At 32.7% G+C, this 52,777-nt stretch carries 46 protein-coding genes; 22 read left to right on the forward strand and 24 right to left on the reverse strand.

The genetic code is table 11. The features are described from left to right. Positions 1–207: 207 nt before the first annotated feature. A complete protein-coding gene (locus BGO27_00005) occupies positions 208–3,090 on the forward strand; it encodes a hypothetical protein (protein ID OJV13174.1) in 2,883 nt (960 codons plus the stop codon). A gap of 21 nt (positions 3,091–3,111) precedes the next feature. After that, positions 3,112–3,477, forward strand: a complete 366-nt coding sequence (locus BGO27_00010) for a hypothetical protein (GenBank protein OJV13218.1) — start codon at positions 3,112–3,114, stop codon at positions 3,475–3,477. 146 nt (positions 3,478–3,623) lie between these two features. On the opposite strand, the gene BGO27_00015 is transcribed toward BGO27_00010, so the two are convergent. The 6 genes from BGO27_00015 to BGO27_00040 all read right to left on the reverse strand — a co-directional run bounded on the left by BGO27_00015 (position 3,624) and on the right by BGO27_00040 (position 12,688). Continuing rightward, positions 3,624–8,747: a hypothetical protein gene (locus tag BGO27_00015; GenBank protein ID OJV13175.1), complete on the reverse strand. Its 5,124-nt coding sequence runs from the start codon at positions 8,745–8,747 to the stop codon at positions 3,624–3,626. A gap of 102 nt (positions 8,748–8,849) precedes the next feature. Continuing rightward, positions 8,850–9,128: an iron donor protein CyaY gene (locus tag BGO27_00020; protein ID OJV13176.1), complete on the reverse strand. Its 279-nt coding sequence runs from the start codon at positions 9,126–9,128 to the stop codon at positions 8,850–8,852. After that, positions 9,115–11,001 carry a hypothetical protein gene (locus BGO27_00025; protein OJV13177.1) on the reverse strand — a complete coding sequence of 629 codons (1,887 nt, stop codon included), beginning with the start codon at positions 10,999–11,001 and terminating at the stop codon, positions 9,115–9,117. The genes BGO27_00020 and BGO27_00025 overlap by 14 nt, the downstream gene beginning before the upstream one ends. Before the next feature lie 18 nt (positions 11,002–11,019). Continuing rightward, positions 11,020–11,346: a ferredoxin gene (locus tag BGO27_00030; GenBank protein ID OJV13178.1), complete on the reverse strand. Its 327-nt coding sequence runs from the start codon at positions 11,344–11,346 to the stop codon at positions 11,020–11,022. 11 nt (positions 11,347–11,357) lie between these two features. Further along, on the reverse strand, positions 11,358–12,068 hold the full coding sequence (locus BGO27_00035) for a hypothetical protein (protein OJV13179.1): 711 nt from the start codon (positions 12,066–12,068) through the stop codon (positions 11,358–11,360). Continuing rightward, positions 12,068–12,688 carry a hypothetical protein gene (locus tag BGO27_00040; protein ID OJV13219.1) on the reverse strand — a complete coding sequence of 207 codons (621 nt, stop codon included), beginning with the start codon at positions 12,686–12,688 and terminating at the stop codon, positions 12,068–12,070. The genes BGO27_00035 and BGO27_00040 overlap by 1 nt, the downstream gene beginning before the upstream one ends. A gap of 264 nt (positions 12,689–12,952) precedes the next feature. Between BGO27_00040 and BGO27_00045 the strand changes: the two genes are divergently transcribed. From BGO27_00045 to BGO27_00060, 4 genes are all read left to right on the forward strand, one after another. Further along, positions 12,953–13,855 carry a hypothetical protein gene (locus BGO27_00045; protein ID OJV13180.1) on the forward strand — a complete coding sequence of 301 codons (903 nt, stop codon included), beginning with the start codon at positions 12,953–12,955 and terminating at the stop codon, positions 13,853–13,855. 135 nt (positions 13,856–13,990) lie between these two features. Continuing rightward, the gene (locus tag BGO27_00050; GenBank protein ID OJV13181.1) at positions 13,991–15,058 is read left to right on the forward strand and encodes a hypothetical protein; all 1,068 of its coding nucleotides are present in this window, start codon (positions 13,991–13,993) and stop codon (positions 15,056–15,058) included. Positions 15,059–15,203: 145 nt separating this feature from the next. Continuing rightward, positions 15,204–16,634 carry a hypothetical protein gene (locus BGO27_00055; protein OJV13182.1) on the forward strand — a complete coding sequence of 477 codons (1,431 nt, stop codon included), beginning with the start codon at positions 15,204–15,206 and terminating at the stop codon, positions 16,632–16,634. A 140-nt stretch (positions 16,635–16,774) separates the two neighbouring features. Then, a complete protein-coding gene (locus BGO27_00060) occupies positions 16,775–17,830 on the forward strand; it encodes a hypothetical protein (protein OJV13183.1) in 1,056 nt (351 codons plus the stop codon). Positions 17,831–18,014: 184 nt separating this feature from the next. Here BGO27_00060 and BGO27_00065 read toward each other — a convergent pair whose 3' ends face one another. Continuing rightward, positions 18,015–18,743 (reverse strand): hypothetical protein, encoded by a 729-nt coding sequence (locus BGO27_00065; GenBank protein ID OJV13184.1) that lies wholly within the window; start codon positions 18,741–18,743, stop codon positions 18,015–18,017. 113 nt (positions 18,744–18,856) lie between these two features. Between BGO27_00065 and BGO27_00070 the strand changes: the two genes are divergently transcribed. Continuing rightward, the gene (locus tag BGO27_00070; protein ID OJV13185.1) at positions 18,857–19,648 is read left to right on the forward strand and encodes a hypothetical protein; all 792 of its coding nucleotides are present in this window, start codon (positions 18,857–18,859) and stop codon (positions 19,646–19,648) included. Beyond that, complete coding sequence (locus tag BGO27_00075; protein ID OJV13186.1) at positions 19,632–20,345, forward strand: bifunctional 3-demethylubiquinol 3-O-methyltransferase/2-polyprenyl-6-hydroxyphenol methylase; 714 nt, start codon at positions 19,632–19,634, stop codon at positions 20,343–20,345. Before BGO27_00070 ends, BGO27_00075 begins: the two co-directional genes overlap by 17 nt. 280 nt (positions 20,346–20,625) lie before the next feature. On the opposite strand, the gene BGO27_00080 is transcribed toward BGO27_00075, so the two are convergent. Next, the gene (locus BGO27_00080; GenBank protein OJV13187.1) at positions 20,626–21,201 is read right to left on the reverse strand and encodes a hypothetical protein; all 576 of its coding nucleotides are present in this window, start codon (positions 21,199–21,201) and stop codon (positions 20,626–20,628) included. A gap of 99 nt (positions 21,202–21,300) precedes the next feature. Here BGO27_00080 and BGO27_00085 point away from each other — a divergent pair, with 99 nt between their 5' ends. From BGO27_00085 to BGO27_00095, 3 genes are all read left to right on the forward strand, one after another. After that, on the forward strand, positions 21,301–22,131 hold the full coding sequence (locus BGO27_00085) for a hypothetical protein (GenBank protein ID OJV13188.1): 831 nt from the start codon (positions 21,301–21,303) through the stop codon (positions 22,129–22,131). A gap of 119 nt (positions 22,132–22,250) precedes the next feature. After that, the gene (locus tag BGO27_00090; GenBank protein OJV13189.1) at positions 22,251–24,359 is read left to right on the forward strand and encodes a polyribonucleotide nucleotidyltransferase; all 2,109 of its coding nucleotides are present in this window, start codon (positions 22,251–22,253) and stop codon (positions 24,357–24,359) included. 182 nt (positions 24,360–24,541) lie between these two features. Then, positions 24,542–25,303, forward strand: a complete 762-nt coding sequence (locus BGO27_00095; protein OJV13190.1) for a hypothetical protein — start codon at positions 24,542–24,544, stop codon at positions 25,301–25,303. Between the two features lie 188 nt (positions 25,304–25,491). Here the strand turns inward: BGO27_00095 and BGO27_00100 are convergent, their stop codons facing one another. The 8 genes from BGO27_00100 to BGO27_00135 form a co-directional block, all read right to left on the reverse strand. Beyond that, positions 25,492–25,953 (reverse strand): hypothetical protein, encoded by a 462-nt coding sequence (locus tag BGO27_00100; protein OJV13191.1) that lies wholly within the window; start codon positions 25,951–25,953, stop codon positions 25,492–25,494. Between the two features lie 255 nt (positions 25,954–26,208). Then, positions 26,209–26,649 carry a hypothetical protein gene (locus tag BGO27_00105; protein ID OJV13192.1) on the reverse strand — a complete coding sequence of 147 codons (441 nt, stop codon included), beginning with the start codon at positions 26,647–26,649 and terminating at the stop codon, positions 26,209–26,211. 66 nt (positions 26,650–26,715) lie between these two features. After that, positions 26,716–28,671: a hypothetical protein gene (locus tag BGO27_00110; protein ID OJV13193.1), complete on the reverse strand. Its 1,956-nt coding sequence runs from the start codon at positions 28,669–28,671 to the stop codon at positions 26,716–26,718. Positions 28,672–28,944: 273 nt separating this feature from the next. Then, on the reverse strand, positions 28,945–31,311 hold the full coding sequence (locus BGO27_00115) for a hypothetical protein (GenBank protein OJV13194.1): 2,367 nt from the start codon (positions 31,309–31,311) through the stop codon (positions 28,945–28,947). Positions 31,312–31,415: 104 nt separating this feature from the next. Next, on the reverse strand, positions 31,416–32,153 hold the full coding sequence (locus BGO27_00120) for a hypothetical protein (protein OJV13195.1): 738 nt from the start codon (positions 32,151–32,153) through the stop codon (positions 31,416–31,418). A gap of 129 nt (positions 32,154–32,282) precedes the next feature. Beyond that, the gene (locus BGO27_00125; GenBank protein OJV13196.1) at positions 32,283–33,227 is read right to left on the reverse strand and encodes a hypothetical protein; all 945 of its coding nucleotides are present in this window, start codon (positions 33,225–33,227) and stop codon (positions 32,283–32,285) included. A gap of 66 nt (positions 33,228–33,293) precedes the next feature. Beyond that, positions 33,294–33,620 (reverse strand): hypothetical protein, encoded by a 327-nt coding sequence (locus BGO27_00130; GenBank protein ID OJV13197.1) that lies wholly within the window; start codon positions 33,618–33,620, stop codon positions 33,294–33,296. Between the two features lie 13 nt (positions 33,621–33,633). Then, complete coding sequence (locus BGO27_00135; GenBank protein OJV13198.1) at positions 33,634–34,902, reverse strand: phosphopyruvate hydratase; 1,269 nt, start codon at positions 34,900–34,902, stop codon at positions 33,634–33,636. 180 nt (positions 34,903–35,082) lie between these two features. Here BGO27_00135 and BGO27_00140 point away from each other — a divergent pair, with 180 nt between their 5' ends. From BGO27_00140 to BGO27_00170, 7 genes are all read left to right on the forward strand, one after another. Next, positions 35,083–35,595 (forward strand): hypothetical protein, encoded by a 513-nt coding sequence (locus tag BGO27_00140; GenBank protein ID OJV13199.1) that lies wholly within the window; start codon positions 35,083–35,085, stop codon positions 35,593–35,595. Positions 35,596–35,599: 4 nt separating this feature from the next. After that, positions 35,600–37,096 (forward strand): transcription termination/antitermination protein NusA, encoded by a 1,497-nt coding sequence (locus tag BGO27_00145; GenBank protein ID OJV13200.1) that lies wholly within the window; start codon positions 35,600–35,602, stop codon positions 37,094–37,096. Between the two features lie 175 nt (positions 37,097–37,271). Further along, positions 37,272–37,679, forward strand: a complete 408-nt coding sequence (locus tag BGO27_00150) for a hypothetical protein (protein OJV13201.1) — start codon at positions 37,272–37,274, stop codon at positions 37,677–37,679. 185 nt (positions 37,680–37,864) lie between these two features. Next, complete coding sequence (locus BGO27_00155; protein ID OJV13202.1) at positions 37,865–38,260, forward strand: hypothetical protein; 396 nt, start codon at positions 37,865–37,867, stop codon at positions 38,258–38,260. A gap of 9 nt (positions 38,261–38,269) precedes the next feature. Then, on the forward strand, positions 38,270–38,674 hold the full coding sequence (locus BGO27_00160) for a hypothetical protein (GenBank protein ID OJV13203.1): 405 nt from the start codon (positions 38,270–38,272) through the stop codon (positions 38,672–38,674). 98 nt (positions 38,675–38,772) lie between these two features. Further along, positions 38,773–39,168 (forward strand): hypothetical protein, encoded by a 396-nt coding sequence (locus tag BGO27_00165; protein OJV13204.1) that lies wholly within the window; start codon positions 38,773–38,775, stop codon positions 39,166–39,168. 12 nt (positions 39,169–39,180) lie between these two features. Next, a complete protein-coding gene (locus tag BGO27_00170; protein OJV13205.1) occupies positions 39,181–39,528 on the forward strand; it encodes a hypothetical protein in 348 nt (115 codons plus the stop codon). Positions 39,529–39,875: 347 nt separating this feature from the next. Here BGO27_00170 and BGO27_00175 read toward each other — a convergent pair whose 3' ends face one another. Beyond that, positions 39,876–41,105, reverse strand: a complete 1,230-nt coding sequence (locus BGO27_00175) for a hypothetical protein (protein OJV13206.1) — start codon at positions 41,103–41,105, stop codon at positions 39,876–39,878. Between the two features lie 87 nt (positions 41,106–41,192). Between BGO27_00175 and BGO27_00180 the strand changes: the two genes are divergently transcribed. Next, a complete protein-coding gene (locus BGO27_00180; GenBank protein OJV13207.1) occupies positions 41,193–43,010 on the forward strand; it encodes a hypothetical protein in 1,818 nt (605 codons plus the stop codon). A 136-nt stretch (positions 43,011–43,146) separates the two neighbouring features. On the opposite strand, the gene BGO27_00185 is transcribed toward BGO27_00180, so the two are convergent. Further along, positions 43,147–43,536: a hypothetical protein gene (locus BGO27_00185; protein OJV13208.1), complete on the reverse strand. Its 390-nt coding sequence runs from the start codon at positions 43,534–43,536 to the stop codon at positions 43,147–43,149. Positions 43,537–44,299: 763 nt separating this feature from the next. Here BGO27_00185 and BGO27_00190 point away from each other — a divergent pair. From BGO27_00190 to BGO27_00200, 3 genes are all read left to right on the forward strand, one after another. Beyond that, positions 44,300–45,175: a UDP-3-O-[3-hydroxymyristoyl] N-acetylglucosamine deacetylase gene (locus BGO27_00190; protein OJV13209.1), complete on the forward strand. Its 876-nt coding sequence runs from the start codon at positions 44,300–44,302 to the stop codon at positions 45,173–45,175. A 130-nt stretch (positions 45,176–45,305) separates the two neighbouring features. Beyond that, on the forward strand, positions 45,306–46,271 hold the full coding sequence (locus tag BGO27_00195) for a hypothetical protein (GenBank protein ID OJV13210.1): 966 nt from the start codon (positions 45,306–45,308) through the stop codon (positions 46,269–46,271). A gap of 46 nt (positions 46,272–46,317) precedes the next feature. Beyond that, positions 46,318–47,349, forward strand: a complete 1,032-nt coding sequence (locus tag BGO27_00200; protein ID OJV13211.1) for a hypothetical protein — start codon at positions 46,318–46,320, stop codon at positions 47,347–47,349. On the opposite strand, the gene BGO27_00205 is transcribed toward BGO27_00200, so the two are convergent. The 6 genes from BGO27_00205 to BGO27_00230 form a co-directional block, all read right to left on the reverse strand. Beyond that, positions 47,327–48,493, reverse strand: a complete 1,167-nt coding sequence (locus BGO27_00205; GenBank protein ID OJV13212.1) for a hypothetical protein — start codon at positions 48,491–48,493, stop codon at positions 47,327–47,329. The two genes, BGO27_00200 and BGO27_00205, sit on opposite strands and share 23 nt — an antisense overlap. A gap of 23 nt (positions 48,494–48,516) precedes the next feature. Beyond that, positions 48,517–49,719, reverse strand: coding sequence for a tRNA guanosine(34) transglycosylase Tgt (locus tag BGO27_00210; GenBank protein OJV13213.1), 1,203 nt, complete (start codon positions 49,717–49,719; stop codon positions 48,517–48,519). Between the two features lie 12 nt (positions 49,720–49,731). After that, positions 49,732–50,508 (reverse strand): hypothetical protein, encoded by a 777-nt coding sequence (locus tag BGO27_00215; protein OJV13214.1) that lies wholly within the window; start codon positions 50,506–50,508, stop codon positions 49,732–49,734. 41 nt (positions 50,509–50,549) lie between these two features. Beyond that, positions 50,550–51,071, reverse strand: coding sequence for a hypothetical protein (locus BGO27_00220; protein OJV13215.1), 522 nt, complete (start codon positions 51,069–51,071; stop codon positions 50,550–50,552). 111 nt (positions 51,072–51,182) lie between these two features. Then, positions 51,183–51,812, reverse strand: coding sequence for a hypothetical protein (locus BGO27_00225; protein ID OJV13216.1), 630 nt, complete (start codon positions 51,810–51,812; stop codon positions 51,183–51,185). Between the two features lie 106 nt (positions 51,813–51,918). Beyond that, positions 51,919–52,476 (reverse strand): hypothetical protein, encoded by a 558-nt coding sequence (locus BGO27_00230; GenBank protein ID OJV13217.1) that lies wholly within the window; start codon positions 52,474–52,476, stop codon positions 51,919–51,921. Between the last annotated feature and the right edge of the window lie 301 nt (positions 52,477–52,777).

A 52,777-nucleotide genomic window follows, 5' to 3' on the forward strand; every position in this document is an offset into this window, starting at 1 on the left:
AGAAAAATCCTGGGCTTCCTCAACCCTCAAAAATTAATCCCTAACTTATTAATAAATCGTTGCACTACTATCTAGAATGTACCAAGATTTAATAATTACACATGATATTAAGGGTTGTATTTTTATTAAATAAATGCAACTATATAGTTATAGTAAAATTGCACTTTCGCTATTTGATATATTAAATACGTAATTACGAAGAAGCTTATGAATAACCAAAGCTACAGAAATACTTTATCTTTTAAGTTTACAACTTATTTTGTACTAATGTGTATCTTACTATGCTTAATCACTATTGTTGCAAGCAGAGTCTTAATATTCAGCGAAGTAAAAACACGCTACATGCGCAGACATCTGATCGAGGTTGAACACTTTAAAAGATACCTAGATGAAATAGTAGGAGATATTGAAGTTGCGGCAGGTGCTTTAGCAAATCTGTACGAAAACACTACTAATACTCAAGAATATAAAAACTTGTTAAAACCAATTTTGAACTCTAAATTACTTCCAATGTATGTTGAAAGCGGCGGAATATGGCATCATGATAAAGAATCTTCAAATAATATATCATGGTCACGAGAAAAAAACGACTCAATTTCGGTTGATTTAAATCTAAATTCCAAAGATTATATTAACGATGAATGGTTCGCACCAAATCAATTTAATAATAACAAAAACTGTTATTGGTCTGCTGTTCATAAAAGCGTCAAAACTTCAAATAACATTATAACCTGTAGCTTCCCTATCAAACACAATGGAATTACACAGGCGTCTGCCTCACTTAATATTAATATCGAAAAATTTCAGGATTTCTTAAAATCCTCAAAAACAGTACTAGACGGCTACACACTTATAGTTGATCGCAATAACAGCATCATTACTTTTCCCGCAAATATGCTTAACTTAGATAAAAAATATATTTCATTAGAAGAGATTAAAGATAACTTTAAAGATTTTGAACTGATTTATTCAAATCTTTCTAACATCAACAATGATAAAATTAATCTAGCAAAGAATATTAATTTAAATGACTTTGATCAAATTGTAAAAAAAATCACATCGCCTAAAATTTCTCTTAAAGACGCTTACTTAATAGCCACTAACATTATTATAAATGAACGAGACAAAGACAAAATAGCAGAACCGATAACATTTGAAACGCTTAGTGAATCCTTATTAAAGCAAACATCATATGTAACTATCGTAGAAATGCCTCGCACAATGTGGAAATTTGTGATGGTGACACCTTTAAAAGCGATTGAAGGTTACTCCGATACAATGGCATGGAGACTAGGCTTAACATTGCTTACCGTTATAATAATAATATTTACAGGCTTTTTTATTAAAGTTAGAAGGTATTTAATCGACCCAATTTCTGACATTATATCAAAGCTTAAAAGTAATCATTTAAATAATGAAGTATGCTATTTATCCGAAGAACGAAACGATGAGTTAGGACAAATTGCATACTGGTATAACAGGCGCACAAAAGAATTAATTGAGGCAAAAAAAGAGTCAGACTATCAAAATAATACTAAACGAGACTTTTTGGCAAATACATCCCATGAACTTAGAACACCACTTAACAGTATCATAGGAATGACTGACTTACTGATTGTAGGCAGTAAAGATCAGGACACCATAAAAGGACTAAATATTATCCTGGAATCCTCTCAAAGCCTGCTTGAAATTGTAAATGATATTCTGGATATCTCAAAAATAGAATCAGGTAGCGTGATACTGGAAAGAGTAGCATTTTATCTTAATTCAAATTTAAACAAAGTTATAATCCCTTTAATTCCCCTTGCTGATCGCAAAGGTTTAATGGTTAAACAAAATATGCAAATTCCGTATAACATGGTAGTTTGGGGTGATCCTTTAAGGCTCAACAGGATTTTTATGAATTTAGCTGCCAATGCTATAAAATACACCGAAAACGGCACTATAAAATTTAGTTTAAAAACCAGTGTCGATGGAAACAAAGTACTTTTAACAATAATAGTTGAAGACACTGGCATAGGAATGACCGAAGAACAAAAAGGTCGCATCTTTTCAAAATTTGCCCAAGCTGATAATTCAATAACGCGTAAATATGGCGGCACAGGCTTAGGGTTAGCTATAACCAAGCAGCTAATAGAGATGATGAACGGTACAATTAAAGTTGAAAGTATGTACGGCGTTGGAAGTAAGTTCATAGTCAATATACCTTTGGATATTGCAGATGAAAAATCTGTTACCGACAAAGATCTGCAAAGGGATGTTATCCCAACAGGAACTCTGGATTCTAAAACAGTCAAAATCCTAATAGCTGAAGATCATGCACTTAATCAGGTATTTGTAAAAAAACTTATGGATATTCTGGAAATCCCTAATATTCATATCGTTGATAATGGAAAAGAAGTTGTAAAAGCGTTTAATGAAGGTAATTTCGATATAATAATTATTGACGGTCATATGCCCGAAATGAGCGGCTATGATGCCATAAAACTTATCAGGGAAATTGAAGAAAAAAACAAAACGCCAAGAATTCCTATTGTAGCAATGACAGCAAATGCCATGATGGGCGAAAGAGAGAGGTTTATAACCTTAGGCGCAGATGAATATATTAGCAAACCTGTTGATCGTAAAACATTTATTAAAATAATGTCCAGATGGATTAAGTTCGGCAATCTTTCAAGCAATCCACATAATACCAGCCAGAATGTTGTAGAGAGCTTGGATAAAAACCTGCCAGTTTTAGAAACATCAGTACTAGACAGTTTCTTTGCTGACAAAAGCAACCATAGCGCTGAAGTTAAAGAGTTAGTAGACATATTCAATGAACAAACGCAATTACATTTGCAAAAACTTTCGACTTTACTTATTGATGGCGAGTCTAAGGAATGGAGGGAAATCTCGCATTTAGTCAAAGGTGGAGCAGCAATTATAGGCGCAAGGAAGCTTGCTGGAATAGCTGCAATTTCTCAGAAAATGGAAAACTCAAATAAAATTGACCGAGAAAATGTATTTAAAGAATTGCAAGATGCCTATAAAGAGGTATCATTAGAACTAAATAATTTAACAAACTCTAAACAGGAAGGAACAGAATAAATGAGAATAGGCACTGACGACATGGTACTTATTGCGGAAGATGATCCGATAGTCAGAACTGTAATTAATAAAACGCTTGGTGGGATAATTAAAAATGCATTTGTCACAGATGGTGCTGAGCTTATAACAAAATACAAAGAAATCTTGCCGGATATTTTAATTCTTGATATACATCTTCCAAACAAATCCGGACTTGAGCTAATTGCTGAAATTAAAAAAATAGACCCAGCTGCTTATATAGTCATGCTCAGTGCTGATAGCTCTCGTGAAAATGTGATTAATGCTATGTCAAAAGGAGCAGTAAACTTTTTAACAAAACCATTCACAAGGCATAAGCTTCTTGAAGTCATAAATAACTGCCCGACTATATCAAAACAATACGAATAATATAGTGAATTAAGTTGAGTTTTGCACAGAAATAACGAGCGATATGTAGAAAAATCTACATAAGCAAGGAAATGACGCATACAAACCTAAACTTAAAAAACTATAAAAGAAGGATGCATTTGATACATCCTTCTCAAATATTAGATTTATGCAACAGCTGCTGCTGCTTCAGCACGTTTCGCTTCTTGCCTCATTTTCTTTCTTTCTTCTAATGTTCTATGGCAATATTTTTTTGCAAGATCCTCGAGGCAGTCTTTGGGTATTGCAACATTAGCAGTATAGGTTAAATCTTTAATTGCCTTAAGATCTTTTACAAACTCTTTATTTGTTTTGTAACAGCTATATTGCTTGTTAAATAATATTGGCTTATAAAAACCAAGTTTACGTGCACCATACATACCAATGTCTTTAATAAGTCTAAATCCGCCTTTTACCCATGCACGCGGTCTAAACCAGTCAAGGTCTGAATCCATTCTCGAGAGTAAATCTTGCGTCTCAGAAATAGCTATAATTTTATGTTTGTTTACAGCCGTAGATACTTCTTTGGTATTTGCCAATACATCTTTAAACTTACGAAATAAAAACGAACCTTCTGCAATCTCACCTTGTGTTCCAGTTAAAGCATTTACCAAAGATTCTTTGTGAGAGTAACCCTTATCAAGCAAATCTTGAAGATTTGACATTGCTGCGGATGTTTCCCTTCCTTTCTCTATTTCACCATATACAGCCTTCTCAATCTTTTCTCTACCAAACAGAGTCTTATCCTGCATAATTTCTTTCAAATTATGCATAGCAAGTTCAATCATCAAATAATTAGTATACTTAGAAATATCTATTTTCTTGAGGATATTGTTTACATCTACTGCATTACCAGTAGCAACAGCAGCATTTAAAATTTGAAAGTCTTTGAAATTAATACCAAATTGCTTTTGAATTATATTTTCAATATCTGCTACTGACTTACATTTTGCAAAATTGCGTATCAATGATTTAATAGAATCACTAGCCTTTTTAGGATTTAAATCAATTGCATTTTTAATGTTATTTTTGATATCAGCATCCATATGTGCAACATCAATATTCATTGATGCAGCAAGTGCATAAAGCATATCATCTTTGGTAACGCCTTCAAAACTATATTTAAATACCGCTTCCATATCAAATTTCAGAATGCTATTTAACAAATTCTTGAATGCTTTTGTTTGCATAAGCGTCACAATTGTTTCTTGCATAACACTATCAGCAATATTAGTTATCAAATTTTTAATATTAAACATTCCATTAATCGCTGTATTATTCCCCTCTAATTTTGAAAAGAGGTATCCAGCTAAAGCAAGATTTCCATGTTCATAAGCATTAAATAACTCACCAGCGTTAATGCCTGAAATTTTGAAAAATAATGCCCTAAGCCTATCCTGCAAGCTTAAATCCCTTGGGTTATTATTTTTTACAGACATAATAGCTTTAAGAGCCTGAGCCAAATCGGCGGCAGCGTGATTTGTTGCTCCTACAATAATAATCTTTGGCAATAATTTAACTGCCAAGTAATTCATTACTTCATCATCTGATGAAAGTACACTGATTTCTGTAATTACGTTAGCTATATCAAACACACCATTAATTGATCCAATATCCAACTTAAGATCTTTATTAAATGCACCATTTGTCAGCGCTTTCATATCATCAGCAAGTATGGTAACAGACTTTAAGTTAGGGGCGATAACTTTAAATATATCCCTAAATCCTTCAAATAGTTTTGCGGCAAACATTGTAAATAATTGTATATCAGACTTATCCTTGAATTTATTATTGAGCTTCTTATCTGACTTCATTAAGCGGAATACTATTTCATTAAATAGCTCTGAATTATTACCAATAATAACACTAAGTGTTCCTATATAATCAAATGATTTTAAAGTATTCTTGTTTTCGTTATTAGTAGTTTCAGCGATAATTTTAGAAATACCATCCCCGATTAATTGATTAATTTTATTCTTAAAACTGTCAGAACTAAGTATTGCAATTAATGAGGAAGGATTTGAAAGCACACCCGCGAATTTCATGACTTTATCATTCGCCAAGAAAAATGGGGTAATTTCTAACAATTCATCTGGCTCTACCAATAAACTTAAATTTAATTTTCTGAGAACTTTAATATGAGCTTCCAGTTTTTTAATAACTTTTAATTCTTCTGGTGTAGTTGCTGGATCTTTTTTCACCTTATCAATTGCTTTTAATAGCTTTCTTATCCTTAAATAACTTTTAATGTTATAAAACAATCTTAAAAATCCAAATATAGCATTAGCCATATTAAATAATACTTTAATAACAAGTTTCAAATCTATTGGGTTTATAAGCCTAGCTTGAACTGTGTTTAGTTCTTTTTTCAATTGACCTATATAGCCTCTTAGATGCTGTCTTGTCATACGGATATTATGATTATTTGCAGAGTCAATATCCCTTGCAACATTTATGATATCATCGTGAAGTTCTTCGATATATTTAGCTTTATTTAGATTTCCAAATGGATCAATGTTATTATCAAGAGACTTACGAATGTTTGTTGCACTAAAACGCGCAAGATTTGAAAGCCTGTTAATTTTATATTTTTCTCTACCCTTAAAATATTTCTCATACATATTTTCAGAATTAATATCTTCTGGTGAGAATTCCAATGCATCTTTTGCCTTATACATATTATTCACAAATAACATTCCATAAGGCTTAACGTGCTTTTTAAGTCCGCGCGCTCTACCCATACCTTGTGCAAGTTGGCTTGGGTTCAGAATTGCAGAACTTTTATCTAATGCTATAGCAAACACGTTATCAAGATTCTGATCGTTCCATCCTTCCGTCTTTTGGTTAGATATTACTATTGAACCAAAATGCAGCATATAGTTATCTTTAACCACTGAACTGTAGTTATTGTAGACTGGATTATAAACAGTGAAACCTGCCTCTTTTTGAAAAAGCGAATCTAAATCTCCACCAACAAATTCTTGCGCACGAGCATCAGTTGCTTTTTGTGTCGGATCTTTTAAATTGATAACCCTTTCCTTCATTTCGTTGAAACTACGATTTACATCACATTTATAATCACTACCTTCAAAGCTGCCAAAATGCATCATCATGATATTTTGATTAGCAAACCTGTCTAAAGTTGTCATGTCTGCTAGATCTACAGTAACGTAATCACCACCAAACTCACTTTCACCATGTGCTGATTTAGTAGACAGCCCACATTTAGTATACAAATCTTGATCTAACCAGCTACATTTTGCTAAATCAACTCTGTAGCCCTTTTTAGAACCTTCAATATAAATCTTTATTAAATCAAGAGTAATTTGCGCAAGAGACTCAGCACCCTTAGCATCAATACCACTTTTGTTATATTCTTGGTGATAAGTATACCATGCTGCAATTTGCTTAAGATTTTGTTTACCCACTTTATTACATACATTTTCAAGTTTACTAGATAGTTCGGCAGGGTCTTCATTTCTTAATCTGTCTAGTTCCACTACATCAATTTTAAGTAGCTTACACATAATATGATCAATAATGAGCTTACGGCTATTATTAAACATTATTTTGCGGCTTTTAATATTTAAAGAAGTTTTAATTTTCGCTTTTGCTATTACCTGCAAATCTTCTGGAAGTGAAGCAACTGCTTTATTTAAATTATCTTCCATTTCATTATTATGTAGCGTATCCCAATCTTTTTTGACGTTAGAATCTACTGGTCTTACTAAAAAACCTATAAGTGGAAGACCTTTAGATATTTGCTCAATTTCGTCACTTCTTGAGTTATACTGACTGATCTTACCGTTACTAATTTTATTCATATACTGAATATTTTTGTTATGCAGCATATCATTAAAAGTGAGGTAAGTATTCACCATGTCTTCATGAGAATCTGTAATCACCAGGGTTTTTCTGTTTTGCATAACAGGAACAACGTTGCGCCTTAAGTATTCATCAACTACCTCCGTTTTTTGCTCATCTGACATAGCTGAAGTATCGGGAATTGAGTAGAAATTTGCATCTGTAGATTTTTTATAAAGAACCTTTTCTTGCATCTGCTCAGCTAATGCTCTTGCCGGATCTGCAACATCTGGAGTAATAGAATCATATACAGCAAGGCATGTTGAATCATATATATCATTAGCAAAATCAGCAATTTTTTTACCAATCGAGCGCTTTTTATCTCTTGCATTTTTAAGGTCTCTTTTTTTTGCAGCAGTATTTTTTACCTTAGAAGTCTCAAATTCAGTTGGAACAGCATATCCACCTTCAATTTTCTGCTTCATTGACATTTTAACTAAAGCTTTATTACCACAGATTTTAAATGTCTCTTTATCAGGAGTCGCTGTTAGGAACATACATTTAAATTTTTTCGATAATTCCTTAATTTTTGCTGCAAAACCACCTGAATACATAGCTTTATGCTGTTCGTCAAATGATACAAATAAATCTTGCGAAGTACCCATAACATCATCAATTCTGTTTTTAAGGATTTCATTCCATGAAGATACAACAATCTTAGGTCTGTCAGTTTTTTTCATATCAGTGAAAAGTGTTGGATTTTCTGGAGCCTGACCTGCTTCAGTTTTTGGCAATCTAATGATTTTATCAGTTACATTTTTAGGAAGTAAACGTGGGAGATCCTTTCCACAAAACTGCTCTACTAAGCTTCCGCCAGGTACTGTAAAACAGCTGTTAACGTTTGACATATATAATACCAGCATCCAAACAGCCTGAGTATATGTTTTACCAGAACCTGTTGGAAGGGCAATTAACATGCTATCATCTGAATCGATATTCTTAAGCATCTCACCTAAGTTAGCAATGTGCATGCTATATAAGTCAATCTTATCTTCGCCACCAATTTTTATTGTCTCATTATAGAAATCAGTTAACTTAACACCAATTTTATTAGTGCCTTTATCATCTTCAATAACCAGATCTTTTGATGATAAAATTTTTAATTTTTCATCAGCAGTATACTGAGTTATAGGTTTGATATTAGCAACGTTTTCAGCATATGCACCATTTGGGGAAGTAAAGCTAATCTTTCTTTCACCATTAACAACGTTAACAGTTACCTGAACATTTTCACCAAAAAGGTTAACAATACCTGTTACAGGATTTTTCATAAATTCTTTGAATTTTGGCTCAGAATTTAAAAATTCCATTGATAAATAGCCATAATATACAGAAGAACCGTAATTTTTAATATTATCACGTGCCGTAGTAGATAAATGATTAACCATAGTAAAAAACCGCAAATAATTAAATTATGCACATATTTTAATCTATAATTAACTTTTTGTCAATATTTATTTGCAATTTACCGAAAGGCTAAAAAAATACTATTAAAATAGCTCTTTTTCTATAATTTCCAGCAATTTAACATTAGTTTTAGTGCATATCCAGGCGCTATCACTTAAAACAAAATGTTTAGCCCCAGATACAGGCGATGAAAGCCAGATTTGCATGGTAGGCGCGTGTTTATTTATTACATACGTACCGCTATCTGTTTCAATATACAGCACACCGTTGTTACAATCGCTATCAAGCTCATATTCGTCACATTTATCAGATATTTCAGCGATTAATTTAGATGCAATTTTATCAAATTCAGCTGTATTCATTTTCTTTTTCCTGTTTTATAAGATACTCTGGAACCACCTGACTTATAATGGATTTTATTTCAAAATCAACCTTAGAATTTAATATACTGTCGCTCAGCTTTACCCAATCTAAACGCAAATTATTTTCCACCTTTGAAAGCATAATATCCTTATGGCTTGTAGGAATAAGCTCTTCATTTTGATAGAATAATTCTTCATATAGCTTTTCTCCTGGTCTAAGTCCAGTAAATTTGACCTCAATATCCTCTCCTGGCTTAAGCCCTGCCATTTTTATCATCCTGATAGCTAAATCATATATTTTAACTGGCTCTCCCATATTTAAAACAAAAATACTACCGCTGTTTTCAGGGTGATGACTAGCAATTGACGCAGATTCAAGAACCAGCCTTACAGCCTCTTTTACGGTCATGAAATAACGTATAATATTAGGATGGGTTACAGTAATAGGCCCCCCTCTTCTGATTTGATCTTCAAATAGTGGAATCACTGATCCACTCGATCCCAAAACATTACCAAATCTTAAGGTTATAAAAACAGTTTTAGAATTTATAGCGCTATAAGCTACATATTTCTCTGCCATACGTTTTGTAGCCCCCATTACGTTGCCTGGGTTTACTGCTTTATCAGTAGAAATCAGTACAAACATTTCGGTTTTGGCTTTAGTTGCCTCATCCGCTACTATTTTAGTGCCTAAAAAGTTAATACTTACCGCCTCTTCCACGTTCTCTTCCGCAATAGGAACATGCTTTAGTGCCGCAGCATGGAATACTATTTCGGGCTTAAATTCATCAAATATTTTAGCTACTTTTTCTTTGTTTCGAACATCACAAATAATTGCTTTATATGGAATCTCAAATGAATCAAGCTCTTTACTTATTGAATATAAATTAAATTCAGAATTTTCCAGCACAATAATCTGACATGGGCTGTAGGCGGCAATTTGTCTTACGAGCTCCCCACCAATTGTACCGCCACCACCCGTAACTAATATTTTTTTCCCTGAAATAAGGGATAGTAAGTTAGCCGATTTTAGAATATTTTGAGGTCTTTCTAATAGGTCTTCAATATTTATATTTCTGGGTTCAATTTTATCTGAGAAATCAGTTTGAAGATCGGTATAACTTGGGAGCTTTGCAATACTTAAACCATATTTTTCACATTCGCTAATATAGATTGATAGCTCATCTTTATCAATATTTTCCTCTGCAATAATTAGCTTTTGAGGCTTAATATTTTTGGCATTCAAATGCGATATTATATTCTCAAGATTTTCTATACCCCCCATTACAGGAACGCCATAAATTCTGGTATTATGCTTTGAAACGTTTTTGTCAATTATTGCTACAATATGATAGTCATGACTTGGGTCTCTAAGAATTGATCTTATAAAGTTTTCAGATACACTATTAATTCCTGAGATAATTGTTGGGATTTTTTTCAATTGTAAGCTAGCATTTTTGGTAAAAAATTTTTCAGTGTAAAGTCTGTATAGAAACCTACCACCAATTAAGCTACTAAGCGTTAAAACAAGCTGAATTACAAATATAGTGCGCGGAATATTATCAAGCCTTGTAAGCACAAACATAGCTATAAAAAAAGATGTGATAATATATATACTATTTCTTAGAATAACCTTTACATCTTCTATAGAAAAATAGCGCCACATAGCCCTATGCTGCTTAGAAACAAACAAAAATGGTATTGAGCATAAACCAAGAACTAAAGTTCCTAAAACCACTTGCTCTTCAAACTGAGTTATTTTAAAGCTACCCACCCTTAGAATATACGCAAAAACGTATGATAAAAGTATCGCACTTACATCATACGTTAAAACCGCATACTTACGTAGCTTATGTGTTTCTAAATTTTGCATACCCCCTCCTTATAGCACCTAAGCCCCAGGTTTTTCGCTTAAATACTGTTTTTTATCTTTAATATGCTTAAATTCTTCGGCTTCAGGCATTGGATCCTTGCGTCTATTAATGTTAGGCCAGTTAGCAGATAGTTTTTTATTAATTTCAAGCCAATCAATACCTGCGTCGGTGTCTGGTTTAATCGCTTCTATTGGGCATTCTGGCTCGCATACGCCACAATCTATGCACTCATCTGGATTTATTACCAGCATATTTTCGCCTTCATAAAAGCAATCTACAGGGCAAACTTCAACGCAATCTGTAAGTTTGCATTTTATACATGCTTCTGTAACTACGTATGGCATTACTTAATCTCCTAAGAATATTTTATTTGCTTTTCCCTGCCAGCCTTAATTTGTACTAGGCGGGTTTTAACTTTCATGAAAGTTATAAAGATTGTAAAAGAAATGCAACTAAAAAATACGCTAATTAATGGAATTAGCATAGATTTTGCTATAGCCACCCCACCGCTTCTAATAATACTAGATGGTTGATGTAGTGTATTCCACATTTCTACAGATAGCTTAACGATAGGAACATTTACCGACCCTATAATGGCAATAACCGATGCATAAAAATAGGTTTTATCAGATGGTTTGTTCTCATAAATGTAAAGCATATACCCAATATAAAAGAATAAAAGTATTAATGTTGAAGTAAGCCTTGGATCCCACACCCAGTATGTTCCCCACATAGGTCTGCCCCAAATGGATCCTGTTATTAATGTAATAAGTGCGTAACCACAGCCAATTTGCGCCATTGCCTCGGAAATATGAATTAATAACGGATTTCGCCATACAATATATGAAAAGCCTAGTATTCCCATACTAAAATATAAGTTCAGCGAAAGCCATGCACTTGGTACATGTATGTACATAATTCTAACTGAATCAAGCATTTGATAGTCAAGTGGAGCCTGAAGTATTAAATACGCCGAAACTATTATGCTCAATACAAACAGCACTGAAAATATACTAATAATACGGTTTCCGTAATGTAAAAATAAACCTGGTTTAATTGTTATCATTATGCATCCATTCTTATAAAACTTACTATACTACCATACTGCTCGGTTGGATTATGGGTAAACCTTCTGAAACTGAACCATTTATTAGCATTTGTATATGTATCAATATCTGAGTCATGTACATTATTAATACCAGCTTTTACAAGCTTTGCTTTAACAAACCCTGGTAAATCAAACATATATTTCTCATTTTTTGGCTTGAAAAACTGCTTATATGCATCAGATTCTTCTATAAACTTATCATAAAACTCAGCGCCAACCTCATATGAATCCTGCCTGATACAAGGGGCTATTATTGCACCAATGCTATCAGTTTTACAGCCCATTTTAACCATTTCATGTACTGTATTTTCAATAATACCGCTAAATGCTCCTTTCCACCCTGCATGGCAGCTTCCTATAATTTTAGATTCCGTATCATAAAAAAGTATTGGTACACAATCAGCTGTTAGAACCCATAAGTTTACGCCATATTCATTACTTACTTGCGCATCAGCTTCTGGAAAGTACAAATCTGAACTTGCTTTTACAACAATGTTTGAATGAATTTGGTGCAAAATACTATTATTTGCACCTACTATATTTGCAACTTTATAAATACTTTCCTTTGCAGATTCAATAGGTTTATCTTTAGGTAAAAATTTATAGTCACAGTCTTTTACACTGCGATCAATAAAACCATAGGTAATACCAGGTATGTTTAAACCTTCTATTTGAACAATACATTTTTCCATAGTTATTCTATACTTTATAAATTTTCATACACATAACATACTGAAAACATTTACAAAAAGCAAAAGCCTTAATTACAATTAACCGTTTACTTGACTTTTAACCAAAAATTAACTATAATTCGTTAACATAAACTTTTAATAGGTAATGCTATGTCAAAGCACAGTAACAAGAATTTATCAGCAACGCAATTATTGAATCAAAATCTTATCAACAATGATGACTTGCATGTAATAAAAAATGAGTTACTTCAGGAATTTAGCAATGAAAATCCAGATCATTTAGGTATCATTGAATTAATTATTAACTCAACTAATGAGCCTAATTCTTTTTTAATGAAAGCAATTTCAGCTACAAAAGAAGCTAAGAATGGCAGCGAGATTACATCTTCTGACATAGCAAATGTTATAAAGCCGCTTACTTTAGTTAATCCTCTTCCAAGAAGAACAGAATTATTTGTTGAGCCTAGAAAATTCAATACAAAAAAAGCAGGTGAGTACATGGCTCTGGTTAAACAGACTGCTGTTACAACACTTGGTTATTTAGCCCCACAAGCAATCGTTGCCGCTGGCAAAAGCTTAGGCTTAGTATCTGGTGATGAAAATTCAGCAGAAGCAACTGAAAGCATGATGATGCCTTTTGCGCAAGTAGCAAGTACTATGGCAGCATACGTTGTTGGTGGATATTGGTCTAAATCAATGTTTAAAATTTCACCAATTGAAAAAATGATCCACCGCGGGCATGGTAAAGTTACAAGGCTTTTATCAAAAGCAATGCATTATCCAACACGTGGCGAAGGTCAGCTTGAAGGTAAAAAAATCCATGTTGATTATACATCGCTAGAACAGGCTTTTGTTACATCAGCAAATACTCAATTCCAAGCCTTCCCGTTAAATAAGGAAGAAGTTGCCGTACTTTACCCGAATCAAATTAAAGAAACTAAAGAGCAAAATTTTAGTGAAATGTTTAATGAAGAAGCTTCTAAAATTTCATTCAGAGACGCAATTAACCCAACCTTTTCAGGAAAAGTTAAAGCAGAAGTTAGGTTCATGTAAATATAAATTATCAATAAAAGCCTTGCCCTGAACAAGGCTTTTATTTTGCAAGTATTAAAAATCAATTAATTAAGTATTGACTTTAAATTTTACAACCACTAAAGTCTACTACAACAATTTAAAAAAGGTAAATTTATGACTGATTTTATTTGGAGTTTTGAAAAATCTGATAAAAATAGCAGCACTCAATATAATAATCTTGAGGCTCAAAAAGATAGCAACAATGATTTAGCTTATGAAAAGGCATTTACAGACTTTTTAGTAGACATACTAAGTACAAATGATCAAAATCTTTTAAAAGCTAGATTAGATTATATGAAAACAGCTTTAAAAGCTGGCTTAGACAATACAAACGCACAACATATTAAGCTTAAGGATTTAATTGACAGCACTGCTTCAACTACCAAAGATTCTTTTATTATCAAAGCTTTAGTGGCAGCAAGAAAACACGTTAAATTTCACGATAGATCAGGCACACATAATGGATTAACAATAGCAAGTGGCGACATTTCTAATACATTAAAATCTCTTATTGAACATACAATTACTGCACCTAAGGCAAAAGCTAAAGTTACAGATAAAAAAGTCGACTTTAAAAATAAAAATGAATACTTTGCATTTGCAAAACAAGCAGTTATAACAGCTTTAGGCGTTTTTGCTATTCCATTAGTTATGATTATTGGTCGCCGTATTGGTCTTGCTCCATATGCTGGCAAAATTGTTGCAAAACTTGCTACAAACCCAGAGATTGCTAAAGTTTTAAATGTGATTTCTCCAAGCGTTAAAAAAGGTCTTACAATTGCAGCAAAATATGTATTTGGTGGCTTAGCTGGTTACATTGCTGGTGGTTTCTGGGCAAAATCAACATTCAAATTTGAATCAGTTGAAAAACATACTCATGCACAAACAAACCGCATTGGCAGATTCTTTGCAAAAGCAGCTCATTACTTAACACGTGGTGAAGGTAAAGTAGTTGGAAAATCTGAAGTGAATACTACATCACTTCATCAATATGTGGCTAATACAGTAAATAGTCAGTTTCCTGAATATAAACTTACCCTAAATGAAGCTGAAGAAATCTTCAAAGATAAGGTAATTGACATTTCTAATGCTAATTATTCTAAAGAAGCTTCTAAAGTAACTTTCAGAATGGCAGTTGACCCTTCAAGAAGTATCGAAAGATCTGCAGAAATTACTTTCTAATCATCTTTTGCGATATACCTTAAAAAGCCCCTAATCATTTAGGGGCTTTTTATTTATCAATATATTAACAATTTCTTAAAGCAATAATTGACATTTACCACTTAATATATTATTTATAATTCAAACAAATTATAGGTTAAAGCAAATGACTAAACTAAGCTGGCATTATAGTAAACATAACCCAAATGAATTAAAAAATTACACTGACTTTAGGGATATCAAGAACAGCGTAGACCCAGACTTATCTCCAATAGGATACAATATTCTTTTAAAGAATATTTTTAATACCCCTCAGTTTGACACCATTAAAACAACCTTACTTACCGCTTACCCTTCTCAATCAAAATTCAGGCAAAAACTTGAAGCATCAGATAATAGCCGAAATTCATTAATTTATAGAATTATAAATACTTATGCTTACAGTCACCTTGAATTTAAAGATGACTCAGATGAAGCTGGCTACGCTGCCAATGACTTTTCATCAGTTCAAATTGATCTAGATGCATTAATTAACACTATCAAAGCTAACATAGTTGATACAACAATTGGCGAAAAGCCAACCCTTAGTAATCAAGAATACCGAAACTATTTAAACAGTATTTATACAGACCAGTTTGATGCTATCAAAACAGCTTTACTTGCTGCTTATCCAGCTGAATCAAGGTTTAAACAAAAACTAGAAGCATCTGATAACAGTCATAACTCACTGATTTATAAAATAGTAAATGCGTACGCCGCAAATCACATCGCATTTAAAGCTAACTTTGATGAAAATGCGTTTTTAGAGAATCAATATTCAGCTATTGAGCTTGATATTCCAGGTTTAATAAACACTACTACAACAAATGTAATCGACACAACAATCGGAGCTAAGCCTAAATTAGACGACATTGATGTTGTTGACCGTACACCTAATAAGTGGTTTAACCCTAATCATGCTAATGACTGGTATGCTTTAGGCAAGCAATTAGGTTTATCAATTATTGGCTATAACATTCTGCCAATTACACGTGCAATTGTTTCATCAGCTTTAAACATATTTGGCGTTGGTCACTATGTATCCGAAGGACTATTTTTAGCCACCAGAAATAAATACGTACTCAAAGCCTTTTTAGCTTTAAGCCCAAAATTGGCAAATTTAATTGATTTTACAATCAACCATTTTGCTGGAATGTGTTTTGGCTATGTATTTGGTGGGCTTTGGGCAAAATCTGAATTTAAATGGCAAAAAGCAGAAACCTGGGCTGCATCTAGTAATAGTCTCGTTAGCTACGCTGGTAAGGCGCTTCAGTTAATTACAAAAGGCGAAGGCAAAAGCCAGTTAGCCGTTAATGCAAATGTAAAGGAAAAGTTCCTTGAAACTTTAAACGCTCCTATCGAGCAAATTTCCTTAATTACCAATGGTATAGTTTCAAAAGATGAGCTTAATTATACCAAAGATGAAGCATTCAGAACATTTGGTAGGGCGCTTTCTGATGCAACAAATCCTTCTCAGTATGACGATTACTTTAAAATATCATATCGTGAGGCTGTATTACCTATCTCAACAGAAAGATATATCGAACTTACGTTCTAGTAAGCACTATTTTAGCCATAAACTCTTCATAACAACCCTTTGATTTATATAACCAAAGGGTTTGTTTATTTTTAATATATTGAATCAAACTTAACGCAATGTTAAAATTATATTAACATTTTATTACACAGGTATTTTTTATGAAAGATGGCGATAAAAAGGATAAAAAAGACAAAGAGTCAAAAAATCTACACAAAAAAGCTGCTAAAAACGCCAAAAAAATAAGTAAAGGGGTCAAAACAGGCTTAAATTCTAATAGCTCAATCTCAGTCAGCGGAATAACAGTTAAAGCTAAAGATAATAAGTGGGAAGATGTAAGAAAAATTTTAGAATCAGGTCAAGAAATTCCGCTTGTTAAGCTAAATAATGCTGCATATTGGGCTGCTTATCATGGAAATCAGGATTTTGTAGACCTATTAATTGAGCGCGGAGCAGATGACTATAACCTAATTACTGATGGAGCTATGAAAAATGTAGATATGCAAAATATGGTGCATAACAAAAAAACCAGATTAGTTAAATCATTACTGACAAAAGCAGATAAAAAAGCACTAAACATAGATTTAATAAATCGCTGGGTTTTAATTGCATCAGCAGATCAAAATCCTAGTTTACTTGCTCAATTATTATCAATCGGCGCCGATCCTAACATAGCTCATAATATTAAGAAAAATAATAGTAATCTTAATGAAATACCTTTAGAACATGTCATTTATTCTCCATATGTTAATTCAAACATTTGTTGCCTACTTTTACTTGCATGCGGTGCAAATGTAGACAAGAATTTTATAAATGTAAAAGATATTGAAGATGAAGCTATTTTAGAAATTGTCAAGTCACCTAATTGTCGAAAACTAGCAGGCGAAAATATTTTACCATGGATAAATCAATACAACTTAAATATTATCAAAAAACATCCTAATTACATCGCTATCAATAATTTACTTAACACTTTAAGAACATCATCTAACAATACTAATGAAAAAGGCAATTGGTTCAATAAAATTTCATCTCAGCAAGGGGACGGCATAACTACAGTTTTTGATCTTACCACTCAGAAAATGTATAAACAAATTTTAAAAGATTCAAGATTATTATATACCGGCATTCCAGATATCGATAAACAAATTAACAATGCTATTAAAGATGATGTTTTCCATAGATTACAGAAAAAATCATCAACAATTAACTTATAGGCAAAATTTAAAGTATAATTAATTTTTATAAAGACTGCGATAAAAAATTCTGATACAAAAAAATTGCAAAATAAGCTATTAAACTTACTAAAATACTTTATTAATTAGTAGCAAGTTATAATAAAAAAAAGTGCGGCTATAAACCGCACTTTCAATAACGCCAGGTCATTTAAGACTAAATTTATTAGTCTCTTCTGTCACCAAAGAATCTAAGCAAGTTCACAAATATATTGATGAAATCCATATATAAACTTAAAGCGCCAATTATTGATACTTTAGCAGCAGCTTCAGTATCATTACCTACAGCAAAATAAATTTGCTTAAGTTTTTGTGTATCAAATGCAACTAACCCTGTAAAAATAGCTACAGAAAGCAATGAAACAATAAAGCTTAAACCACTGCTACCGAGGAAAATATTAATTACTGACGCAATTAAAATTCCGATAACACCCATCATAAGGAAAGAACCCATTGATGTTAGGTCTTTTTTAGTTGTATAGCCATAAATGCTCATACTACCAAACACAGCTGCTGTTATAAAAAATGTTTTAGCAATACTTTCGCCTGTGTAAACAAGGAAAAGCGAAGACAGAGACAAACCCATAATTGCTGCATAAGCATAAAATAACACCTGCGCAGTTTTAACCTGTACCCTTTGTATTCCAGCACTTAAGAATATTGCAAATCCTAAAGGTGCTAAAGCAATAAGCCAGCCAAAGCCACTTAAACCTTGCGGCGTAAACATTAACCGCATGAAAGCTTCACTTGAAGACGCAAGCATTGCACAAACACCAGTTAAAACCAGGCCAATACCCATATAGTTGTATATGCCTAGCATAAATTTTCTTAATCCTTCGTTATATTCATTTGCAGAACTAACTTGTACATAAGATTGATTTCTATTAAACTTCATAGTATACCCATTTAATGAGTTGTAATTAGTAGAAATTTATACTCTACTGATGGTAATTATAATAATTATTATAAGTTATTCAAGTGTTTTCAAAGATTTTATTTTTTAGTATTATGTTATATACCACTTTAAGCCAAGCGGCTGATTCCGTAGATGATTACATTTATGAGTATGATTTATCGGAATTTGACGCACCTCAGCCACGTCACTATCGCCAGATTGTACCTAGTACATTCTTTAAAAGCGATACAGATCGCATTTCAGCAAGCGGCATGTTCACTGAGCTACAGTTAATGTTTTTAAAAGAAAATGCACTTAAGATCGGCAGAAGATTATTATTAATCGATATTATGAATGAAACGCATTATTTTATTAATGGCAAACCTGTTAGAGTTACTCCTAAAAAGCATTTACAAACTGTTACAATTAAACCATCTGATTTAATTGGAAGAACTCTTAAAATTTATGTCAAAGATGATAAATTAAGTACAATGGTTACAGTAGAAACAGCGGAATATGAAGCAGACCTCGCTAAACGCCTTGATATTGATTATATCAGAATTCCGATCAGAAATATGTTTACGCCAAATGAAGAAAAAGTTAAAATATTTGAAGAGGCTTTAGAAGCTTTTGCAAATAGTCACTTAATTCATATTCACTGCAAGGCTGGCAGAGGGAGAACTACTACAATGCTTGGTGTTTACTCTATTTACAGGTATTCCAAAAAGCATTCTCTTGAAGAAATTTTAAAGTTCCAAAAAGATTTAGGTGGCATTGACTTAAGCACTAAAAAGGCAGAAAATAAGCAACATATATTTAAAATTTTAGCCTTAGACAGGGCTAAATTTATAGAAGACTATTATATTAAAAATTTTGGAGAAAATACGAATGGCAACAACAATTGATCCTAAAGAAGTAGAAAAGTTTTCCAAATTATCTTCAACATGGTGGAATGAAAACGGTCCTTTAAAACCACTTCATAAAATGAATCCGTGTAGGGTAAAATTTGTGAGGGATCAAATTTATAGCCATTTTAACTGCGACTCTCTTGAAGGTCTTAATATTATCGACGTAGGCTGTGGTGGCGGATTACTTTCTGAGCCACTGGCAAGACTTGACGGTAATGTAACAGGTGTTGACGCTACTGAGAAAAATATTGTTGTTGCTAAAGAGCATGCAAAACTCATGAATCTAAATATAGAATATCTTCACTGCGAAGCCTCAACTTTAGTTGATCAGGGTCGTAAGTTTGATGTAGTTATAGCACTTGAGACAATTGAACACGTATCCGACGTTGACCAATTCATGCAAGATTTATCTAAGCTTATGACTGAAAACGGCATTATAATACTCAGTACCATTAACAAAACAGCAAAGTCATTCTTATTTGCTATAGTTGGTGCTGAATATGTACTACGCTGGCTTCCGAAAGGAACGCATGATTGGCATAAATTTTTAAAACCATCTGAAGTAGTTATAGCCGCAGAAAAACATAACTTAAAAGCTAAATCGATTACAGGAATGACATTCAATCCAATGAAAAATGCATGGAATTTATCTGAAGATTTAGACGTAAATTACTTTGTAGCACTAACCAGGTAGAATAATTAGTGAGATAACCAAGTATTTATTATAATAAAAAAACACAGTAGTTGTACTTTTTTTATTTAATTCCTTGATTTTCATAGAAATTGTAGAAATTTATCATTTTTGTTATTAATTTATTAACCATATACTTGACATTGTGTTAATAAAATGTTAATATTATAGCATGAGATAAGGAAAATATACCCAAAAATTAATCCTTAAATCACATATACTCCCTTATATGTTATAATATAGCGGTAAGGTTATACTCCCCCTACCGCTATATGCTTCAAAATTATTTAATGAGTTTTATTACATCTTCATAAATAATGCTTGGGATTACGGCTTTAACAGCATCAAGGTTTTTCTCTCTAATGTTTTTTCTGATATCTGTAGCGTTGATATTATCGTAGTTTGGCATTTTAACTAATTCAAACTCTGGGAAATTGTTTAAATAGTATGATGAATCATCTTTAAAGTGACCAACTAAAGCAATAGATTTGCTTCCACTTGTTAAAGTGCTAACAGCTTTGTGTACAGCATCTTCCCACTGTTTATCAAAAGGATAGTCGTTAATACTTGTAATCATTACTCTGCCAGGGAATTTTTTGTCCATAACTTTTCTGATTAAATTTGCTCTTTCCATGAAAGTTAATGGGTTCTTTTCTGTTCCTGATTTATCAGCAGAACCACAAAGAACGATAAGCTTATCAGAAATATTTAAAGCTTCTTCCATAACCCTGATATGACCATTATGTACTGGCTGGAAACGACCGATATAAAATGTATATTCGTATTTCTTTTGGCTATCCGCACCTGCATGCAGAAATGTTACTAATAGCATACCTAGGCTAAGTAATAATTTTTTCATGTTAAAACCTTTGATTTTATGTATATTAAAATATAATGAATCGAAAACCTATGTGTTTTCACTTGCTATATAAGCCCATAAAAACAAATTGTAAAGTATATGTTAACAAATAATGAAATAAAAAAAATTGGTATCATTGCAGGTAGCGGAGATCTTCCTTATATTCTTATAAAAGAGCTAAAGAAAAAAGGAATAGAGCCTTATGTTGTGGCTTTAAATTATGGTCTTGCAAGCTTCTTGCTTTTAAATTCAGTACCTTTCATTAAATGCTCGATTACTGAAGTTAAAAAAACTATCAATTTTTTCAAGTCTAACAATGTTAACTCATTGATTTTATTAGGAAAAATAACACGTCCAAACTTGTTTGGCATTTTAAATATAGATAGCGACGCTAAAATTTTGCTTAAACAAATTCTAAGTAACATAGGTGGGGATGATAAAATTTTGTCTCAAATTGTTGACTTTTTTGAACAAAATCATGGTTTTGAAGTTGTTGGCGCTCAGGCGTTTATTGAAAACCATATGTTTGCAGGCACTATAAACGACATTACAAGTGAATTGGAAAAAGTTGATATTCAAATTGGTAGGGAATATCTACAAACTGCTAGTAAATTTGATATAGGGCAGGCAGTAGTTGTGCGTAATAAACAAATAATATGCGTCGAAGGGGCAGATGGTACTGATGCAATGCTTGAGCGGGCAAAAAGTATTAATTCAAACGTTAAATATGGCGGCGTTATGGTTAAAATGCCAAAAAGCGGTCAGAATTTAAAAGTTGATCTTCCCACAATCGGTATTAAAACAATCAAAAACTGTTTTAAGGCAAAAATTAAAGCCGTAGCAATTGAGAAAAGCAAATGCTTTATTTTAGAAAAAGAAGAAATAACTGATTTTGCAGGAAAAAATGCGATTAGCATTGTTTCAGTTTAGGTGCAAAAACAATGTTTTACATTTATGAATATATCAATATAATGTAAAATGCTTACAAAAGAGAAGTAATAAAGGCATTGAGAGAGTCATGCCTACTAACAAAATAAAGGAATATAATAGTGTTTAATATAGTTGAAAAAACATTTGAAATCGGTGGCAAAACCGTAACATTACAAACAGGTAAAATAGCAAGACAAGCAGACGGAGCAGTAATGCTTACCGTTGGTAAGACTATGATTCTTTGTACTACTACAATTGATAAAAAAGTTAAGGAAGATATCGACTTTTTACCGCTTACAGTAGTATATCAGGAAAAGGCATTCGCCGCAGGTAAAATTCCAGGCGGATTTTTTAAAAGAGAAACAAAACCTTCCGAAGGTGAGGTGTTAACATCTAGGGTAATTGACAGGTCAATCAGACCATTATTCCCGGATAATTATCATTACGATACACAAGTAGTATGTACGCTACTTTCGCATGACCCAGAAGTGGATCCTGAAATTTTTGCACTTATTGGTGCTGCTGCATCTGTACAAATTTCTGGCGCTCCATTTAAAGGTCCTATTGCAGCTTCAAAAGTTGGTTATGTAAACGGTGAGTTTTTATTAAATCCAAATTTTGATGAAATTTTAGAATCACAATTAGATTTGATTGTATCAGGTACACATGATTCAGTGTTAATGGTTGAGTCTGAAGCTTCTGAGCTTAGCGAAGCTACAATGCTTAAAGCGGTGAAATTTGCTCATGATTCATTCCAGGTTGCTATCAGTGCGATTAATGACCTTGCAAAAACTGTTAATAAGCCATTATTACAGCTTCCTGCGGAGCATGATCCTGAGCTTGTAACGCTTCTTAAAAATTACTGTAAAGAAAGAGTTATCTCTGCATTCTTAGAAAAAGCGAAACAAAAACGCCGTGAAATGCTTGATACGCTTAAAACAGACACTATTGAACATTTTGAACCACAAGGTTATGACTCAGCTTTAGTTGCTAAACTCCTTAAAAAGTTAGAAAGTGAAATCGTTAGAGAGTGGATTGTTTCTGATAACAGACGTATTGACGGTCGTAGAACAGACGAAATCAGACAGTTAGAGATTGAGACAGGAATTCTTCCTATGGCTCATGGTTCAAGCTTATTTACCAGAGGTGAAACTCAGGCAATCGTTGCTACAACACTTGGAACAACGCAAGATGAACAAATTCTTGATGGCATTAATCCTAATGAAACACGAGCTAAATTCATGCTTCATTATAACTTCCCTTCATTTTCTGTAGGTGAAGTGGGTCCTATGAGAGCGCCAGGCAGAAGAGAAATCGGTCACGGTAAGCTTGCATGGAGAGCAGTAAAACCAGTTATGCCTGAAAAAGCAGCATTCCCATACACAGTAAGGGTTGTATCTGAAATTACAGAATCAAACGGTTCTTCTTCAATGGCTACGGTTTGTGGTGCATCACTTGCTCTTATGGACGCAGGTGTGCCAATTGCAGCGCCAGTTGCAGGTATTGCAATGGGTCTCATTATGCAGGATTCCAAAAACTATGTAATCCTTTCTGATATTATGGGTGATGAAGATCATCTTGGTGATATGGATTTTAAAGTTGCCGGTACTGATAGAGGTATTACAGCACTTCAAATGGATATTAAAGTTTGCGGTATTACTCTTGAAATTATGGAAAGAGCAATCGCTCAGGCTCAAAAGGGTCGTGCGCATATTTTATACGCTATGAATAATGTGCTAAATACTCACAGAACATCTTTAAGCGAGAATGCTCCGACAATTACAAAAATCACCGTACCTAAAGATAAAGTTCGTGATATCATCGGTTCAGGTGGTAAGGTAATTAAAGAAATCGTTGAGCTTTCTGGTGCAAAAATCGACATCGATGATAGTGGTGAAGTTTCTATTGCTGTTAATAACGCTAAAGGCAGAGACATTGCTTTAACCATGATTAAGTCGATTATTAGTGATCTTGAAGTTGGTAGTATATATCAGGGTAAAGTTGCTAAAATCGTTGATTTTGGTGCATTTATTACAATTGGCGGCAAGGATGCATTAGTGCATATTAGCGAAATTGTAAAAGGCAGACGTTTAGATAAGGTGACTGAAGTTCTTTCTGAAGGTCAAAGCGTTTGGGTAAAAGTAGTTGGTTTCGATAAAGGTAAGTTTAAGCTTTCAATGAAAGCTGTTGATCAGGAAACAGGTCAGGAAATTATCGAAATGGCTTAAGTTCTACAAAGCTTATAGAGGAAGGTCTGGGCATCAATACCCAGACCTTTTTGTATATAGTTAAGTCTTTATAATTCTGGTATGTGTCATTTCCTCGCTCACCTAGGTTTGACTCAGCTTCGCTCGTCATTCCTGTACCATAATTTAAATACTTTAACTATAATGGTAAGGTGATGGTAATAATGGAAAATCAATTAATAAAATTATTTTATAAAGCTGAGGACTCATTTTTTAGTAATGTAAGTTCAGATACTATTATATTTAATGAATATGCTAAGTCTTATATTACTGGCGTTCCGGCTGAGGGTCTAAATATATTAAGTTGTCCAAAAATATCAGACGATTTTAGTATTATAGTCACTAAGGCTATAAATAAATATAGTCAGCTAGACTTGCCTTGGATATTAGTTACAAAGGCTGAAAATTGTAATGAACAAAATTATCAGATTTTAGCAGACTTGGGCTTAAATGAAATAGACGAATCTACTGCCATGTTTATTAATCTAGATGGTAATATAGAGACGTCTATTACTGATCTTCAGTTTATAGAAGATGGTAGTAACCTGAATGTGTGGAGAATACCACTTACAGAAGCATTTGAAGCAAATAACGAGATTATGGATTCGTATGTTAAAGCTCATCAAAGATTTAAGGCAAATGAAGGTAAAATGTTTCATTATGTTGGTTTGCTTGATGGTGTTTCTATAGTGTCATGTACAATTAGTATATTTGATAATATTGCAAGAATAGATGATGTCGGGACATTGCCTGAGTATCAGAATAAAGGTTATGCAACTGCTATAATTAAGCATGGTTTGAGTAAAGCAAAGGAAGAAGGCGCTGCATTTTGTTTCTTAGAAGCTTCTAAGCAAGGACTTGGAATTTATAAGAAAATAGGCTTTGAAGAAATTTTTATAAATAAAGTATTTAAGTTAGGGTCTTGACCAGATCAGAGAAAGCTGATCGGCTCCTGTAACCCTTATTGAAAAAAATATGATTTTTTTACTATATTAAAATCATTTTTTAATTTTTTTATGACTTTAAAAAGTCTTTAAAAGCATCTTATTCTTAAAAGATAACTGCTACGGATTAATTAAAACCCGTAGCAGTTTATCAAATATTTACAACTGAATTAGATATGGAACCAATCTGTCGCTTCACCAAATAGGTAAGCTGCTTCGTGGACTAATCCACCTGCAAAACCAACAACAGCACCAACTGCACCACCTACTGTAGAAGCAGCCATATGCGTTACTAAAGAGGTCTTATGAAGACCAGCGTAATCTAGCGCCATACCAGCAGTATTATGAATAATGTCATAAGCAACAGCCGCACCAAGATAACCACCGTAATAAGTATCAACTGTTACGGGATGGTGTAAAAGTGGGAATATTTGACCCATTCCATCATCTTTTCTATCAGCATCGTAGTGCTGTGACATATCATTATAAAATGCAACAACTTTAAAGTAATCAGGCGCACCCCACTCTGCATAAGCATAAGGGTTTGAAGGGTTAGGTCCATGAACTTCAGGAATTTTATATACTTCTAAGATTCCCATTTCTTCAGAATTGCTTGAATTTACATTTGTCATATACTTACATACCTTTATTAATTTTAAAATATAACAATATATTTGCCATATATTTAAATATTAACATTTTATTAACCCCATGTCAATTATTTAGTTAACAAATTAATAATATAAATTTCAATTTTATAACATTTCCATATAAATCAGGTATATGTAGTGACTTAACTTGAATTTTGTACAGAAATAGCTACACGACATGTAGTAAAACCTACATGAGTGAGGAAGCGACGCTGCACATAATTACAAATTAGAAGACTAAATGTGGAACCAGCCTGTATCATGCCCTACAGCATTAACTAATTCGTGCGCTAAACCTACAAATGTGCTTACATATAAACCTATTCCTGCTCCAGTACCTGCTGCTGCCATATCTATATAATTAGATGTATTTTCAAATCCTACGTAATCTAATAGCTTACCTATTGTATTGTGCGAAATATCATGCCCGATTGCTGCTCCGCCCCATGTTCCGTATACTACATCTCTTAAAAATGGATGTATATCGCTTCCATAATGGAATCCTTCTTTTTGGTAAGCTTCTTTAATAAAAACATTTGTTAAATAATCATTTTCGATGTCTTTAGCAAGCTTATTATTATAACAATTCCTTGTAATATAAAAGTTTTGTAAAAAGTCGCTTACAGACATTAAAGTATTTATAGCGGCATCATCACCACTAACAGTAATTATAGACATATTCACCTCAATTATGTAAATTTATTTGGCTATATTAACATAATATTAACCATATGTCAAATTAATTTATAAATTAATTTTTTTGTTATCTATCTTTCTATTATGTTCAGAAAATGTATATTTTAAAAAACTATCATCTTTTCTGGCTATACTTGCATATCGCATGATTATACCGTTCCTGCCATTAAAACCATTTAATGGGTTTTGCTCATAACAAACATCAAGCAAATCTCTAAATCTTATATCTTTTCCTGGTTCAAACATTGATGCCAGTATTATAGAAATCGCAGCGTTATCTTCCTGTATATTGCCGCTATTATTGACTAATTTTTGTGCAGCCTCAAAATTATTGATTTCCACATAGTGAGAAAATATCTTCCAAAAATTTTCAGATCTGTACATTTCTTCAAAATAAGCAGCTTTATCATTCTGCTCTCTTGAACCTCCCAACAATTCCTTTCTCATTTCTTCATAATATTTTGGGTCAATCTCATTACACATAAATTTTTGAATTCTTGGACTTGCGTATGCCATCACATTATAAAGTTTATGTCTGAATGTGCTATATTTAAGATACTTAGTATGAAATTTGTCTAAGTTTTGAAATACAAAATCCCAGTTGTCATACTTTATTGCTCTTAAATAATGAAAAGATTTATAAATATCAGGATGGTTCTTAGCAAACTTATTATATTTAATATCCCCAATTTCAAAATCTCTTAAGAAGTTTATAGCATTATTATTAATATCGAATCCTATTACATTACTCGAAAAACTATAATACCTCATAATACTATATAGTTGATCATGTAGCATATTAAAATTAGATACCTTAAATTCGCCAACATTTAAATCGAATACGGTTATATTAGTCGGTTCATGAACCATAATAAGGATATCATGATATGAGTATGAAGAATCACCAAATGGCTGAATTTTAATTATAAAGTTAAAATACTTTTCCTTATTACCATTAAAAAAACTTTTAACAAAATCGATATGAAATGTAGATATAGGTTTAAAGCTTGTAGATATTGGCAAGTTTTGGGCAAATTTTTGGTAATTACTAATTCTATCAAAAAAATCTTTATCGCCTATAATCATTTTTCGCTTAACTTTACTAATAAATGATTTATAAACCTCCTGATTTCTTAGACTAAATCTTAAATACTCAACATTAGCACCACTACACAAACCCGAACTATCATGCTTAAACCCAAGGCTACGCATTTTATCGAGCATTTTAGCGTGCAAAAAAATACTTTCAAAATCATAAATTACAAGCACATTCTCAACATAATTGTTCAAGAATCTTTCTGAATCCGCGACGATTACACACACATTATTCAGGTTATAAAAGTAACAGTTTTTAACTGATATACCGCTAAAATTTATATATCTGATTCTAGGATCGAAACTACCAAACTCTTTGTTTTCAAGATAATATGTAGCACCTGATCTAAGAAAATATTTAAGCTCCAAAGTATTATTTACAGATGGTGATTTATAAAACATGGCAGAGACTGCTCTATAAAATTTATCACCTGGTAAGGCTATATTAGGCATAGTTGAGGCAGAATTATTGGGAAGAAAATGATCGAAATTTTCCAAAAATAGGCTTATCATAAATTGATCACCACTATCTCTTACTAATTTTACATCATTTGGTGACACTGAATTAGGATTAGTAGTAATAATATAGGTTACAATCTCATATTGCTGTTTTTCAATAGCATCGCTTAAAATTGTGATACCATTTAACATCCTGGAGTTAGGATTAAAACCATGATTAACTAATGCTAGAAGAACTTTTAGCTTATGTTCAGGATCATCAATACTAATAACTAGCTTTGCAAATGTTAGGTCTTCTTTTTCAGGATAAGTATTAGTTTTTCTAAGTTCAGTATCAATATTATTTAAATTTAATTTGTAGGATTTTATTAAGTTATATAAACCAGCATCTAATATATCAAAATCTTTCTCACGTATTGCTTTTTTAACTTTTTTATATGCGCCTTTCATTTTAGTCCTTAATAAAAATTTTATGATTACCTTTTAAATATAAATTAATAAAAAGCAAATTAAATAAAAATATTCCAGAAGTAATAAAATGAGACTTTGGCTCTTCAAATAAAAGCAGGAAATGTTCCTGCTTTTATTATAGTTAATGAAGTTGAGTTTTGAACAGAAATAACGAGCGATATGTAGGGAAATCTACATAAGTGAGGAAATGACGCACGTAAACCTAAACTTAAAAACAATATATCAATTATTTAATTTTATTATGATAAATCATTAAACATATTTTTTAGAATCATTAGTTAAACACCGCTCTAAAAGAATTTCCTCAGCTTTGCTAAGCGGCTTTATACCAAATTGATTTTTTAAAAATTCCACCAGTAAATATTTTGATTTTGCAAATTTTAATAGCTCAGCCTTTCTCACTAAATCTTCTCTACATTTATTTAAAGCATCAATTATACAAGGCGTATACATAGTATTTACTAACATGTTATCTCTGTAATATAATTCAAACACCTCAACTATTTTATCCTCAACAAAAGCCTTAGCAAACTCAGACTCTAATTTAGGGTCATGCTCTTGAATATACTTAAAATACTCCATTGATAAATTAGCTGCAAATAAACGTGGCATTTCAAGCTGCGCTATTTTAGACAAATCTTCATGAAATCCTAGTTTACTAGCGTAATATACAAGTAATTCTATAACTCTATTTTTAGATTTATCATTGCTTTGATTTATTTGCTCAATAATTTGTACAATATTATTACAGATAAATTTTTTGTTAGAAATCATGAAATTGATATTTTGATGTATATTAGACCAAGTTAAAATTTTATGGCTCATCTTCTGAATATTATTTTTCAAAGTATCTTGATTTGACAATAATTCTTTATTGTAGATACTTTTTTTCATACAGTGCTGCAAATACTTTTTAAACCTTACATCAACCCCTTGCCGATTAACTAAACAATTAAGTCTTATAAGCCCAGTACCCCCTGGCATTAACATTCTTATTTGATTTTTAAGATTATAACCATGCAGCCTATCAAAATTATTATTTTTAATACAATCCTCAAAAATTTCTGTAACTTTAGCTTCCATGAATAAATCTAATAACCAAATGCTTTGAGCATTTTTTTTAGAAAAATCTATTAAATAATCAAGATACTGCACGGTCATACTTCTAATGCATGCAAATGCTGACCATTTAGAACATTTTAGGGTCATAAATTGGAATATAGTATACCTTACGAACTCGTCATGCTCAATAGACTTGAACGTTTCAACTAATTCTTTATGATTTGCATTAAAATCAGAAAGTCTTAAATATATAATAAGAGATAAAACCATAGGATTAAAAGATTTTTTATTATCTTTTGTATAAGTTTCGCCATTAATAGGAATTAATTTCCTGCCTAGTATTAAAGAGTCGAAGTTATAAAATACTACATCACCCTGCATATTAGCAGGAAAATATCTTTTACAAAACTTGATAAGTTTAGCATTTAATTCTGCTTTAGAACTAACATTAAACTCACCATAATTTGAATCAAAAATTTGATAATTTTCATTACCCAAATTTGTTACTAAAATAATATGACGATTCACAGCACATTTTATGGATATGCCAGTACATTTAACGCCACCTATTAAATGATCTTGTAGCTTTATATTATTCAAATCATTAACCTTGATATATTTATATAAATTATATTTATGGCTACCTTTCTGAATAATCTCTTGATATAGTCTCAACCTCTTGTAAAAATTTCTGCTATACCCATCTTCATTTAGCTTAACTTTAATTTTACTGGTAAAATCCTTTTTTGTACCTTTTAATATACGTCTGGCATGCTCCAAAGTTATACCAAAGCAAATACCGTCATCATCGTTTTTATAAGCTAAATCCTTGGTTTTTTGAATCAGTTTTCTATGAGTTTCTAAAGCATTACTGTCATACTGCACAATAATATCGCCAACGTCATTTCGTACAAACTTTTCTTTATCGGCTAGTATCATAAATACATTATTAGTATTTACAAACTTACAATTTGATACCTCAACCCCTCTAAGATCTATTACAGAAAGCTTATCACTAAACTCTCTAAAAAATATAGATTCAATTCTTTGTACCTTACCAGTAATAATTTCTTTTTCATTAATAGTGGTTGCAAAAAGCTTTTGCATAGGGTGATAAAATCTATTTTCCCTAGTAATATATGAGTCAATTAAATTTGCTGCCTCAAGATTTCCCAGTGATAGTGCAAGCTCGATTGGAGATAGTTTTGTCTGCGGACAAGTAATATCAAGGCTTGGGCTATATTTTAAAATAGATTTTAGCCAATCATTCTTAAAGTTATGGATTGCAAAATGTAGCAAAGTAACGCCACTTGAATTTTTAGCATTGATATCAAATCCACTTTCAAATATATAATTTAAAAAACTATCAAAATTATCTACCAATTCTAAATCATCAACTAAGCCAAATGCGACCTTATCTTTTGACTCAGGTTTAAAACTTACCATTTTCTCTTTAAATTGATGACTTTCATAAAATAATTTATCTAAAGCTTCAGCACTTGCTTTATAGCCAGAATTTTGTAAATCTTCTAATATTTCTTTATAGAACAGCTTCATAATATAACCTAAGAGTAAATTTTAAGATATCATACAATAAATTACACAAAAGTAAAGAAATAGTTAATAATGCATCGGATTTATTGGAAAAGCCTAAGAATTCTTTACATAGATAACTGATTTACAGCTAACTTCCTATCCCTTTCCTCTTTTACCTTAACTCCTATGCCTTTTTCTCCTAAAAAGTCTAAGAAACGCGGGTCTTTGCCAGGCTCTGTAGCAGCAGATATAAGCTGTACATGAAGTTTCGGATCATCTGGGAACTGGATTTTATCCAGGATATTTTCAAACACCAGAAAGAAAGAATCATCATTATATTTTATTCTCGATTTATAAAAATCAAAGATTTTTTTGTTTAAAGCCTGAATATAAAAATCGTTGAAAATAGTATTTTTTTGAACATAAATATAAGCTTCAATAAAAAACACACGATTATCTTTGATGCTATCTAATATAAATTCAACGCTATTACTTTTTTGTCTAGAAATTGAGTATTCTAAAATTAATTTCAAGCCATTTATATTTTGAAAATAAAATTCACAGTCTACTGATAATTTTTTTAAGGCTTCAATATCATTATCATCTATAGCTTTTAAAATTAAATGAATATTTTTAGCTCTTTTATTGTATGCTTTTGATGCTTGAGGTATGTGACCATATTCTAACAAGATACTTTCTATATCGATTAATGATATTTCTTCTATCTCCCCCATACAATCTTGCAGTTGGTGCATTATCTGTTGAATAATAATCTTAAATTCTTCTAAATTACTCACTACATGATTACCATTGTTAGGATCATATATTACTAAATCTCCTTTATCATTTTTTCTTATATACATAGCGTGTGCATCCTCATCTGATTCCAGAGATAATTCAATATGATTCCGCATATTTTTATTTTGAATTGAATTATATACTACAGCAATACAATTAGGATCATTATAACCAAATATTATTGGCTTTCCCGATTACAAGGCTTGATAAGCTTCTATCCTTGAGAAAAAAGAACTAGTTGGATTATTTAATTTTCTTAAAATTTTAGCTTTAAAATTACCATCCTTATTTTTACATTTATTAACTATGTAATGTCTTGCATGCTCAATTACCAATGCATGACAAACTCCTTCATGAAAAAGATCTTTACTAACATGATTTAAAACTCTTTTGTGAAAACTTATGTCTTCAACATCATCAATGAGCATAATTTTGGTATCAAAAAAATTATTTTGAAATAAGTCATTATCAATAACAAAAAACTTCACATTACCAACATCATTAAAAGTACAATTTTTTACTGAAACGCCACTAAAATCAATAACCTGTAACTTATCAGAAAAAACATTGATGTCAAAATTGTCAATATCTAAATCATAACCCAATTCATTTAAAAGAGCTTTTAAACTTATGTAAGCTTCCTGTAAACCAGCACATTTATTTTGCAAAATAACTTGCGGGATTTTGTTTTTAAACTTTTTATTAGGGTCAACTTTTGCACCTAACTCAACAAGCACATCTCTGATATTTTGACAACCCACCTCATCTGCAAAATATACTAAAGTAAGATTTGTTTCAGGCTCTACAACGTCTAAGATAGCATTATGTCTAATTAGGAAATGTATCAAATCTAATTCGTGATTTCTGATTGATTCGGTAAACAATGTGTAACCATGATTTGTTGGTGTATTTACTGAATAACCAACATCAATTAAATGCTGTATATAATCTATCCTATCTAGATAATCATGAGTTTCAAGTATTTTAAGCGTTACTGAATGATCCTGCTCATCATGAAAATCTATTTTATTAAAGTTAAATTCTGCGTATTCAGACTTAAACCTTTCTAAATTATCTTTAAATAGTTCTAAACTATCATTTGACAATGAGTTCATCAGCTTAAAATAAGCTTCCTTCATAAATGACCTGATTTTTAAATTTGGGTCATTATATCGTATATTACACAAAAGTAAAGAAATAGTTAATTAAATCTTTTTATAGATGTCTGATAATTCATCAATGGTAACTGAAATACCTTTATCCAAATTAAGATAATTTGAGGATAATTTTAGGATATTATCCGAGATTTGTCCTAAAAGCTCCAGAGATCTGCCTTTCAACAATTTAATAGTGATGTGAACAAAAGATGCATGAGAAGGGTCACCACTTTGCCATTCCGAATATGTTATAACCCTTCCCTTGCAGTTTTCAGGTTTGGTAGGGAGCTGAGCCACTAAAATATCAAATATTTCTTTAAATAAGCCATTGATATTCTTAACATTATCGTTTGTTTCAATAATTACGTGCGGCATAACTCCCCCTATATTATTTACGTCTGACAACAGATGTATCAATGTATGCGCTTCTGCCCAAAATCTCTTCAATACGTAGTAGTTCATTATATTTTGCTACCCTGTCAGACCTTGCAAGCGCACCTGTTTTAATCTGACCTGAGTTTACAGCTACAGCTAAGTGGGCAATAAAGCTGTCTTCTGTCTCACCCGATCTGTGGGAAATCACTGTTTTATATGAATTTATTTTGGCAAGTTCAATTGTATTTAGAGTTTCAGTGACAGTACCAATTTGGTTTGGCTTAATCAAAATTGCGTTTGCAATGTTGTTTCTGATGCCTTCGCCCAGGATTTTAGCGTTAGTTACAAATAAATCATCCCCAACAAGCTGTATATCCTTACCTAAAGCCTGAGTCAGCATTTTCCAGCCTTCATTATCATCTTCAGCCATACCGTCTTCAATCGAGAAAATTGGGTAGTTTGCTGCTAAATCTTTATAAAAATCAACCAGTTCTTCTGATGACAAGCTTAAATCACCCATTACGTATTTGCCATCGTGGTAAAACTCAGTTGCAGCAGCATCGAGGGCAATTAAAACGTCTCTACCTGGGTTATATCCCGCTTCATCAATTGCCTGCATTAAGAAGTCAAGTGCCTGATTAGCCGTGTTAAAATCAGGGGCAAAACCACCTTCATCGCCTACATTTGTTGAGTATCCGTCTTTCTTCAGTATGCTTCTTAAAGAGCCAGTAACCTCGTTGGCAATCTTAAGATTTTCTGTATATGTCGAAGCTAACGGAGCAATCATAAATTCCTGAATAAACAACCCGTTATCAGCATGCGCGCCACCATTAATGATGTTCATCATCGGTACTGGTAGTTTTCGTGCATTCACCCCACCAAGGTACTGAAATAACGGTAAATTGCTTTGGTATGCACCAGCCCTTGCAGCAGCCATAGAAACTGCAAGCGTAGCATTTGCACCAAGTGTTGTTTTATATTCATTACCATCAAGTTCGAGCAAAAAGTTATCAATATCAGCCTGATTGCACAAATTTGAAGCTAACAATTTAGGTGCGATAACATTATTTATATTATCAACAGCCTTTGTAACCCCTTTACCATTATACGCATATTTATCATTGTCTCTAAGCTCCAGAGCCTCAAATGACCCAACTGATGCACCTGATGGTACTGCAGCTCTGGCAATTACTCCATCTTCCAGAATAATATCACATTCTACGGTTGGATTTCCTCTACTATCAAATATTTGGCGCGCTTTCAGATCAACAATATAACTCATAATACTCCTTCTTAAGTCTCTAATTTTCAATACAGATTATTCAAAATTTTAGGATTGGCAAACATTTTATTTGATTAATTCGCTTATTTATGTTAAAAACCTGATTATAAATTATAGATATGCGATTGAAGGTGGGTTTTTCCCGCCTTTTATTTTACCATAAGCAAAATTGAGATTAATATGTTAATAGCTGATAAAATTAGAAAAATTATAGAAAAATCTTTAGAAAAAGATGGTTATGAGATTGTACAAATCACCTACTTTGAACAAAGAACCCGTAACACACTTCAAATCATGATTGACCGTATTGACGGCAAGCTTATTACAGTTTCTGACTGCGAGCATGTTAGCCGCACTTGCTCAATTTTAATTGACGTTGAAGACCCGATTAAAGAGCAATATGACCTTGAAATCAGCTCTGCAGGGATTGACAGACCTCTTACAAGGCTTAAGGACTTTGACAACAATGCAGGTTTTGAGGCGAAAATTAAAACGAAATCGCCTGTTAGGAACCGTAAGAATTTTAAATGCACCTTAGCTGGTACAGATGGCAATAAAGTATTGGTAGATCAGGATATTGACGACGTAAATACTGAGTGTTTTGAAATTGATTTTGACAATATATTAAGTGCCAAACTATCACTTACCGAAGAACTAATAAAACACCACGAAAAACTCGCTAAAGGGAGATAAGAGTATGAATAACTTTGCTAATATTGAAATTATTCAAATTGCAGAATCAGTTGCAAGAGATAAAATGATTCCTAAAGAAACCGTACTTCAGGCTATGGAAAGCGCTATACAGGTAGCAAGCCGCAAAAAATATGGTATGGAACATAATATTAAAGTGAACATAGACCCTAAAAACGGCAGTATAAATATCTTTAAATTACAAGAAGTTGTGGAAGAAGTTGAAAACCCTGCTACAGAAATTAGCTTAAAATACGCTAAACTCAAAAACCCTGATATTACAGTTGGTGAGTTCATCCAGGAACAATTACCTCCAATCGATTTAGGTAGGGTTGCGGCTCAGTCTGCTAAACAAGTGATTATCAATAAAATCTTCGATGCAGAACGCGAAAAACAATATCAGGAATTTGCTAAGAAAATGGGTGAAATCGCTCATGGTACAGTTAAAAGAGTTGATGCTAAAGCTGTTATCGTTGACCTTGGTGGCAGAGCGGAAGCCGCACTTCCAACTAACCAAATGATTAAAGGCGAGCTTTTCAGACAAAACGACAGAATCAGAGCATATATCTCTGAAGTTAAAAGAGAAACTAAAGGTCAGCAAATTATTTTATCAAGAACACATAATGAGTTCTTAGTGAAATTATTTGAGCAGGAAGTACCTGAAATTTATAACAAAACAATTGAAATTAAAGGCGTTGCCCGTGAAGCTGGTTCTCGTTCTAAAATTTCTGTCTACACTTCAGAAGACTCACTGGATCCGGTTGGTTCATGCGTTGGTGTTAGAGGTTCTCGCGTTCAGGCTATTATCACTGAACTTAACGGGGAAAAAATCGACATTATTAAATGGTCAGGCGACCCTGCAACATATGTGATTAATGCACTTGCACCTGCTGAAGTACAAAAAGTAATTATCGATGAAGATAATAGACGTATCGACGTAGTTGTTCCTAATGAGCAGTTAAGCTTAGCAATCGGTAGAAAAGGTCAGAACGTAAGGCTTGCATCACAGCTTACAGGCTGGGGTATTGACGTACTAACAGACGAACAGGAATCTAAGAGAAGAATCGAAGAGTTCAATAGCGTAACTAAAGTACTTATTGAAGCACTTGACGTTGATGAAATGATCGCACAATTACTAGCTTCTGAAGGATTCTCAAGCGTTCAGGATCTTATCGATGTAGATATTGATGACCTTACATCTATCCAAGGATTTGACCAGTCAGTTGCAGAAGAACTTAAGAATCGTGCTATTACATTTAAGCAACAGGAACAAGTTCGTGAAGCTAAAGAATGGAGAGAACTTGGCGTTTCACCTGAACTTGCTAAAATCGAAGGCTTCAATAACAAAATCCTTATCGCTCTTGGTAAAAACGATGTTAAATCACTCAATGATTTAGCTGACCTTTCAAGGGATGAGTTATTAGAATACTGCCCTGATATTAGCTTAGATGATGATCAAATTGATGAGCTTATTCTTGAACTTAGGAAAAAAATCTATAAGTAAATATATAGTTGAGTCTTTATAATTATGGTATGCGTCATTTCCTCGTGCGCTGAGGTTTGACTCAGCTTCGCTCGTTATTCCTGTGCCATAATTAAAATACTCAAACTATAACAATACAATTACTCTATTTAATATGACCCTAATGGGTCATATTTTGAGATAAAAGGAGATTATTATGACAAAAATTACTCAGCATATTTATATCAAAGATGAATACAACGAGAGTGTAAATGATGCAAAATTTGTTGACCAAAATGGTAAAACTGTTTCATTAAAATTTGTTGATGAAGCAACCGCAAAAACTAACAGCTTAGTTGCTGATGATATCAGGACTTTTGATGCTAATTGCTATGACGGATTTTCTTATGCAAAAATTTATGCAGAGTATCCATCAAATCTTACTCACTTTAGTTTAGGCTTTAAAGACTACATCAATGAACATAATCACACATATATAATGGTTGATAGCAGCGAAGGTTTTGACTGGGAAACCGTTGACGGCATAACAGAAACCTATCCATACGAAGCACATAGTTTTGATACAGATTATGGTAGAGAACTAGTTATTGACTATTTACTGTAATAAAAGTGTAATAAAAAAAGCCTACCTTAGTTTAGGCTTTTTTTATAAACATAAATTCAACTAATAGTTATTACTATATTAGTAACATTAAGTTTACAGATATAACTGGGAGCAATATTTATTTTGACATTGTGGATGAATACTTTGTAAAAAAAAATAATTACATGTAAGGAGGAATAAAATTTATGTCTGTCGCCAAAATAAAAATGAAATTAACTAACAATAATGTTATGTCTTTTCATGATACGATTATTGAAGATAATGATCACAATACTATAGCTTTTACAAAAACAAATGAAGACTTTGCAAACAATCACAATTTGCAATCTATATTTTTGGAGGATGTTAACTTAATAGATTTGCTGCTTTTCAAAAGCCACTTAGATAAATATCATGATAACGATTTTTGTGTATTTATGTCAGGCTATACTAATAGAGAATATGATAAATATTTGCATATAAAATGCGATCCTGATTTTAATACTGAAGTTTTAGATCTGTACTTTAATAAAACTCCAGATTCTGCTTATTCTTCATATGAAGAGGGCTACAGAGAGTTTACAATGGAATTTGAATATTAGGAGTGCACTATGGAAATACACGTATATTTTAACGATGAAATATTATATAACCTTCATAACATTAAGGTTGTAGATAATGCTGGAAAAATCTTTAAGATTGAAAAAAATTCTATAGAAAACAATTACTCTAATAATATTGATAATGGTCTAAATGTATACAGAGCTTATGATACATATCATGAAAATATCTTATGGCATGCATCTGAATATGTTCAAAATTCAGGAAATTTAGATTCTGATACCTCATTACCTAACAAGTTTAATGTTTCAAAACAAGAATTAGTGCATGTTATTTGTGACTCTGGCTTCGATTTTAGTGAACTTGATGAGTGTTTGTATAGGTATCCAGATTCCATTCAAAACATCTACCATGAAGACTGCAGAGAATATATTGAAGTTTATAATTATATTTAATTGACTATTTACTTTAGTTTGTTATAACAAGTTCAACTCAAAATAGCCCATTCAACGGGCTATTTTTTTATATATAAATTTAACTAAAGGTTATTTAAATGAGTACTTTTGAAATACATATGAAACTAATAGATGATAGTATTTATGCTCCATACGATGCTTTTATTATAGATAATAATGGCAATAAAATTCTTTTTACAAGTGTTGATGAGGAAATAGCCAAAAATCATAATCTTATCGATGACAGCTCTGGTTGTTCTATTGGGTCGTATATTTATATGCTAAATAGACATAAAGATAGTCAACCAGCGCCTGGCTTTTCATACCATGCACATTCAGGGAGAGCTGATCATCCAGACTATGTAACTGTAGAATATAACGATAATTTTAATTTCGATATTATCCCAGTAATTTGGGAAAGTGATCCTGAATCAGCATATAGCATTTATCACGATGACTATAGAGAATATGTTGAAATCTATAACTATTTATAAGGACATAAAATAATGCAATTACATGTATTTTTCGATAAAGAAAATAAAGATAATTTTTTTAAAGTTGAAATTATCGATAACTCAAATAAAAAAATAACTATAAATAACGTTGCTAATAATTCGATTGATTATAATTGGCAAGTCTTAAAAAATATTTTTAGCAAAATTGATAGTAATTCTTCATTACATGATTACTATTCTGATTTGAATATAAATTCGGTTAATGCCACTTTTCATTATAATCAAGAAGAAGGTTATGATAATTTATGTATAATACCATATTATAGCGAGTGGCCTCACTCTATCAAAAACGTCTACCATGAAGACTGCAGGGAATATATTGAAGAATATTTAGTTTAATTTCAATTTATTATTTTGATTTTTAAAAGTTCTAAGTGCAATTTCAATGGGTTTTAATCTTGAAGCAATTCCAAAAAAGAAATGGGTTGCTTCAGGAAGACCTATAAAGCAATGATGTTACGAAATGTTATGTCTTCATTCCAGAACAAGTTCAAAGTTTCAGTGATGTCATTGCGAGAGGGCTACCTCGAAGCAATCCATAAATGACGCATAAGCTTAAGTGGATTCCAACGAAGCACTTTGTGCCTCTCGGAATGGCAGCAGATGATGCCGCTATGTCTATAAGAGAAAAATGCAAAGCATTTTGTGGCAATCAACAATTTATTATAAGTTCTGCCAACAATATCCTACAAATGCGGGTTATTATACGTATTCAAATGCAGGGTATTTTCTGATTTATCAACGATTAAAGTAATGCACGCATCACCTGTAACGTTTACTACTGTTGTAACCATGTCTAGTACTCTGTCTATACCTGCAACTAAGGCAACAAGCTCTACAGGAAGACCAAGGGTTTCAAGTGATAGCCCAAGGAATAATAAAATTCCGCTAGGAATGCCCGCCGCACCAATTGAACCAATTGTGCAAGTAAAGGCAAGAAGCCCAATATTATAAGGGTTTAATTCAACGCCATAACTATGAGCAAAAAACAGACTGGCAGTAGATAAATAAATAGCGCCGCCATTCATATTAATAGATGTTCCAATAGGAAGCACAAAGTTTGTTGCTGCTTGCGATACACCAAGCTTAGTACTCATAACGCGCATTGTTGTGGTAAGTGCTGCCTTGCTGCTGCTTGTAGAAAGCGCCATAACCATTGGCTCAACCATTTTTTTAAAGAACATAAGTGGGTTGATTCTTGCAAAAATCATTATATAGATAGCATATAAAATAAGCTGCACTAAGCAGGTAAAGATTACCATTATAACAAGCTTACCAAGGCTTAATAATACATCCGCTCCTTGCGTTCCCACTGACCATGCAATATAACCAAATACGCCTAGCGGGGCAATTTTTACAATCATTTCAATCATTTTAAATGTAACGGTTGCACCTTCTGAAAAGACATTTGCAAGAGTTGGGGTTTTATCCTTAACCGAAAGCAGAGCAATACCTAAAATCACAGAAAAAACAATAACCTGAATTACATGACCTTCTGCCATGGCACCAATTGCGTTATCCGGAATAAGACCTACTAAAAACTGCTCAATATCAAGCTTTGGAACTTCATGCTTACCTTGCATTACTGGAAGCTCTGCACCTACCCCTGGCTTAAAAATAAGGGATAGTATAATACCAACGCCAACCGCACCTACTGCTGTAATAAGAAAAGATACCACAGATTTTAGGCTAAGCCTTGTAGCTTTAGATGATGATTCCATGGTAATAATCGCAGCAACAATCGAAAAAACTATAAGCGGAACAATTACCATTCTAATAAGGTTGATAAAAATGGTGCCTAAAAATTTGACTTTTCCAGCCTCCTGCCCTAGCCACATACCAGCAAAAACTGCGAGGATTCCTGAAATTATAACTTGCTGCCAAAGTGGTAGCTTCCAAATTTTTAAAAGCTTCATAGTGTCTCTCTATAAGGATTTTGTTGATTTATGCTGACTAGTTATTTAATCTAGCCGACATAAAGTCAAGTATTATGTGTTTTTTTCATGTCTGAGTTAATTATTTCCCTTATTAATACATCTTTCGGTTATGATAATAACCCGATTTTTAAGGATTTGTCATTATATCTTTACCGAGGTGACAAAGTTTGTTTAGTCGGTAAAAACGGCTGCGGTAAATCAAGCCTGCTTAAACTGCTTGCAAAAATTCATGAGATGGATAGTGGTGAGATGCACGTTCGTAATGGGGTCAATATTGGTTACCTATGCCAAGATGCTAAAATAGACTCAAGTAAAACGATTTATGAATATGTTTTAGAAGGATATGAAAACTTAGAGGAAACCAAATACCTAGCCGACATGGTGATCGCAAACCTTGGACTCAAGGGTAATAAAACAATGGAACATTTGTCGGGTGGAAAGCTTAGGCGCGTTGCTCTTGCTAAAACTCTGGTTAGTCAGCCAGATGTTCTTTTGCTTGATGAGCCAACCAACCACCTTGATATTTCGGCAATCGAGTGGCTGCAAAGTTATATAAATTCAAATAAAGAACTTACAGTGCTTTGTATAAGTCACGACCGTGAATTTTTAAATGCAATTTCAAACCGTATTTTCTGGATTGATAGAGGGCAGTTTTATATTCACAATAAAGGTTACTCTGATCTTGATAATTTTATGCAGCAAATATTTGAGCAGGAAGAGGCAAAGCTTAGAGTGATGGCGAAGAAAATGGAAGCTGAAAACCACTGGCTTGCTTATGGCGTGACAGCTAGGCGTAAACGTAACCAGCGCAGACTGAAAGATCTTTTTGATCTTCGCAATAAACTTAAGGCAGAAAGAGCAAGAAATAAGCAGCTGGCTGTTGATATGAAGCTTCCTGCATTAAGTTCAGGTCAAATGAGCAAACTAGTACTTGAGTTTGATGATGTTACTCTTGGCTACAATGACGTTTCGCCCCCAAAAGTAATTTTTAAGAATTTTACAGCCCGCATTATGCAAGGTGAAAAAGTAGGTGTTGTAGGAAGAAATGGCGCAGGTAAAACAACTTTAATTAAGATGATACTTGGCGACATTGAGCCACTGGAAGGCAATTTTAGAAAGGGCGTAACTGTAACAATTTCATACGCTGACCAGCATAGAAAATCTATTGATTTAGATAAAAGCCTTTGGGAAAACCTATGCCCAGAAGGTGGCGATCACGTAAACGTAAACGGTACAATGCTGCACGTCGGGTCATATTTAAAACGTTTCCTTTTTAAAAATGATCAGTTTTTGGCTAAAGCATCTACATTATCAGGTGGGGAGCTTAACAGGCTGTTACTTGCTAAAGCCCTTGCAATCCCAGGGAATTTATTAATCCTCGATGAGCCGACCAATGACTTAGATATGGACTCACTCGAGATGTTAGAGGAAATGCTAACTAATTATAACGGAACAGTTTTAATAGTAAGCCACGACAGAGCATTTTTAGATGATCTGGTTACCCGCACTATAGTTATTAGCGACGACAGAATTGATGATATTATTGGCGGTTATAGCGATTACTTAAGAGAAACTTCAAACAAAGCCCAAATAAAAAAAGAAGCAGCTAAAAAGATAGAAGTTAAAGAAGAAGCAAAACCAAAGCAGCAAACAAAGCTTAGTTATAAAGATCAGCGCGACCTTGATATGATACCATCGCAAATTGATGAGCTATCTACAAAAATTTTAAGCCTTGAAGAAGAGTTAAGCGACCCTGATCTATACGCTAAACATCCTGATAAATATAACCAAAAATCAGAAGAGTTAGAAAAGCTTAAGGCTGAGATAGATAGGCTAGAGCTTAGATGGCTTGAAGTTGTTGAAATACAGGAAGGACTGAAATAATTGATTTAATAAAGAAGATAGAAGAAAAAGTTTTGATGAACAGAAAAACTACAGGCATTAGCCAAAAGATAGAGGGGGCTTTTTAAGCCCCCTCTCAGCACGGAAGGTAACAAATTGATAGCATTCTAATAGCTAGTTAGAACACGTACTCTTCGATATAGTCTCTACCGCTATCGGTAAGATTACTATATGAATTTGATGGGAAATGTTCGTAAATGTATTTTATAGCATCAAGGTCAAAACCTGTGTCATGGTTTACATAGCCATATGATACTTCACCTTTTTCATCTAAGAATTCAAGACTGAATTCAGATTTATTAGGATTAGAATCAGCAGCTAATCTAACAAAATAAAGACTTGGATACCAAAACTTTAAGTTAGACTGTACCAGATCATGAGTTTCGGCGAATGCTTTATCAACTTTAGAAAAATGAAATTCTCTACCAGCTGCGTCCACAATGTCTGTATTGTGAAGCATTTGGTTAATTTCAGTATCTAAATGGTAATTTGCTATGATTTTACTCATGTCAAATCTCCTGTAAAGGTTAATTTGATAGAGTAAAAGGCTTATAACAAAAAGTACTTGCCTTTTACTCTTCATGAGTCTTTTGATTTGAATTATCTTATTAAAATAGCTGCTAAAAATTAGGGTATAGGGAACTTCTAGCTTTGCATCTTTTATATAAGCTAATACAACTTAAAAGACTTGTATGTATCTTAAACAAAATTTTTTGCCCTTGTAAACCCCTTTTTTAAAAATTAATTGAAAATTTTTTCTTAACATCTTGCAAAGCCTTATTTTATAAAGGCTTTGGATTAATAAAAAAATTTAATTTATGTGGTTTTTTTTGATTAAAATGTGTAAGTGGGTACTGTCATCAAAAAATTCAGTTAATGATTTTTAAATTCAATACCCATTTTTAAGTTTATTTGTTTAAAACTTTATCGTAAGAATGGATTCTTGTGAGATACCTTTAAATTTACCATAAATGCGAAAAACGCACTGGCGTTTCTTCGCTTAAAAATGGGCGTTAAGTAAAAAATAATTCCCCGGATTATTTTTTTTACTTCCCCCCTCTCACCCATTTTTAATCTCATAAACTGACAACCCATCATATGATTCAAATAATTTAATAAATCTACTATCTTAATTTGTGATATGCATAACAGCCCAATCCAATATCTTCTGTGTAACAAAATGTAACATAGTCATAGTTAACAGTAATAGGCAAATAGGTTAACATAACATTAACGAGACTTTATTAATTTTTATTAAGTAGCTGATTATTATGACTATATTTGGACAGAATCAAAGAACTATACAAAACAAAATAAGCTGTTTTGGACGTGGCGTACATAGTGGCGACCCTGTACATTTATCTTTGGTTCCTGCTGAGGAAAATACAGGTATTAGTTTTATTAGAACTGATCTTAAAGAAAACAATGTTATTCCAGCTAACTATCTTAATGTTTCTGATACTAAGCTTTGCACAACAATTAGCAATGAGTTTGGTACTCAGATTTCTACTGTCGAGCATTTAATGGCTGCTCTTTGGGGATGTGGTATTGACAACGTGATTATTGAGGTTAATAATCAGGAAATCCCTATTATGGATGGGAGTTCAGAGCCGTTTGTATTCTTAATTGAATGCGCGGGAATCAAAGAACAGCAAGCTAAACGTAAGTTTATCGCTGTCAAAGAGGAGGTAGAAATCCATGAAGGCGACGCATATATTAAAATCTCTCCAGCAGAAAATTTCGAAGTGGATATCAAAATCAATTTTCCGAATTCTACTGTCATTGGTACTCAGCATCACAACGTATCTTCTGAAACGCTATGTTTCAAGACAGAAGTTAGTCGTGCGAGGACTTTTGGCTTTGCTCACGAAGTTGCCTATCTTCAGAAGATTGGATTGGCTAAAGGTGGCTCTCTCGAAAATGCAATAGTTGTTGATGGCGATACAATTTTAAACCAGGACGGTCTTAGATTTAACAATGAATTTGCCCGCCACAAGCTTTTAGACTGTATTGGGGATATGTACTTAGCAGGATGCTATATAAAAGGTAAAGTTAGTGGTTATTGCTCGGGTCATAAGCTTAATAATATGTTACTCAGAAGACTTTTTGAGTCCAATGGCGCTTACGAGGTTAATGCTGGTCATTAGTTAATAATACACATATTTTCTAAACAACTGATAAACATAGTTAAAAGGGTAGTTAGTTATTTAACTACCCTTTTTTTATTGCCCAAATATTTCATATAATATAAAATATTAATAAAAGGTTTATATTATCATGAAAACGTACAATTATTTAAAGTATTCAAATTACTCAATAAAAACCTTAAGAAAAGTAATTTATCCTAAGTTTCTGAAAGCTTGTAAAAAAGGAAATATTGATTATATCAAAGAACTATTTGATACGTGCTATAAAACCAATCGCAATTGGTTACTTGAGCATAATAACTCTGAGGCGTTTCAATATTTGCTTAAACACCCAGAAGGTAAACACTGGGATATAGCTAAACATATTATTCGTGAAATATACCATGAATCAAAGCAGCTAACCTTAATTAACTGCGCTCCAATATTTCTGGAATACCTTAAAATCAATCAAAATTTGCATGCTGTAAAATTTTACTTAGAAAATATTAATAAGTCTAAGCTTAATAAAATAGTACTATTTCATTTAAATAGCATCATAAAATCTACTCAGCATATTGAGCCGCTAGCTATGTTAGTTAAATATTTTGGAAACACTGAATTTTTAGATAGCTTTGAAAATTCAGAACATGATAAAGAATATTTACAAAATATATTCAAATATAAAAGGAAGTTTATAGAGTTTGGCGTTACTTATTCTGAAAAAATCGGTATAGACATAATTAGCATAGTAGATGGATTATATAAATTTTCGTTTAAACCAGATGCTTCCGTTGAAGAAATAAAACACCACCTTAAAGAAGGGCTTGAACTATGCGAGAAAACCTTAATTAATTTTACTCCAGTGCTTAAAAAATACTCTGAAATTTCTGGCTTTAAAGTGGTTAAATTTGATGCATTTAAAGAAATAGCCAAATTATACACCCAGCTTAACAGTGAGCAAGAATACACTATTTTAAATGACAATATTTCGCCATTATCAGTATTACCTGAGCAGCCTAAAGAAATTATATTTAGACATTTAGCGGGCGCCGCAAACACCAATAGCTGGATGGATATTGCAACAAATCAAAATGCATTACTTGCAAAGCACAAATGAAATCTATTATATTTAAATAATAAACATATTATTATTTATTTTTACTATGGACGATAAAGAACCTGAGGCTATATATAAATATACCGAACTAGACCTAAATACTCTTATTCTACCTGACTTTATAAACGCCTGCCTTAAGGGGGATTTTAAGTTCGTTAACAACCTTTTTATAAGCATAGTAAAGCCTAACATAACGTGGCTAATTACCTATAATAACTTTGAAGCATTTAATATTGTTACCCAATTCAAAAATAAAGATGATATCAAAATTGTAGATTTATTTTTAAAGTTAATACCTTCGTGGCAAAAAAATGAAATGCTAATTTCCGCAATGGATAAGCTTGTTACCATTCTTACAACAGAAAGAAGCCTAGCCGCTACTAAGATGATATTTAATCATTTATCCGATGAAGATATAAAAAAAACAGCTATAGCTAGTTGTTATGACATGCTTTATAATTTTACTAATTTACATATACCAATTTTAGTAGCCCAAAGACTAAATTCTATATGCTTTATAAAGGAATTTCAAAAACATTATAAGCAAGACTCATTTACCCACACATTTTTAGTTTCTAAGAAAAATTACATAAAACTTGCTATGAAATTTCAGAAAGAAACGGGTATTGATGTATCAGGTGTTATAAGTAGTTGTTATAACTATTATTTCTATAAGCATGCAATTATTAATGAGATAATGCCCTACCTTGAATATGGCTATAAATTATGTAAATTTAAGCTTAAAAAACATAAAAATGCTATTATTGAATATTGTAGAGCTGAAAATATTACTAGCCTCGATTTTGATACTTTTAAGGTGATTATAAATTTGTATAGGCAAATCAGTAAAAAAAATGATCAGACTTATGTACTAAAGTCAATTCAAACATTACCTGTAGAAATTCAAAGCATGATAACTACGCATTTAGAAGCTTCCCTCCCTACATGGAAGACTTTAGTTAAGGTAGGACAGGAAGTGCCTAATCGGACTTCTAAAACTTTTAGAAGCAAAATTAAACTTCCTGAACCGCCAGTACTTATTGAAGGCGAACGTCTTAGAGGCCCGATGGCTTTGTAACTCTAAAATTATTTGCCCTTTCCTCTTCTCTATCCTGGAAAGTTCCGATACTGTTAGCTTCCATAGAGTCTTGAACATGCTTAAAGCTTTCGTAATTTAAATAATGGTATTGAGTTTCTATGCTTGGGTGACTGATATTGTAATCTAGTACACTCTTGATATCATTATATGCCTGATTTATATTTGACTTCTCAAAATAAACCTGCAAGACCTCACAAGTATTCACTTTATAATCTCTACTTAAAATCTCATATAAATCAATCCAGCTATTAAGCTCTTCGGGAATATCTCCTTTAAATTCATCAAAATTTCTTAGAACTGAAAGTATATCAAACGCTTTCATATCTTTTGCTTTAGACAAAACATTATTATCTTGTACTAAAATGATTTTTTCATGTGGGTTTGCAATATTTAAGGCAAATTCAAGACATTTAAATGTGAGGGAATCATACCCAACTATAGTAAAACTAACCATATCTTGTAAAATAGAGAGCAAAACAAACTCACCTTTTTTTCTAATACTACCCGCATATTCCTTCATTAAAAACTCTATCACTATAAAACTTCTATCATTTGTAGATGCGTCAGATATGAATGCCGTAACATTCGATGTGATGAAGTTAATTATATCATCTTCGTTATGAGGAGCTTTGCATAAAAGTTTTAAAACATCTATACTACCTCTAGCAGCCGCTAGGCTAATTAAATCTTCAATGTCGCTATTTATATGAATTTTATCCATAATAATACTAAGAACTTCAGCACAATTATTCTGACATATAACCCTTAGCATCTCTTTATTTATAATTTCCTGCGCAAGGTCACCGTCTATATTATTCAAAACAATCCGAAGCTCTGCTGCGAAATTTTTATTTATAAGAACTTTTACAAATTTGCGGAAGAAGTTTGTATTTTCCTCAGTGTTACAATCAATAAGACCTTCCTCTAATAGCAAGTTAAGCGTTTTTATAACAGGATCATCCATAATGTAGGCTTCTATATTATTTATACCCTGGGAGACAAATTTATAAGAATACTCTAAAATTTTGTATTTATTCTCAGAACTCAAGCTTTTAAAATCTTGTTCAAGCTCATCATTATATTGAAAATCGTATTTTATTATAGTCTCTAAAAAATGCTTCACTATCCCCTCCCTAGCAATCTACTTTATAACCTTGTCCATTTTTTACGCTCAACCCTTAACGTACCGCTTTTGATTGCTTTTCTTACAGCTTTTAAAAGCCTGTTCATGAAGAATACGTTATGGATGGTAAGTAGCTGCATTCCAAGCATTTCCTGCGCTCTGAAAAGGTGGTGTATATAACCACGGGAGAAGTTTAAACAAACTTTACATTCGCATGTATCATCAATTGGTCTGTCATCCATCTTATATTTCTGGTTTCTTATATTTAAATGCTCAGTAGTAGACTCATCGCCCTGCCTATCCTTAAGCTCAGCAGGAACTAACGCCCCACCATGACGAGCAAGCCTTGTAGGGTGTACGCAGTCAAATGTATCAATGCCATATTCAGCGCCGTTAAATATATCGCTTATTCCACCAATTCCTAACAAATGCACTGGTCTGTCCTTACTAAGCATTGACATTGCAGTACCTACAATCTCATGCATTTGATCTTTGCTTGCACCTAAGGAACCACCAATAGCATGTGCGAAAAAGTCATGATTATTAACAAAATCAGAGCTTTCCTTACGAAGGTCGGTATAAACCCCACCCTGAATAATACCATATAGCGCCTGAGAATGGTCATCTGTACGCTTAAATTCCTCAAGTGATCTTAGCGCCCATCTATGCGACATGCGCATTGATTTTGCGGTATATGCTTTATCTACGTGAAATGGAGTACATTCATCAAGCACCACAATTAAGTCTGCTCCTAAATCCCTTTGAATTTGAATAGATTTCTCAGGGGTAAGCATATGGTATGAGCCATCAACATAAGATTTAAACCTTGCACCTTCTTCTGTAATTTTAAGCAAAGTTTTCGGGCGGTTACCATTACGTTTACCTTTAATTTCACTAGCAACAGACCCATGCCCAAGGCTAAATATTTGATATCCCCCAGAATCTGTAAACATTGGGCCGTTCCAGCCCATCATCTTATGAAGGCCGCCTAGCTTTTTCACAACTTCAGAACCTGGCTGAAGCATAAGGTGATAGGTATTAGACAAAATAATCTGCGTATTTGCCTCTAGCATATCTTGCGGCATTACTCCTTTAATAGAGGCCTTAGTTGCGCAAAATATGAAATTTGGGGTTTCTACTACGCCATGCGGAGTATGTAAAAGACCAGTTCTAGCTGATGAATCAGGGTCGTTATAAGTAACTTCAAACTTAAAATTAGGGTACATTGCTTTATATTTTTATATAGTTGATTTATTGTTTTTGAGTAATTTGATAATCATGTAAAATGCAGGCACATTAAGGCTTGCAACAAGCATCTGCAGAATATAGGCGCCTAGGGTATATGTCAAGATAAGGCTATGCCAGGACACAGGATTTGGGGCAAAAATACGCCATGCAAGCAGGTTAAATACAACAGAGTCAACTAAGGCGGCAAGTGACACCGCCAAAATCGTTCTAAGCCAAAGTTTCCCGCCTTTTGTAAGCTTACGAATTTTAGAAAATACATAAATATCAGTGAGCTGGCTTAATATATAAGCGGTAAAACTTGCAATAATTATGGCTAAACTTGGTGTAAACAGCGTAAGCATAGCATTGTGCGCTTCATTAAAGTGGCTATCTTGCTGATTTAGCGTATTTATTGGCTTGTAACCAAGCACCAGAATCATAAGTACAATAAACATCATGGATGAAGCAAAGCTTAAAAATACCGCCTTTTTAGCCTTTTCTACCCCATAAAACTCGGTAAGCAGATCACTTGCTAAAAATGTAGTGGCGTAAACTATGGTTCCCATAGCAATAGGCTCATTATACCATGAAAAATCAGCAGCTTTTAGTACATGAATATTACAAATTATAATGCAAACCGAGGTGTATACATATATTCCCGCATCTTTCCAGTATCTAAAAAACCCATAAATTGCAACGTAACAGCATAAAAGCGTTAGCATACTTACAAATTCAGGTGATAAGCTTTGCAGCAAGTTAATTATACTTTCAGGCGTGATTGATAACATTTGGCTACTTTATAAAAAATTCGCCAAAAGTTAACATAAAATTAATTTTTTGTCAATGAGTCCGTTAGCACCTTTCCCCTATTATCCTCTATACTTCTCATATCTAAATGCTGATTATTTGATAAATATGGCAATAATAAAGTTAGCTTGTGAGATTCAGCTTTTTCCTTAAATTGAGCTATATTAACGCCATTTAAATAAGGATACTCTTCAAAGAAAAAACTTATTACGGCTTGGTTGTGTGTAAGAGCTGCAGGTTTTAGTATGGATGAATACATAACCTGAAACAAAGAGTTTTCATTAAGAGCCTTAGTACTTCCCTTGATTTTGGCAAGCATATAGTTAACTAAAGACACGTCTTTTAGCTCAAGCCCACAAGTAAGCACTAGTATTTTGAGCTTGGTTTTATCGTTAATATGATTTTTTTGGCTTTGTAAAATGCTTTTTATTTCAGAAATATCTTGAGCAAAATTTGTGGAATTTAAGATCTCTTGGAAGTAATGTTGAATATTGTCAGTATCTTTATCTATAATAGATTCGATAAATTCTTTGGCATAGCTCATATATAATGCTCCGTTAATTAATTTATTAAACGGTAACATTATATACAATGCATTCGCAAGAAAATCTTTGTATTGTTTTTAACAATAACTGAACAAGATTTGTTTTATCATTTATTTTACTATTATAGTTGTACCCCGCGCAGGCTTACGCCTCCTGTGAGATGGTTCGCAGCTTTTGGCTTTTAGCCTTTGCTTTTCTAATTCAGTTAATGGCTCTATGTATGCGTGCCTAATTGTTTTACCATCCTTTACTACATTATCAAATCTAAGCTTCTCTATAGCAGGATTATATGTATGCAAATCATTATCAGATGCATCCAGACCATGACCAATAAAGATAATATCTTTAAAAGATCTTCCAATTTCACTTAAGTTTAATCTTTTTGCTTGATAAGCAGATACAATTCCACCCATAAAGCGATTTATAGCAAATGATCCAAACATAGCCCCCATGCAGCCAGCTACTGCAACACCAAGTGATGCAGCTGTACATACAGCAACTAAAACTGCTATACACCCTGTCAGAACAGTCGTTAAAACGTTAAATACTAATCTTTCCTCTGAAGACTTGATATAAAAATGATTAACTAAGCTTTTCTTCTTAATATGCCTTTCTTTAGGCAATATCTGTTCAGGCTCAGCATTTACAACTTCTTGCCTGCGATGGTTATCATGGTGATGCCTGTGATGGTGATGATGTCTGTGGCGATGATGTCTGTGATTATGATTCTGATGTCTCATACAAATAACCCATTATAAAAATTTAATTGCCTGATAATTGTACCATATATAAATAATTGCGATGATGTAGGCAGGCAAAGCTTTTTTATACTTTGCCTGCATTAATTTAAGAGTAGATTGTTATTGCCCTGGAACGATGACCTCTGTATTTGTTAACATGTGCAATTCCTCTTGCAGCTTCTTTAATTTCACCATTTATCCTTGAATTTCTAGCTTGCTGTTCCTGGTAATGTTTCTTTTCTGCTTCTGTCATTTGCTCTGCATAAGCATGCTTTACTGTTTTACCATTCTTTTGCTCATTAATAAACTTTAGCTTCTCAGTTGATGGATTATAAGTATGTAAATCGCTATTTGATGAATCATAATCATGTCCTAAGAAGAAAATATCTTTAATGGATCTTCCAATTTCATTAAGGTTTACTCTTTTAGCCTTATATGCAGAAGATATACCGCCAATAAAACGATTTAAACTATAAGAAGCCAAACCAGCACCAAAACACGCAGCTAAACCTACACCAAAAGGAGCAGCTGTTAAACCGCAAAACATTACGGCAGCAAACACAGTTAAGGTTGTTAACAGTATGTTTAAAGTTGACCTTTCACTAGCAGCTTCCTCGTAAAAGTAGTTTACTAAATCTTTCTTTTTAATATGCCTTGATTTCATATCAAATCCCTAAAAATTAATTAATTATTTATTAATATGCTAATCATTATACAATAAATTAATAACCAGGTCAAGAGCTAAAGTTTAAAAAAAGTTAAAATTTTAGCATTTTTTAAACTTTAGCTGATATTTATAGCTTTTTTATAGAACAGACATGTAATAAATCTTTATATTCCTTGTTATGTAATACCAATAAATTCATAAGGTATTGATAATTATGGATTTACTTTAAAATTAAACATTTCTACCGTTGTTTTGCTTTGAGGTGGCTTTAGCTCGCCAGCCTTTTCTATCCTTTGCT

The organism is Alphaproteobacteria bacterium 33-17, from assembly GCA_001897445.1.
GTDB lineage: Bacteria > Pseudomonadota > Alphaproteobacteria > Rickettsiales > 33-17 > 33-17.

Bases quoted from the DNA above. Each gene is read 5' to 3' on its own strand.
- BGO27_00005 (OJV13174.1), top strand. From the start codon at position 208: ATGAATAACCAAAGCTACAGAAATACTTTATCTTTTAAGTTTACAACT.
- BGO27_00010 (OJV13218.1), top strand. From the start codon at position 3,112: ATGGTACTTATTGCGGAAGATGATCCGATAGTCAGAACTGTAATTAAT.
- BGO27_00015 (OJV13175.1), bottom strand. From the start codon at position 8,747: ATGGTTAATCATTTATCTACTACGGCACGTGATAATATTAAAAATTAC.
- BGO27_00020 (OJV13176.1), bottom strand. From the start codon at position 9,128: ATGAATACAGCTGAATTTGATAAAATTGCATCTAAATTAATCGCTGAA.
- BGO27_00025 (OJV13177.1), bottom strand. From the start codon at position 11,001: ATGCAAAATTTAGAAACACATAAGCTACGTAAGTATGCGGTTTTAACG.
- BGO27_00030 (OJV13178.1), bottom strand. From the start codon at position 11,346: ATGCCATACGTAGTTACAGAAGCATGTATAAAATGCAAACTTACAGAT.
- BGO27_00035 (OJV13179.1), bottom strand. From the start codon at position 12,068: ATGATAACAATTAAACCAGGTTTATTTTTACATTACGGAAACCGTATT.
- BGO27_00045 (OJV13180.1), top strand. From the start codon at position 12,953: ATGTCAAAGCACAGTAACAAGAATTTATCAGCAACGCAATTATTGAAT.
- BGO27_00050 (OJV13181.1), top strand. From the start codon at position 13,991: ATGACTGATTTTATTTGGAGTTTTGAAAAATCTGATAAAAATAGCAGC.
- BGO27_00055 (OJV13182.1), top strand. From the start codon at position 15,204: ATGACTAAACTAAGCTGGCATTATAGTAAACATAACCCAAATGAATTA.
- BGO27_00060 (OJV13183.1), top strand. From the start codon at position 16,775: ATGAAAGATGGCGATAAAAAGGATAAAAAAGACAAAGAGTCAAAAAAT.
- BGO27_00065 (OJV13184.1), bottom strand. From the start codon at position 18,743: ATGAAGTTTAATAGAAATCAATCTTATGTACAAGTTAGTTCTGCAAAT.
- BGO27_00070 (OJV13185.1), top strand. From the start codon at position 18,857: ATGTTATATACCACTTTAAGCCAAGCGGCTGATTCCGTAGATGATTAC.
- BGO27_00075 (OJV13186.1), top strand. From the start codon at position 19,632: ATGGCAACAACAATTGATCCTAAAGAAGTAGAAAAGTTTTCCAAATTA.
- BGO27_00080 (OJV13187.1), bottom strand. From the start codon at position 21,201: ATGAAAAAATTATTACTTAGCCTAGGTATGCTATTAGTAACATTTCTG.
- BGO27_00085 (OJV13188.1), top strand. From the start codon at position 21,301: ATGTTAACAAATAATGAAATAAAAAAAATTGGTATCATTGCAGGTAGC.
- BGO27_00095 (OJV13190.1), top strand. From the start codon at position 24,542: ATGGAAAATCAATTAATAAAATTATTTTATAAAGCTGAGGACTCATTT.
- BGO27_00100 (OJV13191.1), bottom strand. From the start codon at position 25,953: ATGACAAATGTAAATTCAAGCAATTCTGAAGAAATGGGAATCTTAGAA.
- BGO27_00105 (OJV13192.1), bottom strand. From the start codon at position 26,649: ATGTCTATAATTACTGTTAGTGGTGATGATGCCGCTATAAATACTTTA.
- BGO27_00110 (OJV13193.1), bottom strand. From the start codon at position 28,671: ATGAAAGGCGCATATAAAAAAGTTAAAAAAGCAATACGTGAGAAAGAT.
- BGO27_00115 (OJV13194.1), bottom strand. From the start codon at position 31,311: ATGAAGCTGTTCTATAAAGAAATATTAGAAGATTTACAAAATTCTGGC.
- BGO27_00120 (OJV13195.1), bottom strand. From the start codon at position 32,153: ATGTATATAAGAAAAAATGATAAAGGAGATTTAGTAATATATGATCCT.
- BGO27_00125 (OJV13196.1), bottom strand. From the start codon at position 33,227: ATGAAGGAAGCTTATTTTAAGCTGATGAACTCATTGTCAAATGATAGT.
- BGO27_00130 (OJV13197.1), bottom strand. From the start codon at position 33,620: ATGCCGCACGTAATTATTGAAACAAACGATAATGTTAAGAATATCAAT.
- BGO27_00135 (OJV13198.1), bottom strand. From the start codon at position 34,902: ATGAGTTATATTGTTGATCTGAAAGCGCGCCAAATATTTGATAGTAGA.
- BGO27_00140 (OJV13199.1), top strand. From the start codon at position 35,083: ATGTTAATAGCTGATAAAATTAGAAAAATTATAGAAAAATCTTTAGAA.
- BGO27_00145 (OJV13200.1), top strand. From the start codon at position 35,600: ATGAATAACTTTGCTAATATTGAAATTATTCAAATTGCAGAATCAGTT.
- BGO27_00150 (OJV13201.1), top strand. From the start codon at position 37,272: ATGACAAAAATTACTCAGCATATTTATATCAAAGATGAATACAACGAG.
- BGO27_00155 (OJV13202.1), top strand. From the start codon at position 37,865: ATGTCTGTCGCCAAAATAAAAATGAAATTAACTAACAATAATGTTATG.
- BGO27_00160 (OJV13203.1), top strand. From the start codon at position 38,270: ATGGAAATACACGTATATTTTAACGATGAAATATTATATAACCTTCAT.
- BGO27_00165 (OJV13204.1), top strand. From the start codon at position 38,773: ATGAGTACTTTTGAAATACATATGAAACTAATAGATGATAGTATTTAT.
- BGO27_00170 (OJV13205.1), top strand. From the start codon at position 39,181: ATGCAATTACATGTATTTTTCGATAAAGAAAATAAAGATAATTTTTTT.
- BGO27_00175 (OJV13206.1), bottom strand. From the start codon at position 41,105: ATGAAGCTTTTAAAAATTTGGAAGCTACCACTTTGGCAGCAAGTTATA.
- BGO27_00180 (OJV13207.1), top strand. From the start codon at position 41,193: ATGTCTGAGTTAATTATTTCCCTTATTAATACATCTTTCGGTTATGAT.
- BGO27_00185 (OJV13208.1), bottom strand. From the start codon at position 43,536: ATGAGTAAAATCATAGCAAATTACCATTTAGATACTGAAATTAACCAA.
- BGO27_00190 (OJV13209.1), top strand. From the start codon at position 44,300: ATGACTATATTTGGACAGAATCAAAGAACTATACAAAACAAAATAAGC.
- BGO27_00195 (OJV13210.1), top strand. From the start codon at position 45,306: ATGAAAACGTACAATTATTTAAAGTATTCAAATTACTCAATAAAAACC.
- BGO27_00200 (OJV13211.1), top strand. From the start codon at position 46,318: ATGGACGATAAAGAACCTGAGGCTATATATAAATATACCGAACTAGAC.
- BGO27_00210 (OJV13213.1), bottom strand. From the start codon at position 49,719: ATGTACCCTAATTTTAAGTTTGAAGTTACTTATAACGACCCTGATTCA.
- BGO27_00215 (OJV13214.1), bottom strand. From the start codon at position 50,508: ATGTTATCAATCACGCCTGAAAGTATAATTAACTTGCTGCAAAGCTTA.
- BGO27_00220 (OJV13215.1), bottom strand. From the start codon at position 51,071: ATGAGCTATGCCAAAGAATTTATCGAATCTATTATAGATAAAGATACT.
- BGO27_00225 (OJV13216.1), bottom strand. From the start codon at position 51,812: ATGAGACATCAGAATCATAATCACAGACATCATCGCCACAGACATCAT.
- BGO27_00230 (OJV13217.1), bottom strand. From the start codon at position 52,476: ATGAAATCAAGGCATATTAAAAAGAAAGATTTAGTAAACTACTTTTAC.